At 65.2% G+C, this 55,687-nt stretch carries 56 protein-coding genes (1 of these 56 cut by a window edge); 18 read left to right on the top strand and 38 right to left on the bottom strand.

The genetic code is table 11. The annotated features are described in order from the left end of the window. Positions 1-207, bottom strand: partial view of an MFS transporter gene (locus ASD75_RS08910; RefSeq protein ID WP_056744870.1) — the 5' portion only. 1,056 nt of this gene lie to the left of the window's left edge; only the first 207 of its 1,263 coding nucleotides appear in the window; the start codon lies at positions 205-207; the stop codon falls past the left edge of the window. Continuing rightward, positions 197-676, bottom strand: a complete 480-nt coding sequence (locus ASD75_RS08905) for a MarR family winged helix-turn-helix transcriptional regulator (protein WP_056744868.1) — start codon at positions 674-676, stop codon at positions 197-199. The genes ASD75_RS08910 and ASD75_RS08905 overlap by 11 nt, the downstream gene beginning before the upstream one ends. A 73-nt stretch (positions 677-749) precedes the next feature. Here ASD75_RS08905 and ASD75_RS08900 point away from each other — a divergent pair, with 73 nt between their 5' ends. Both ASD75_RS08900 and gloA read left to right on the top strand, forming a co-directional pair. Next, the gene (locus ASD75_RS08900; protein WP_056744866.1) at positions 750-1,301 is read left to right on the top strand and encodes a PaaI family thioesterase; all 552 of its coding nucleotides are present in this window, start codon (positions 750-752) and stop codon (positions 1,299-1,301) included. After that, positions 1,298-1,711 carry a lactoylglutathione lyase gene (gloA, locus tag ASD75_RS08895; RefSeq protein WP_056744863.1) on the top strand — a complete coding sequence of 138 codons (414 nt, stop codon included), beginning with the start codon at positions 1,298-1,300 and terminating at the stop codon, positions 1,709-1,711. Before ASD75_RS08900 ends, gloA begins: the two co-directional genes overlap by 4 nt. Before the next feature lie 111 nt (positions 1,712-1,822). On the opposite strand, the gene ASD75_RS08890 is transcribed toward gloA, so the two are convergent. After that, positions 1,823-2,347 (bottom strand): OmpA family protein, encoded by a 525-nt coding sequence (locus ASD75_RS08890; protein ID WP_056744861.1) that lies wholly within the window; start codon positions 2,345-2,347, stop codon positions 1,823-1,825. Positions 2,348-2,454: 107 nt separating this feature from the next. On the opposite strand from ASD75_RS08890, the gene ASD75_RS08885 reads away from it, so the two are divergent. Together ASD75_RS08885 and ASD75_RS08880 are read left to right on the top strand one after the other, a co-directional pair. Then, positions 2,455-3,048, top strand: a complete 594-nt coding sequence (locus ASD75_RS08885; RefSeq protein ID WP_056744859.1) for a gamma-glutamylcyclotransferase — start codon at positions 2,455-2,457, stop codon at positions 3,046-3,048. A 99-nt stretch (positions 3,049-3,147) separates the two neighbouring features. Further along, the gene (locus tag ASD75_RS08880) at positions 3,148-3,672 is read left to right on the top strand and encodes a superoxide dismutase family protein (protein WP_056744856.1); all 525 of its coding nucleotides are present in this window, start codon (positions 3,148-3,150) and stop codon (positions 3,670-3,672) included. A gap of 17 nt (positions 3,673-3,689) precedes the next feature. Here the strand turns inward: ASD75_RS08880 and ASD75_RS08875 are convergent, their stop codons facing one another. Then, positions 3,690-4,241, bottom strand: coding sequence for an NTP transferase domain-containing protein (locus ASD75_RS08875; RefSeq protein WP_056744854.1), 552 nt, complete (start codon positions 4,239-4,241; stop codon positions 3,690-3,692). Positions 4,242-4,485: 244 nt separating this feature from the next. Between ASD75_RS08875 and ASD75_RS23270 the strand changes: the two genes are divergently transcribed. Continuing rightward, positions 4,486-6,243, top strand: coding sequence for a LamG-like jellyroll fold domain-containing protein (locus ASD75_RS23270; RefSeq protein ID WP_162251089.1), 1,758 nt, complete (start codon positions 4,486-4,488; stop codon positions 6,241-6,243). 148 nt (positions 6,244-6,391) lie between these two features. On the opposite strand, the gene ASD75_RS08870 is transcribed toward ASD75_RS23270, so the two are convergent. Then, positions 6,392-7,291, bottom strand: a complete 900-nt coding sequence (locus ASD75_RS08870) for a LysR family transcriptional regulator (protein ID WP_056744852.1) — start codon at positions 7,289-7,291, stop codon at positions 6,392-6,394. A 119-nt stretch (positions 7,292-7,410) separates the two neighbouring features. Here ASD75_RS08870 and ASD75_RS08865 point away from each other — a divergent pair, with 119 nt between their 5' ends. The 5 genes from ASD75_RS08865 to ASD75_RS08845 all read left to right on the top strand — a co-directional run bounded on the left by ASD75_RS08865 (position 7,411) and on the right by ASD75_RS08845 (position 12,056). Next, complete coding sequence (locus ASD75_RS08865; protein ID WP_082564948.1) at positions 7,411-8,646, top strand: alpha-hydroxy acid oxidase; 1,236 nt, start codon at positions 7,411-7,413, stop codon at positions 8,644-8,646. Positions 8,647-9,256: 610 nt separating this feature from the next. Continuing rightward, entirely contained in the window at positions 9,257-9,670 is a 414-nt protein-coding gene (locus ASD75_RS08860; protein ID WP_056744850.1) for a hypothetical protein, read from the top strand. 2 nt (positions 9,671-9,672) lie between these two features. Next, the gene (locus tag ASD75_RS08855; protein ID WP_353937056.1) at positions 9,673-9,912 is read left to right on the top strand and encodes a hypothetical protein; all 240 of its coding nucleotides are present in this window, start codon (positions 9,673-9,675) and stop codon (positions 9,910-9,912) included. 284 nt (positions 9,913-10,196) lie between these two features. Continuing rightward, complete coding sequence (locus ASD75_RS08850; protein WP_056744848.1) at positions 10,197-10,637, top strand: hypothetical protein; 441 nt, start codon at positions 10,197-10,199, stop codon at positions 10,635-10,637. Between the two features lie 591 nt (positions 10,638-11,228). Next, positions 11,229-12,056, top strand: a complete 828-nt coding sequence (locus tag ASD75_RS08845; RefSeq protein ID WP_162251088.1) for an ankyrin repeat domain-containing protein — start codon at positions 11,229-11,231, stop codon at positions 12,054-12,056. A 218-nt stretch (positions 12,057-12,274) separates the two neighbouring features. Here ASD75_RS08845 and ASD75_RS08840 read toward each other — a convergent pair whose 3' ends face one another. The 4 genes from ASD75_RS08840 to ASD75_RS08825 all read right to left on the bottom strand — a co-directional run bounded on the left by ASD75_RS08840 (position 12,275) and on the right by ASD75_RS08825 (position 16,285). Next, positions 12,275-12,610 carry a hypothetical protein gene (locus tag ASD75_RS08840; protein ID WP_056744843.1) on the bottom strand — a complete coding sequence of 112 codons (336 nt, stop codon included), beginning with the start codon at positions 12,608-12,610 and terminating at the stop codon, positions 12,275-12,277. Between the two features lie 196 nt (positions 12,611-12,806). Next, complete coding sequence (locus ASD75_RS08835) at positions 12,807-14,999, bottom strand: molybdopterin cofactor-binding domain-containing protein (protein WP_369817470.1); 2,193 nt, start codon at positions 14,997-14,999, stop codon at positions 12,807-12,809. A gap of 105 nt (positions 15,000-15,104) precedes the next feature. After that, positions 15,105-15,566: a (2Fe-2S)-binding protein gene (locus ASD75_RS08830; RefSeq protein ID WP_056744839.1), complete on the bottom strand. Its 462-nt coding sequence runs from the start codon at positions 15,564-15,566 to the stop codon at positions 15,105-15,107. A 146-nt stretch (positions 15,567-15,712) separates the two neighbouring features. Continuing rightward, positions 15,713-16,285 (bottom strand): TetR/AcrR family transcriptional regulator, encoded by a 573-nt coding sequence (locus ASD75_RS08825; protein ID WP_056744837.1) that lies wholly within the window; start codon positions 16,283-16,285, stop codon positions 15,713-15,715. A gap of 103 nt (positions 16,286-16,388) precedes the next feature. On the opposite strand from ASD75_RS08825, the gene pdxH reads away from it, so the two are divergent. Then, positions 16,389-17,030 (top strand): pyridoxamine 5'-phosphate oxidase, encoded by a 642-nt coding sequence (pdxH, locus tag ASD75_RS08820; RefSeq protein WP_056744835.1) that lies wholly within the window; start codon positions 16,389-16,391, stop codon positions 17,028-17,030. A gap of 27 nt (positions 17,031-17,057) precedes the next feature. On the opposite strand, the gene ASD75_RS08815 is transcribed toward pdxH, so the two are convergent. The 5 genes from ASD75_RS08815 to ASD75_RS08795 form a co-directional block, all read right to left on the bottom strand. Further along, positions 17,058-18,014 (bottom strand): AEC family transporter, encoded by a 957-nt coding sequence (locus ASD75_RS08815; protein WP_056744833.1) that lies wholly within the window; start codon positions 18,012-18,014, stop codon positions 17,058-17,060. 149 nt (positions 18,015-18,163) lie between these two features. Next, positions 18,164-18,871, bottom strand: coding sequence for an HAD family hydrolase (locus ASD75_RS08810; protein WP_056744831.1), 708 nt, complete (start codon positions 18,869-18,871; stop codon positions 18,164-18,166). A gap of 59 nt (positions 18,872-18,930) precedes the next feature. Next, on the bottom strand, positions 18,931-20,031 hold the full coding sequence (locus ASD75_RS08805) for an ABC transporter ATP-binding protein (RefSeq protein ID WP_056744829.1): 1,101 nt from the start codon (positions 20,029-20,031) through the stop codon (positions 18,931-18,933). Position 20,032: 1 nt separating this feature from the next. Next, positions 20,033-21,370: an ATP-binding protein gene (locus ASD75_RS08800; RefSeq protein ID WP_235511589.1), complete on the bottom strand. Its 1,338-nt coding sequence runs from the start codon at positions 21,368-21,370 to the stop codon at positions 20,033-20,035. A gap of 56 nt (positions 21,371-21,426) precedes the next feature. Continuing rightward, positions 21,427-22,152, bottom strand: coding sequence for a response regulator transcription factor (locus tag ASD75_RS08795; RefSeq protein WP_056744825.1), 726 nt, complete (start codon positions 22,150-22,152; stop codon positions 21,427-21,429). A 199-nt stretch (positions 22,153-22,351) separates the two neighbouring features. Here ASD75_RS08795 and ASD75_RS08790 point away from each other — a divergent pair, with 199 nt between their 5' ends. Next, a complete protein-coding gene (locus ASD75_RS08790) occupies positions 22,352-22,687 on the top strand; it encodes a DUF2845 domain-containing protein (protein WP_233193749.1) in 336 nt (111 codons plus the stop codon). A 48-nt stretch (positions 22,688-22,735) separates the two neighbouring features. Here ASD75_RS08790 and ASD75_RS08785 read toward each other — a convergent pair whose 3' ends face one another. Continuing rightward, positions 22,736-23,488, bottom strand: coding sequence for a TOBE domain-containing protein (locus ASD75_RS08785; RefSeq protein ID WP_056744823.1), 753 nt, complete (start codon positions 23,486-23,488; stop codon positions 22,736-22,738). Positions 23,489-23,583: 95 nt separating this feature from the next. Here ASD75_RS08785 and modA point away from each other — a divergent pair, with 95 nt between their 5' ends. From modA to modC, 3 genes are read left to right on the top strand one after another with little or no spacing between them, the layout of a single operon-like run. Beyond that, positions 23,584-24,351, top strand: coding sequence for a molybdate ABC transporter substrate-binding protein (gene modA / locus ASD75_RS08780; RefSeq protein WP_056744821.1), 768 nt, complete (start codon positions 23,584-23,586; stop codon positions 24,349-24,351). 39 nt (positions 24,352-24,390) lie between these two features. After that, positions 24,391-25,074 (top strand): molybdate ABC transporter permease subunit, encoded by a 684-nt coding sequence (modB, locus tag ASD75_RS08775; RefSeq protein WP_056744820.1) that lies wholly within the window; start codon positions 24,391-24,393, stop codon positions 25,072-25,074. Then, the gene (modC, locus tag ASD75_RS08770; RefSeq protein WP_056744817.1) at positions 25,071-26,159 is read left to right on the top strand and encodes a molybdenum ABC transporter ATP-binding protein; all 1,089 of its coding nucleotides are present in this window, start codon (positions 25,071-25,073) and stop codon (positions 26,157-26,159) included. The genes modB and modC overlap by 4 nt, the downstream gene beginning before the upstream one ends. Positions 26,160-26,222: 63 nt before the next feature. Here modC and ASD75_RS08765 read toward each other — a convergent pair whose 3' ends face one another. The 23 genes from ASD75_RS08765 to ASD75_RS08655 all read right to left on the bottom strand — a co-directional run bounded on the left by ASD75_RS08765 (position 26,223) and on the right by ASD75_RS08655 (position 50,293). Next, positions 26,223-27,845 carry a sensor domain-containing diguanylate cyclase gene (locus ASD75_RS08765; protein ID WP_056744815.1) on the bottom strand — a complete coding sequence of 541 codons (1,623 nt, stop codon included), beginning with the start codon at positions 27,843-27,845 and terminating at the stop codon, positions 26,223-26,225. Positions 27,846-28,154: 309 nt separating this feature from the next. Further along, complete coding sequence (locus ASD75_RS08760; RefSeq protein WP_056745175.1) at positions 28,155-30,266, bottom strand: TonB-dependent receptor domain-containing protein; 2,112 nt, start codon at positions 30,264-30,266, stop codon at positions 28,155-28,157. Between the two features lie 314 nt (positions 30,267-30,580). Next, positions 30,581-31,042, bottom strand: a complete 462-nt coding sequence (locus ASD75_RS08755; RefSeq protein ID WP_056745174.1) for a hypothetical protein — start codon at positions 31,040-31,042, stop codon at positions 30,581-30,583. 55 nt (positions 31,043-31,097) lie between these two features. Next, entirely contained in the window at positions 31,098-31,727 is a 630-nt protein-coding gene (locus ASD75_RS08750) for a DUF3299 domain-containing protein (RefSeq protein ID WP_056744813.1), read from the bottom strand. 41 nt (positions 31,728-31,768) lie between these two features. Then, positions 31,769-32,020: a hypothetical protein gene (locus tag ASD75_RS08745; RefSeq protein ID WP_056744811.1), complete on the bottom strand. Its 252-nt coding sequence runs from the start codon at positions 32,018-32,020 to the stop codon at positions 31,769-31,771. 60 nt (positions 32,021-32,080) lie between these two features. After that, complete coding sequence (locus tag ASD75_RS08740) at positions 32,081-33,319, bottom strand: ABC transporter permease (RefSeq protein ID WP_056744809.1); 1,239 nt, start codon at positions 33,317-33,319, stop codon at positions 32,081-32,083. Beyond that, a complete protein-coding gene (locus tag ASD75_RS08735) occupies positions 33,316-33,999 on the bottom strand; it encodes an ABC transporter ATP-binding protein (RefSeq protein ID WP_056744807.1) in 684 nt (227 codons plus the stop codon). The genes ASD75_RS08740 and ASD75_RS08735 overlap by 4 nt, the downstream gene beginning before the upstream one ends. Then, positions 33,996-34,421 carry a transcriptional repressor gene (locus ASD75_RS08730; protein ID WP_056744805.1) on the bottom strand — a complete coding sequence of 142 codons (426 nt, stop codon included), beginning with the start codon at positions 34,419-34,421 and terminating at the stop codon, positions 33,996-33,998. The genes ASD75_RS08735 and ASD75_RS08730 overlap by 4 nt, the downstream gene beginning before the upstream one ends. A 210-nt stretch (positions 34,422-34,631) precedes the next feature. Further along, positions 34,632-35,174: a peptide-methionine (S)-S-oxide reductase MsrA gene (gene msrA, locus ASD75_RS08725; protein ID WP_156400979.1), complete on the bottom strand. Its 543-nt coding sequence runs from the start codon at positions 35,172-35,174 to the stop codon at positions 34,632-34,634. A 106-nt stretch (positions 35,175-35,280) separates the two neighbouring features. Further along, entirely contained in the window at positions 35,281-36,144 is an 864-nt protein-coding gene (locus ASD75_RS08720) for an oxaloacetate decarboxylase (protein WP_056744801.1), read from the bottom strand. Between the two features lie 4 nt (positions 36,145-36,148). Next, positions 36,149-37,561: an FAD-dependent oxidoreductase gene (locus ASD75_RS08715; RefSeq protein ID WP_056744799.1), complete on the bottom strand. Its 1,413-nt coding sequence runs from the start codon at positions 37,559-37,561 to the stop codon at positions 36,149-36,151. Positions 37,562-37,569: 8 nt separating this feature from the next. After that, positions 37,570-38,205, bottom strand: coding sequence for a cysteine hydrolase family protein (locus ASD75_RS08710; protein ID WP_056744798.1), 636 nt, complete (start codon positions 38,203-38,205; stop codon positions 37,570-37,572). Continuing rightward, complete coding sequence (locus ASD75_RS08705) at positions 38,202-40,274, bottom strand: hydantoinase/oxoprolinase family protein (RefSeq protein ID WP_056744796.1); 2,073 nt, start codon at positions 40,272-40,274, stop codon at positions 38,202-38,204. Before ASD75_RS08705 ends, ASD75_RS08710 begins: the two co-directional genes overlap by 4 nt. Continuing rightward, entirely contained in the window at positions 40,271-41,977 is a 1,707-nt protein-coding gene (locus tag ASD75_RS08700; RefSeq protein WP_056744794.1) for a hydantoinase B/oxoprolinase family protein, read from the bottom strand. The genes ASD75_RS08705 and ASD75_RS08700 overlap by 4 nt, the downstream gene beginning before the upstream one ends. Then, the gene (locus ASD75_RS08695; RefSeq protein ID WP_056744793.1) at positions 41,970-42,479 is read right to left on the bottom strand and encodes a 3-isopropylmalate dehydratase; all 510 of its coding nucleotides are present in this window, start codon (positions 42,477-42,479) and stop codon (positions 41,970-41,972) included. Before ASD75_RS08695 ends, ASD75_RS08700 begins: the two co-directional genes overlap by 8 nt. After that, positions 42,476-43,765 (bottom strand): 3-isopropylmalate dehydratase large subunit, encoded by a 1,290-nt coding sequence (locus ASD75_RS08690; RefSeq protein WP_056744791.1) that lies wholly within the window; start codon positions 43,763-43,765, stop codon positions 42,476-42,478. The genes ASD75_RS08695 and ASD75_RS08690 overlap by 4 nt, the downstream gene beginning before the upstream one ends. Further along, entirely contained in the window at positions 43,762-44,676 is a 915-nt protein-coding gene (locus ASD75_RS08685; RefSeq protein WP_116750399.1) for a tripartite tricarboxylate transporter substrate binding protein, read from the bottom strand. Before ASD75_RS08685 ends, ASD75_RS08690 begins: the two co-directional genes overlap by 4 nt. Positions 44,677-44,808: 132 nt before the next feature. Continuing rightward, on the bottom strand, positions 44,809-45,546 hold the full coding sequence (locus tag ASD75_RS08680) for an ABC transporter ATP-binding protein (protein ID WP_056744789.1): 738 nt from the start codon (positions 45,544-45,546) through the stop codon (positions 44,809-44,811). Next, on the bottom strand, positions 45,543-46,304 hold the full coding sequence (locus ASD75_RS08675; RefSeq protein ID WP_056744787.1) for an ABC transporter ATP-binding protein: 762 nt from the start codon (positions 46,302-46,304) through the stop codon (positions 45,543-45,545). The genes ASD75_RS08680 and ASD75_RS08675 overlap by 4 nt, the downstream gene beginning before the upstream one ends. Further along, entirely contained in the window at positions 46,294-47,265 is a 972-nt protein-coding gene (locus ASD75_RS08670) for a branched-chain amino acid ABC transporter permease (RefSeq protein ID WP_056744784.1), read from the bottom strand. The genes ASD75_RS08675 and ASD75_RS08670 overlap by 11 nt, the downstream gene beginning before the upstream one ends. After that, a complete protein-coding gene (locus tag ASD75_RS08665; protein ID WP_056062878.1) occupies positions 47,262-48,134 on the bottom strand; it encodes a branched-chain amino acid ABC transporter permease in 873 nt (290 codons plus the stop codon). The genes ASD75_RS08670 and ASD75_RS08665 overlap by 4 nt, the downstream gene beginning before the upstream one ends. A 96-nt stretch (positions 48,135-48,230) precedes the next feature. Beyond that, positions 48,231-49,433, bottom strand: coding sequence for an ABC transporter substrate-binding protein (locus ASD75_RS08660; RefSeq protein ID WP_056744782.1), 1,203 nt, complete (start codon positions 49,431-49,433; stop codon positions 48,231-48,233). Between the two features lie 47 nt (positions 49,434-49,480). After that, positions 49,481-50,293: a GntR family transcriptional regulator gene (locus ASD75_RS08655; RefSeq protein WP_200947572.1), complete on the bottom strand. Its 813-nt coding sequence runs from the start codon at positions 50,291-50,293 to the stop codon at positions 49,481-49,483. A gap of 241 nt (positions 50,294-50,534) precedes the next feature. Between ASD75_RS08655 and ASD75_RS08650 the strand changes: the two genes are divergently transcribed. Genes ASD75_RS08650 through ASD75_RS08640 form a run of 3 tightly spaced genes read left to right on the top strand, consistent with a single transcriptional unit; the run spans position 50,535 to position 55,650 of the window. Beyond that, the gene (locus ASD75_RS08650; protein WP_056744779.1) at positions 50,535-51,281 is read left to right on the top strand and encodes a TetR/AcrR family transcriptional regulator; all 747 of its coding nucleotides are present in this window, start codon (positions 50,535-50,537) and stop codon (positions 51,279-51,281) included. A gap of 2 nt (positions 51,282-51,283) precedes the next feature. Continuing rightward, positions 51,284-52,453 (top strand): efflux RND transporter periplasmic adaptor subunit, encoded by a 1,170-nt coding sequence (locus tag ASD75_RS08645; RefSeq protein WP_056744777.1) that lies wholly within the window; start codon positions 51,284-51,286, stop codon positions 52,451-52,453. Positions 52,454-52,467: 14 nt separating this feature from the next. Beyond that, entirely contained in the window at positions 52,468-55,650 is a 3,183-nt protein-coding gene (locus ASD75_RS08640; protein ID WP_056062888.1) for an efflux RND transporter permease subunit, read from the top strand. Positions 55,651-55,687 lie beyond the last annotated feature (37 nt).

The following is a 55,687-nucleotide window of genomic DNA, read 5'->3' as shown; positions in this document are numbered from 1 at the left end:
CCACAGTTGGCCAAACGCAAACGCCAGGCTGATGCTGCCGATGCCCAGGCCCGTGGAGGTGTTGAGTGCGGACAGGAACAGGCCCATGGTCTGGCGCGTGCCCATGGTCAGTGCAAAGGCGCCTGCGGCCGCCAGCAGCACCAGCCACAGGGCCAGCGGTGCGGCGGGCTTGGTTGCCGTCGCCTGCGGGGTGTGGTTATTCGTCATGCGCAGTCTCCTGCGCTGGCAGTGCAGCCAGCAAATCGAGCGAGTCGTCCACCAACGCGTGCAAGGCCATCACGCGTTCCACGCCCAGTGCCTCGTTCAGCGCCAGTTGTGCGGCCTTCCAGTGGCGTTGCGCTTCCGCGCGCTTGTCGCGGCCTGCGTCGGTGATGTGCACCAGGCGGCTGCGTGCGTCCGTACCCGCCTTCAGCGTGACCCAGCCCGCATCCACCAACGGACGCAGATTGCGGGTCAGCGTGGACGCATCCATCTTCATCTCCGTGGCCAGATCACCGGGGCGAATCGGGCCCAGCTTGAGCACATGCGACAGCAGCGAATACTGCGTGGTCTTGAGTCCACATTTCGCCATTTCGGCGTCGTAGTGGTTGGCCACGCGGCGCATCAGCTGGCGCAGCTTGAAGTTGGTGCAGCCCTGCGGCAGCACAGGGGCCAGGGTGGATGGGTTGGCTTGCATGGATTTGATTGTATCTGCAATAATTGCATATGCAACTCATGCATTTCAACCCCGCTACAAACCAGGACACCCCATGACACAGCACAACCACCTTGAACACTGGCTGGCACAGGAGCGCGACATCCTGGCCACGCTGGATGCAGGCCCCGGCCCGGGCGTGGCCCGCCGCGAGCAGATCGCCCACCTGAACGGCCTGCAGCAGATGCAGGCCATGCTGCGCGGCGAGCTGCCCTACGCGGCCATTGCCAAGACGCTGGACTTCTTGATCGTCGAAGTGGGAGAAGGTACGGCCATCTTCCAGGGCACACCCCGCGCAGAGCACCTGAACCCCATGGGCACGGTGCATGGCGGCTGGTTTGCCACCCTGCTCGACTCCGCGCTGGGCTGTGCCGTGCACACGCGCATGGAGCCCGGGCGCGGCTACACCACGGCCGAGCTGGGCATCAACCTGGTCAAGGCCATCACGCCCAAGGTACAGCGCGTGCGCGCCGAAGGCCGGGTGATCCACAGCGGGCGCCAGCTGGCCACGGCCGAGGCGCGCCTGGTGGGGCCGGACCGCACGCTGTATGCCCACGCCACCACCACCTGCCTGGTTTTCGATCTGCCTGCACAATCGAAGGGATGAAATTCCTCCACACGATGCTGCGCGTTGGCAACCTTCAACGCTCGATTGATTTCTACACCCAGGTGCTGGGCATGCAACTGCTGCGCCAGTCCGAGAACCCCGAGTACAAATACTCGCTGGCCTTTCTGGGCTTCGAGGGCGGCAACCCCGGCCAGGCCGAGATCGAGTTGACCTACAACTGGGGCGTGGAAAGCTACGACATGGGCACGGCGTACGGCCACATCGCGCTGGGCGTGCTCGATGCGTATGCCGCGTGCGAAAAGATCAAGGCCTCGGGCGGCAACGTGACGCGCGAAGCAGGTCCGGTCAAGGGCGGCACCACGGTGATCGCGTTTGTGACCGACCCCGATGGCTACAAGATCGAGTTGATCCAGCGCGCCGAGGGCGCAGGCGGCCAGGGTCTGCGGTAATATTTGCTATCAAATAGATAGCTATTGACGCATATTCCACTAACGCATGCGGCCATTTGGCCCAAAAAAACCCGGCAGCGCCGGGTTTTTTGTTGGAGAAGCAGGCGGCGCTTACAGGGCGCCCAGCGTCACTTCCACGCGGCGGGCTTCGGCGTTGCTGCCGGTCGCGGTGGTTTCTTCTGGCTTCTTCAGCTCCACCTTGTCTTCGGCCACGCCCAGGGCCTTGAGCGCTTCGGCCACGGCCACTGCGCGCTGTTTGGCCAGTTCTGCATTCAGTGCAGCGTCGCCCGTGGCATCGTGGAAGCCGGAAATGACGGCCTTCTTGCCCTCAGCCACACCCTTGACCACGTCGGCCAGGGCTTCGTTGGCACCCACGGCCAGCTCGGCCTTGGCGGTGGCAAAGTAGAACTTCACCACGCCGTTTTCCACGCGCACGCTGGCAATATCTTCTTCCACGGCTACGGCGGGTGCTGCGGGCGTGTTGCTGGCCGCAACGGCGGCAGGCCGGACCGGTGCCTTGGCGCCCAGACGCTTGACCACCACGGTGCCCACCACCACGGAGATCACCAACGCAATCAGTGCAAACAGAAAACCGAGGGCAAAACGTTGTTGGCTATCGTCGTCAGAGCTGGACATGGAAGATCCCTGTAGTGATGAATAAAGTGGTTGGACGGCCAATGCAGGCGTTGCGAAAACAAGGCCCCGGCCGCTTGCAGCAAAGCTTTCGATTGTAGAGTGAAGGCATGACGAATCTGCCCGCCCCACTGCGAGACCCGGCGCCGATGCTGGAGCGTGCCCTCCAGGAATGGGGTGGCCATCAGGACCTGTGGATTTTTGGCTATGGGTCGCTCATCTGGCGACCGGATTTTGACTACGTCGAGCGGCGCCCGGCCAAGGTCCACGGCTGGCACCGGGCGCTCAAGATGTGGAGCCGTATCAACCGCGGCACGCCCGAGTGCCCGGGGCTGGTGTTCGGCATGCTGTCGGGCGGAAGCTGCCGGGGCATGGTGTTTCGCGTGGACAAGGCGTACGCACGGCAGGTGATGATCAACCTGTGGCAGCGCGAGATGGTCACCGCTGTCTACGACCCGCGCTGGCTGGTGTGCCACACGCCCCATGGCCCGGTGCGGGCGCTGGCCTTTACCCTGTCGCGCAAAAGTCCCAACCACACGGGCGAGTTACCCGACCACGAATACTGCCGCATTTTCGAGCAGGCCTGTGGACGCTACGGCACCACCCGCGACTACGCCCAGGCCACCTATGACGAGTTGCGCAAGCACGGCATCCACGACAGGGCTTTGGCTCGGTTGATCGCCTTGGCCCAAAAAGAGGCATAGTGCACTCTTTTGCTGCATACATAGGGTGCTGGCTGGCCGATGGCCCCCTGGCAACTGGTTCAATACCGCGTTCTTTCAACGTATCAAGGAGTTTGAGTCATGAACACTCGTTTTGCTTTTGTGCTTTCATCCGTCGCGTCCTTCGCTCTGGTGGGCTGTGCTGCGTATTCGTCGGGCCCCAGCGCGACCGCAAAACTTGAGCCCACCCGCGGCAACACCGCCGCCGGAACGGTGACCTTTGTGCAATCGGGCGACGTGGTGAAGGTATCGGGCAGCATCAGCGGTCTGAAGCCAGGCGCGGAACATGGCTTCCATGTGCACGAAAAAGGCGACTGCAGCAGCGGTGATGGTATGAGCACTGGCGGCCATTTCAACCCTGGCGGCAAGCCGCATGGCAGCCACGGTGCCGGCGATCACCACACGGGTGATCTACCCAGCCTCAAGGCCGATGCCAACGGTGTTGCCACCTTCAACTTCGAGTCGAAAACCATTCGCGTGGGTTCCACCGACAACAACATCGTCGGCAAGGGCTTGATCGTTCACCGCGACCCCGACGACTACAAGACCCAACCCACCGGCAACGCAGGACCACGCCTGGCTTGCGCGGTGATTGCTTCCAAATAAAGCGGCCTTCGTCGCCGTTACCCGCGCGCCGCCAGCAACTGCGCGGCGCGCTCCAGGTCTTGCACGGTGTCTATGTCGGTCACTGTGCCTTCATCATCCACCTCCACCTGCCGTACCCTGCCCTGCTGCGCCTGCGCGCGCACCACACGGGCGGCGCCCTGCTCGCCGGTCAGCGCCAACAGGCTGGACAAGCATGCGGCCGAAAACCCAACTGGGTGACCGAGCTCGCCCTGGTACACAGGCATAACTACGGTGCAGTCGGCAAGGGCCTCAGCAATGGTGCGCAGGGTGTCAGGACGGATCAGTGGCAAGTCTCCGGGCAAAACCATCCAGCCTGGCGCATCAGCCGTAGCGCCTACCGCAGCGGCAATGGAATCCCCCATGCCTGGGTGGCCTGCATCTTCCACGTGCCATGGTAAACCACTGGCGCGAACAGCTGACAACGTGTGCTGCAGCACAGTTTTACCGGCCAAAGAGGCATGCAACTTGTGAATGCTTCCACCCGATTTTTGGAAGCGCTCGCCCCGGCCGGAAGCGAGAACGAGGACGGTAGGTATGTGCTGGAGCATGGCGGAAGTCAACGTCGCAATCGTACTATTTCATGATGCAACCATGTTCCCATTCCAACATTTTTCGCGCCTGCGGGATGAAACCCTGATGTTCTCCTTCAGTCGATAAAAAGGAGGAATTCCTCGGGCCAGCTCGACGCATTCGCGCGTTAAACAGTGGTTGCCAAAATGTCAATTCACCCGTTTAGCGGATTGACAAAAGTTAGGCCCCTGGATGGAATGCTCCCCGGAATCAGTGACCTGTATGACTGAGCCGGAGAATGTGTTCATGGTACTTCCCTCAACTGTTCGATTTTTCGCCACTTTGCTGGTATTGCTTGCTTGCCTGTACACAGAGGCTCGCGCCCAGCCCGCGGGGCCGGATAACGCTTTGGCGTTTGATGGCGTGGATGACTATGTCAGCATGTCCGTGCCGGCGCCATTTCAAAACCCTGCCAGCAGCGATTTCACAATCTTGACCTGGGTCCGTCTAGGCGGCACTTCCAGCTTCCAGCGAATTCTCTTTGCGCAGCAAAATAGTTCCAACTACGTCTCGATCGCGCGCAATACCGGTGAAACGATCTATGCTTATGTTGTTGCCAACGGCTTGACCCGCTCCGTCGCAACCGTCAACCCCATAGGGGCTTCGGGCAGTTGGGTTCACGTGGCGGTGGTGTGGAAATCTACGGACCAGTCTCTTTCTGTCTTTGTGAACGGGGTGCAGGCTCCGGGAGTTAGCGGAGGATCGAGTTCCACAGGCATCGACGGCCAAATGGCGTTGGGATCGCGTTCAGGGGGAGCGCAATATTTCGCAGGCAGCCTGGACCGGATGGCCATATACAGTTCTGCGCTGTCCGAGACACAGATTCTGCGTGCTGGCACGCAGTGCATTTACCCACCTAGCGCCTCGCATTCCTATTCCTTTGACGCAGGTGCGGCCAATGGTAACAATGTCGGTGTCACCACTTTGACAGATGGCGTAGGCTCAGCACCAGGAACACTCAATAACTTTGCCTTGACCGGCACGGTATCTAATTGGGTCGATTCCAATGTCAGTTCACTGTGTCTTCCTCCCACATACATCGTGGGCGGTTCGGTATCAGGACTTGCCGGTACTGGCTTGAAACTGCAACTCAACGGAGCCAACGACTTATTGATCACCGGCAATGGCGCATTCCAGTTTCCTGCCATGGCAGATGGAGCGAGCTATTCCGTGACTGTGGCATCGCAGCCGACAACGCCAGCACAGTTTTGTTCTGTCATCAATGGATCTGGAACGTTGTCTGGTGGCGATGTTTCCTCGCTGCAAGTGACCTGCGCGACTGCAGCACCCTCGGCTCCACCCACCAACGCCGTGGCGACGCCTGGCAACGCGCAAGCTACAGTTTCTTGGTCGGCCCCCAGCGACGACGGAGGAGCGCCCATTACTGCGTATTTAGTCACCGGATTACCTGGCGGAACATGTTCGGTGAGCGGGGCACCGCCCGCCACAACGTGCAACGTCCCGAATTTAAACAACGGAACGGCCTATACCTTTTCCGTTGTGGCGACCAACGCTGTGGGAAATAGCCAGCCATCTGTGCAGAGCAATTCGGTCACCCCTAGAGCAGACTTGGTTTTTGTAGGCGGCACTTCGGGGACGATTCCTTTGGCTCAAGCTACGGTAGGACAGGTTTATAACGTCCCAATTGGCATTTCTGGCGGCCTCCCGCCGTTTGCGTTCAGTGTCAGCGGTGGCCTGCCCGACGGATTAAGTCTCAATTCGACAACCGGCGTGATCTCAGGCACACCCACTACGGCAGGGACATCGATTTTCTCCGTTACCGTGACCGACAACAGCGCAACACAAACGTTGGCCAGTCAGACTAAGGCCACCATCACCCAAAGTTTTAGCATAGCCGTTGCGGCCCCCGTGGCAACGTCTGTCCCGACATTGGGCCAATGGGCGCTAATGCTCGTTGCTTGCTGCATTGCAACGTTGGGGATGGGGCAAAGCGAAAATGACCGAATGGCTGAACAGTGAGCACGACCTCACGATGCCAACCCCCTGCAGGGTGGTTTGGCTTTGTCGGACGAGTGGTGTCAGGTTCTAGCGGGCCTGTGCAGCCGCTTTGAGCCGAGTACACCCCGAATGCCTACGGTTTTTCAAGTGACGGTTGCGACGGTGCAGTTCAGAACGCGCCACTCGCCACCGTGAAATCCGCATGCTGCGCTGCCAGCCCGTGCAGCATGCTCACCAGCGGCCGCAGGTCATCACGCCGACTGTGCAACGCATAGCCGAGCGACCCCAGCGGCACAGGGCTGGGCAACACCTGCAACACCTCCCTGGCGTGCAGGGCTTGCGCCCAGCCCTCGGGCAGCAGGCCAATGCCGCTGCCCTGTGCCAGCAAGCCCACGATGGCGCCCCAGTGGTTGCACACCAATCTGCGCGCGGGGCATGCATCGGCCTGCCGAAGCCAGTCGTCGATGAGATGGGTCACCCCAGAGCCTTGCGGCAGCGTTACCAGCGGGTGCGACTGCATGGCATCGGCATCCATCTGGCGCAGGCCGCGCGCCACACCAGGGCCCGCACACCAGGCAAAGCGCGCATGCGCCAGCGGCACCGAGGTCAGCGCGCTGCGGCTGGCGGGGCCGGCGATCACGGCCACATCCAGCTCGCCTTTGTCCAACCGCTCTGCCAGGGCTGCACCCACATCCACGTGCACTGACACCTCCAGTGCCGGGTGCGCCGCCGCCAGGGCTTCCACCAGGCGCGGCAGCCAGGTGATCGCCGTCAGCTCGCCCACCCCCAGGCGGCAGGGACCGCGCAGGCCGGCGGTGCTACCCATGTCCTGCTGCAAACTGTCTGCCTGCTGCAGCAACGCGCCCGCCAGGGGCAGCAGTCGCGTGCCCGACTCCGTCAAAGCCGCGCGGTGCCCGGCGCGGTCAAAGAGCAACTGGCCCAGCGATGCCTCCAGTTCGGCGATCCGTTTGGACAGGGAGGACACCGACAGGTGCACCCGCTCCGCCGCCATGGCAAAACTGCTGCAGGTGGCTGCCCAGTAGAAGGCTTCGAGCTGCTTGAGGGTCATGTCGAGAATATATTTTCAATTTGGCGAACAAATAATTAGCAATAAATTCGCTTTCTTGATTATTGCGGTTTCAGGACACTGCTTTCCAGCCCTTGTTTGCTCTTGCCTGGAATCACGCTATGCCCACCCCGTCCACCACGCCCCAACAGCCCGCCACCAATGCCTGGAGCGCCTTCAACGGAACGCATCGCAGTGGCCGCACGGCCCATCTGCTGTCGCTGGACGACTTTGAAGCCGCTGCCCGTCGCGTGCTACCCCGCCCTATCTTTGGCTACGTGGCCGGGGCGGCGGAAGACAACCTGGCCCTGGACGACAACCGCCAGGCGTTCCGAGAGATCGCCCTCGTCCCCCGCGTGCTGCGCAACGTGGCCCAACGCGACCAGGGCGTAACCCTGTTTGGCCAGCGCTACGCCAGCCCCTTCGGGATCGCGCCCATGGGTATCGCGGCGCTATCGGCCTACCGGGGCGACATCGTGCTCGCCCGTGCGGCGGCAGCGGCGGGCATCCCGGCTGTGCAAAGCGGCAGCTCGCTCATCCGGCTGGAAGAAGTGATGGCCGCCGCCCCCGGCACCTGGTTCCAGGCCTACCTGCCCGGCACCCCCGAACGCATCGATGCCTTGCTGTGGCGCGTGATCGCGGCCGGTGTGCAGACGCTGGTAGTGACGGTGGACATCCCCGTGGCGGGCAACCGCCAGAACAACATCCGCGCGGGCTTCTCCACCCCGCTGCGCCCCAGCCTTCGCCTGGCGTGGGACGGCATGGTGCGCCCGCGCTGGCTGGCAGGCACACTGCTGCGCACGCTGGCACACCACGGCATGCCGCATTTTGAAAACTCGTTTGCCGAGCGCGGCGCGCCCATCCTGTCCTCACGTGTACAGCGCGACTTTGCCGCGCGTGACCACTTTGACTGGAGCCACATCGCCCACATCCGCCGCCAGTGGCGCGGCCCGCTGGTGGTCAAGGGCATCCTCAGCCCGCAGGACGCCGCCCTCGCCCGCCAGCACGGGGTGGACGGGATCATCGTCAGCAACCACGGCGGTCGCCAGCTCGATGGCGCCGTGGCCCCGCTGCGAGTGCTGCCCGCCATTGCCGAGCAGGCTGGCAGCGGCATGACCGTAATGTTGGACGGCGGCATCCGCCGGGGCACCGACGTGATCAAGGCCCTGGCGCTGGGCGCGCAGGCAGTGTTTGTGGGGCGGCCCTTCAACTACGCAGCAGCAGTGGACGGCGAGGCAGGCGTTACAGCGGCCATCGATCTATTGCGCGCCGAGGTGGACCGCAACTTGGCAATGCTGGGCGCCACCTCCTGCGCAGCGCTGGGGCCAGAGCATCTCATGGACCGCCGAGCACCGTAGAGGACTGCGGCGCACGCTTCACTGCGGGTGCCTGATCAAGCTGGGGAGCAAAGTGCAATCAGCGCAGTTTGAAATGAAGTGATGGCAGCGCCGCCAACGCTCCTCTGTCGATCACTTCAAAATTCATAGCTGCCAGCGCTTATCCACAAAGCGCTAGTAGCACTTTTCATTCAATAGGGTTGGTCTGCAGCGTCACGGACAGCCTCAGGCTGATTTCGAACTTTCACTCGACCACCATTGGCAGGCAGTTTTTGACCCGAACCGTTCCGTTTGCCGCGCACTATGGAACTGCCATGGGGGGCCCTTCAGTTAAAGTCCTCGCCCCGCGGGTGATTTTTGGCCGCTTCGTGCACCCCAGTGACTGGGTTTGAAAACAAAATCTGCGACTTTGGGTGGCACCAGGGATCCTCTGAACAAATCACCGCGCCGTGCGCATCTGCGGACTCGGGCGGTCTGCCGCGTTGCAAATGCTCGCAATAGCTACGGCTATTGCTGCGCTTTGCGCCTTGCAGCCCATCCCGATCCACAGCGCACACTTACCGCTCGATTCATGCAGAGGATCCCCAGCTGATTCGGCCAAGCAAACTGCAACTCGCGGAGATAAAAAAATATGCTGCTAATCGATATAGCCGTCGAGCACACTTTGGTGTCTAAAAAGGATGGCGTTCGTCAGGCTTTCTTGCTGCATCCTTTCACTGATACACAGCGCGATTCACTGGGCAAATTCGAGCTCGTTCGCGACGTCAGCCAGCCCGGACTCAAAGACGTGAAACGCTCCACCTTCGTATCGTTTCACCAATTGGCGGAGCTGTATGCAAAAGGCCTGCTCGAAGAATTCGGGTTTTCCGTTCGCATGTGTCCGGGTAAAGGCACCTACCCTGCCAAGCTTCCAGCCAAAAAGATACTGCCCACCAGCATCAAGCCAGGCTCTTCGTTCGATCTGGCGGTGCAAAAGGTGGATATTTCCAAACCGGCCACGCGCGAATTGAAAACGGCCTTGCTTCGCACCAACGTCCAAATTTAAGCGTGACGGCGCTGATTGATAAGGGAGCCGATGTGAATCCAACCATTGCGCATGCTGAACTGATTGCCACATTCAAGCGGGCCGAGGCAGATGCCGCTCACAAGTTCGGACTGATCCAAGCGGCTGCGAACAAGGGCCCCAAGGCGATACAAGCCGCCACAGAAACAGCGGCAAAGGCGGCAAAACGCAGGGACTCTTTTGCGAAAAAGCTGGGCGATCTGGGGGTGAATCTAAAGTATTGAACGCCGCCACGCACATGGCGCAACACCCACCATTGGCGACCGCGCACAACAGGCGATGATTGTCAAAACAATCTCCGCAATCTAAAAGCAGAATTGGCCACGGGTCCTGCCCCGATTTGCATGCTTTCCAAGCACGGCAATTGAAGCGTCTTCATTTTCTGGATTACAAAGGTGTTGAGAGAGATCGGATACCGCTGTAGGCTGATTGCGGACATAGGGCGTCCGCACGCGAATGAGTACTTTCGGCTAAGAGCAGACGTTCACCCATTCATTTAGGAGAAGGCATGGAGCGTTGGCAAGTTATGGAGCGTAGAGTTCTTATTGCAGTAGGCATCGTCTTGATCTCTCTCTCTGCCTGGCTTTTGATGGATGGGGAGAGAGCGTTCTTCGCAATACTGCTGGCTCCCATTATTTTCTGGGTCTTCTGGCAGGCGTTCTTTGAAGACAAGTTAGACTCTAACGAGCCTGTCTCTGGTGCAGAGCGCCTTATGTACGTGACATATCTTTGGGCGAGGCGCCTGCTGATTGGGGGCATTGCATTGGTACTTGCCGCGATGGCCTTCAAGTTGGCGCGAGATGGTATGGGTCTCGCGGCGATTCTTCTCCCCGCAGGGCTTTCCCTGTTTGCAGGCTGGGTTTCCATCTTTGGCGCCGGAAGGGCGAAATCGATGTCCGACGATCTGCAAATCCACCGCCAACGTCACAAGCGCTATCGGAAGCCCTAATGTCGGCTTAGGGCCCAAAGCAGCCGGTGGACGAAACTACTCCAAAGCTGCCGGCCAAACCGCGCTGTCTAAGTTGCCCGGTGCCTGCCTACTGGCAAGCTATAGTTTGCTAAGTTGATGCCTGCCGGGTTCGTCGGAAATTTCATACCTGTGCTTTTGAACAGCGCACTGACCGCAAGCCCAATCTGCAAGCTATTTTCAGGAGGAATCAGTGTCCAGAATATCCCGCAGGTTTTGCAGGATACATCACGTTAGACAGCCGCGGATAGATTGCCGTCCACGCCACATTAGCCGTGAGCATCCCCTCTCTTGCCACGCAATTCATTCCCTTCGATTGGCATGACTTTCTCTCGCCTAACTATTTTTCTTGCTGCGCTTCTGATGACCCTGAAGCTGCACGCCTCGTCACCGCCATGCAGGTTCACTTACGGATCAGCTTTTCTGGACACTGTGGCGGAGGGAGACGTTTCACTGGTAGAGGAGCAAGTCAGGCAATTGGGCACTCTCCCTCCTAGCTTGGGGGCGGAAGCTCTAGCGGTCTCGATCAAGCCAATTTCAAGCCGCTGCCAAGAGCAGCATACCAATCAAGCCATGTTCGAGTTGCTTGTGAAACTGGGCGCGGATGTAAATAGGCCTTCCAAAGGCGAGCGTGGCTGGGGAACGAGTCTGATGCATGCTATCGATGCCGGACAGATGGCGGGCATCAAATTGGCGCTTCAGGCGGGCGCTCGGGTCAATGTGGAGTTTGACGAACGAACGCCGCTCATACTCGCTATCCGAGCCCACAATACAACGCTCGTGCGAATGTTGCTGGATCACGGCGCTAGCGCAAATTTCGCTTTGGGCCGGTTCACGCCGCTAGCTGCCGCTGCGCGGCACCCCGGACAGGGAAACGAAGTCCTGAAACTCCTCCTGAAGCATGGGGCCAAGATTTCACGCCACCGCACTTCGCAAAGTGAGCAATTTTCACCGTTGGAGGAGTTGATCTTCTATGACGGTAAACCTGACGATGCTGATGAAGCCGTCGCTCTGCTTCTCAAAGCGGGCGACAAGATAAATGGTGACGGTCGCGACTCGTACGTCACGCCGCTATCCGTTGCCATGGATTCTTCGTCGACAAAACTGGCTATTGTGGAAGCGCTGCTTCGCAGAGGAGCAAACCCCAATGGGAGCGCGCTGTACCGCCTAGCTACCCGACGGGACTATGAAAACATCGAACTCAAGCGCAAGCAGCTACTCGGCGTGCTGTACCAATATGGGGCTCGCGCGGAAAAGGCGAAGATCGCGGGCTATCCCCCGATAAGAGAGTTTGTGCTGATGAACCACAATGATGACGTAGGCCAAGCGTTTCTACGTGAACTCGATGCGATCACAGTCGAATATCGATTGCGCGAAAACTCCGCGTCAATACGTCGGTAGAACATGGTGCATGCCTAACTGTTCGTTGCAGCCGACCGCCTTCGGCGTCGACTGAATTTCGACGTTGAGCGTCCGCTTTCGCTAGCCGCCACCGACTGCTTCTGGCCGAATTCTGCCCGACGGCGAAGGACGCTATCAGGCCCACGGCAGACACCAAAGCACCTCCAGATAGTGAGAACTAGATTGCAATTCAATCGTGCTGCTCTCTATGGCCCGTCCTAACGCAACTGATCAAGTTGTTCGCGCATTTCTCGAAGCTCACGGATGGCCTCTGCTATGGAGCGAGAAGAGTTGGGTGCCCCCTTGCCATAGAACTTGTTTTGGGTCTCTTCATACGCGGCAAGCAAGGTGTGAATCTCCGCGCACAGCAACTTAACTCCTTGACCCGTCGCCCCTACTTCGATGTCACACATAGCGGCGGCCAAGACTTTATCCAAGTGATGTAGATATCCCGCTCCTAAAACAATCGAGGGGCCATCCTGGCCGCGAATCGAGACGATTGCACCATCCTCGCCCTGATCTAGTACTGCGAGTTCTTCATATTGCTGCAGCATTGAAACCTCCTTGATCCACGACCCGCGAGCATTACGTGAAATGAGTCGTCTGAGCGACAGCTCCTGGCCGAAAGCTGCGTGCCAAAACACAACCAGAGCAATGCTATGGTCGGACACCGACCTGAAGCAGATGGATGGGTCGTAAAAAAAGCGCCGGGCTTTCCCAAACCCGGCGCTCTTATTCCAACAAGCTTTATCAAGCCAGCTTGAACGGCAGCTCGCGTGGCGTCTTGCCCGTGATCTGCGCGATGGCATTGGCAAACGCCGGTGCCAGCGGTGGCAGGCCAGGTTCGCCCATGCCCTTCGGCGGATCGGCGCTGGGCACGATGTGCACCGTCACCTGCGGCATGTCGGTGATGCGGGGCACGGCGTAGTCGCCGAAGTTGCTCTGCTCCACCACACCGTCCTTGAGCGTGATGGCTGCGCCGGGCAGGCAGGTGCCCAGGCCCATCAGCGCGGCGCCTTGTACCTGGGCTTCCACGCTTTTGGGGTTGACCACCAGGTTGCAATGCACGCCGGCCGTGATGCTGTGCAGCTTGGGCGTGCCGTCTTTGACGGAGGCCTCGACCACATAGGCCACCACCGACTCGAACGACTCGTGCACCGCCACGCCCCAGGCGCGGCCGGCGGCCAGCTTCTTCTTGCCGTAGCCCGACTGGGCGACGGCCAGCTGCAGCGCCGCCTTGTGGCGCGGGTGCTTGTCGCCCATCAGGGCCAGGCGGTACGCCACAGGGTCCTGCTTGGTGGTACGGGCCACTTCGTCGATCAGAGTCTCCATGGCGTAGGCCGTGTGGGTAGAACCCACGCTACGCCACCACAGCACCGGCACGTTCACGTCCGGGTGGTGCACCGACAGCTTCATGGGCACGTCGTAGGGCTCTTTCATGCCTTCGATGGCCGTGGCGTCAATGCCGTTCTTGATCATGAAGGCCTCGAACGGCGAGCCCTTGGTGATGGACTGGCCGACGATGGTGTGGTCCCACGCCAGGATCTTGCCCTTGGCGTCAAAGCCGATCTCGGCGCGGTGCACGTGCATGGGGCGGTAGAAGCCGCCCTTGATGTCGTCTTCGCGGCTCCACAGCGTGCGCACGGGCGCGTTGATACCGACGGTGTGGGCCGCCTTGGCCACGCCGCAGGCCTCCACCACGTAGTCGCTGGTGGGGATGGCGCGGCGGCCAAAGCCGCCACCGGCCATCTGCGTGTTGACCTTCACGTTCTGCGGCTGCAGGCCCAGTGTCTTGGCGGCGGCCATCGCGTCCAGGCCGGGCATCTGGGTGCCCATCCACAGTTCGGCCTTGTCGCCGTCCAGCTTCACGGTGCAGTTGAGCGGCTCCATGGGCGCGTGCGCCAGGTACGGGAAGACGAACTCGGCACTGATCTTGTGGGGTGCGCCCGCCAGCGGCGCCATGTCGGCCTGCATGGCCACATTGCCTGGCTTGGCGGCCAGTTCGCGGTACTGCGCCAGCAGCGCGGCGGTGTCGGGCTTGGTGACCGCGCTGGTGTCCCACTCCACCTTGAGGGCGTCGCGCCCCTGCTTGGCGGGCCAGTAGCCGTCGGCCACGATGGCAACGCCCTCGCCGCCCCGGTCGGTGGGCACGCGAAGCACGGCCTTCACGCCCTTGATGGCTTTGGCGGCGCTGTCGTCCAGGGACTTCACCTTGGCGCCAAACACGGGCGGGCGGGCCACCACGGCCGTCAACATGCCGGGCAGGCGCACGTCAATGCCGTAGTCCTGCTGGCCGCTCGACTTGGCCTTGGCATCCAGGCGCCCGGTGGGCTTGCCGATCAGGCGGAATTGCTTGGGGTCCTTGAGTGCGACCTTTTCAGGCACGGGCTGCTTCATGGCGGCTTCGGCCAGTGCACCGTAGCCCAGCTTCTTGCCACCGGGGCCGACCACAAAGCCGTTGCTGGTGCGCAGGGCCGACGCGTCCACGCCCCACTGGGCGGCCGCCGCCGAAACCAGCATGGCCCGGGTGCGCGCGCCCAGCTCGCGGTACTGGGTATACGAGTTCTTGATGGAGTTGGAGCCACCGGTGAGGTGCATTCCAAATGCGGGGTCGGCGTAGGCCGGGTTGGCGTCGCCGTGCACGCTGCGCACCTTGCTCCAGTCGGCATCCAGCTCCTCGGCCAGGATCATGGGCAGGCCGGTTTGCACGCCCTGGCCAAAGTCCAGGCGATTGATGGTGACGGTGACGGTGCCATCGGCATCGATGCGCACAAAGGCAGAGGGCTGTTCGTGCGGCTTGAGGCCAGCGGGGGCCGCAGAGGCTGCGCCCTGAGCAGCAGACACCAGGGGAAACGCGCCCAGCGCAAAGCCCGAGGCAGCCGACACCTTGAGGAAGGTGCGGCGAGCCACACCTTCCGACGCATCAAAAGCTCCTGAATTCATAGCGCCCTGCGCTTTATCCACTATCGCTTGGAGGTGTTTTGGCATGAAATGTTGTGCCTGGCCCTGCAGGGCATGGGGTTCGAAGTGCATGGAGGTCTCCTTCAATCAGGCCAGGGTCTTGGCAGCGTCGTGGATGGCGGCGCGGATGCGCACGTAGGTGCCGCAGCGGCACACGTTGCCGGCCATGGCAGCGTCGATGTCGGCGTCGGAGGGCTTCTTCTTGCCCTTGAGCAGCGCGGTGGCGCTCATGATCTGGCCGCTCTGGCAGTAGCCGCACTGGGCCACGTCGTGCTTGACCCAGGCGGCGTGCACGGCCTTGCCCACCTTGTCGTCGGCGGCAATGGCTTCAATGGTGGTGATCTTCTGGCCTGCCGCCGCCGAGATGGGCGTGATGCAGGACCGCACCGGCGCGCCGTTCAGGTGCACGGTGCACGCACCGCACAGCGCCTGGCCGCAGCCAAACTTGGTGCCGGTCATGCCCAGCGTGTCGCGCAGGGCCCAGAGGATGGGGGTGGATTCGTCGGCATCCACGGCCGTGTCTTTGCCGTTGATATTGAGGGTGGGCATCGTGGGACTCCTTGGGATGAAGGTCAGCGCTCAAAAGCACAGCGCAATCGGTAGGGCGGCGCGGGCAGACATCAAGCCGCTTTGTTGTTTTAAGAGAATAACTATTCGATTAAACCGCAAAATTCGAGTTTCTGCAGCAGCACGATTTACGCCTTGATGGCGTCCCAGCACAGGCCAAACGCCATTTGGTGCACAGCCTCGTCATCGGGCAGCACCTGGGTGCGGATCAGGTTGCCGGTCTCGCGCACCGAGCCCACCAGGCTGGCCGTGAGCAGCGGAATGGGCACGGCCTTGAGGATCTCCTGCTGCTGGCCTTCTTCCATCAGCGCAAAAAAGCCCGCCATCAGCCGGGTCGAAAATTCGCGGTTGCCCTGGGTGAACCAGGGCGAGTTGTAGTACTGCTCCTGGAACACCACCTCGGCGTATTGGTCCAGCCGATGGCGCAGCAGATTACCCCAGGCGCGGCGCACCCGTGCGCGGTAGGGCATGCCAGGTTCTATCCCACTCATGATGCGCGCGGCCGTCACGGTCTTGGCATCCTGGTACAGCTGGCTGATCAGTTCGTCCTTGGACGGGTAGTACACGTACAGCGTGCTCGTGGCCACACCCGCTGCCCGGGCAATGTCGGCCAGGGTCAGGCCGCTCAGGCCGCGCTGGGCCACCAGTTCAAAGGTGGCCTGGGCAATGGCGCGCTGTTTCTCGTCATCTTTGGGTTTCATCGGAACCAGGAATATAAACGAACACAAATTCGACCACTATCAAAACCCACTGCACATGTCCTGGCGCAAAGCGACATCGTACGGGGGATGCACAATCGTGGCCATGACCACGAACTCCATCGCCGACCTCCGCAAGAGCTACGAGCGCGCTGAACTCAACGAAGACGCCTCGCACGCCGCCCCCCTGCAGCAGTTTGACCAGTGGCTCAAAGAAGCCATCAGCGCCCAGGTGCCCGAGCCCAACGCCATGACCCTGGCCACCGTGGGCAGCGACCTGCGACCCAGCACACGCATCGTGCTCATCAAGGGTTATGACGAGCGCGGCATTGTCTGGTTTACCAACTACGACAGCCGCAAGGGCCGCCAGATTGCGGGCAACCCGTTTGCAGCGCTGCAGTTTCACTGGGTGGAGCTGGAGCGTGTGGTGCGTATCGAAGGCGTGGTGGAGAAGGTCAGCGACGAGGAAAGCGACGAATACTTCAGCAGCCGCCCCCTGGATTCGCGCATCGGCGCCTGGGCCAGCCCCCAAAGCCAGGTCATTGCAGGCCGCAGCGTGCTGGTGGCCAACGCGGCCAAATACGGGGCGCAATTCATGCTTAAGCCACCCCGCCCTCCACACTGGGGCGGCTACCGCCTCAAGCCCGACCAGTGGGAGTTCTGGCAGGGGCGCAAGAGCCGCCTGCATGACCGGCTGCGCTACCGGCTGGACGCGGGCGAATGGGTGCGGGAGCGGCTGGCGCCCTGACCTGAACTAGGGTCCTGGGCCGTTAGCTCAGCCCGCCACCCAGCGCGTCACAGCCACAATCACCACTGGCATCGTCACCAGCCCCAGCGCGGTAGACACCGCCACGCTGGCGGTCACCTCTTCTTCTGCCACGCGGTAGCGCTGGGAGAACAAGAAAACGTTGGCTCCCACGGGCAGCGATGCTGCCACGATCATCACGGCCAGCGGCATGCCCGACAGGCCCAGCGCCCAGCCCATGCTGGCCAGCACCAGCGGGTGCACCACACATTTCACCAGCGCAATGCGCAGCGCAGCCTTGAACTGGTGGCCAACCTTGGTGAACGCCAGCGTCACCCCCACCAGCAGCAGCGCAATCGGCCCCAGCGCCTGGCCCAGCAGCTGCAGGGGCTTGCCCACCACCTCGGGCACCACCAGTCCCGTTTGTGCAAACAGCAGACCCGCAATGATGGGCAGCGGCACGGGGTGCACGATGCCGTTGCGGATGGCCTGCAGCACGGTGCGCCACATGGGCTGCTGCACGCCGCCCGGGCGCCCGGCGTGTTCGCGCGCGGCCGCCAGTTCGAACACCACCGTGGCCGCAGTCAGCAGGATGAGCGAATGCACCGAGATCAGGGTGAACAGCGTGACCAGCCCCGCATCGCCAAACACCAGGCCCACCAGCGGCACGCCGATCATCAGCGTGTTGCTGAAGGTGTTGGCCAGCGCCCGGGCGGCGCCCAGCGTGTTGAAGCCCTGCACCGCCAGCGTGGCGGCGTAGACCACGCCAAACGCCACAAAGTAGATGCCCACGGGGCCGAAGTTGAGGTCTTCGATGTGCACCGTGCTCATGGTGCGAAACAGCAGCGCGGGCGTGAGCACCATGAACACCAGGTTGGCCAGGTCCTTGACGGACTCGGCACGAATCCAGCCACGCCGCCCCACATAAAAGCCGATGGCGATGAACAGGATGACGGGGATCAGCGAGGTGAAGACAGGAGAGTTCACGGAGAAAAGCGCGCCAGGTCGGCAAAGGTGGGCGCCGATTGTCTCCCATGATCCCTGCCGACTCGGCGTGCTGCGCCCACCGCACACCCGCGTTTTGCTACATATTCAATAGCTATTAGCGCATATTCCAGTAGCGCTTGACGCCGATTTCATTCAATTCCCCGGCCTGGGCCCGCTGGGGGCGTATCTGCCGCGGCGCGGGGCGCATCCTCCGACAGCAGGGCCAGCAGCCCTTGCAGCCCCTCCACCCGGTGGTCGGCCAGAGGCCAGGGTTCGACCCCCGGCCGCACCGTCTGGACGGTGGTGGCCCCCAGGGCGCGCCCGGCCGACAGTTCGGACAAGGGGTTGTCGCCCACCACCAGCATCTGGCGGGGCGCGCAGCCCTCGCGGGCCAGGATCTGCTCAAAAATGGCCTGCTTGCCATGCGCGGCGTCGGTGGGTGGTGCGTCAATCGCGTCGATGAGCACCTGTTCGAACCACGGGCGGATTCCCAGCGCATCGATCTTGCTGTCCTGCAGGCGCCGAAAGCCGCTGGTGACCAGGTAGCGCCGCAGCGGGATGCGGGGCAGCAGTTCGATGTCGGCGTAGCCTCGCAACGGCGCCTTCGCCTCCATCTGGCTGAACTGCTGCCACCCCGCCGCGCGCATCGCGGGCGTGAAATGGTGGCGCTCAGCCACCAGGTCGAACGCGGTGAACCAGCAGGCCTGCAGCGCTTGCTCAAGGGCGTCCGGGCTCAACGCGCCCTGGTTGGCTTGCCGCACAGCCTCGAAAGCGGGCTCGAACAAGGGCCCCACCGCCCGGGCATCCATCAGGCAGTTGTCCAGATCAAAAACAGCAACGGTGTAGTCCAAGGGCATCGCTCATCAAAAAAGTATCAGTGAACGGCGTGGCGCGTGACGGGCAAACGCCGCCCGCCTCATCCGGCCACGACGGACACCCCGTGGTCTGCCAGCGTCAGGCTGACCGGGGCCCCCACATCCAGCGGCAACTCCACCAGGGGCGACACCACAAAAATGGCGCCCAGGGCGCTGGCAAAGGTGTATTCCATGACGCTGCCCAGATAGGTGCAGCGGGTGACCCGCGCGGCCAGGCCCGCCGATGTGGCCGGGCCGATCACCCAGGCCTCAGGCCGCACGGCGATCTTGACCGGGCCTGCGGACAGTGCGGCGGGTGACGGCACACGCAGCGGGCCCAGCTGCGCATACCCGGTGGCTGCATTGCTGCCCGGGCTGGGCGCGTGGTTCTGGGCCGCGAACAGCATGGCCTCGCCCATGAAGCCGGCCACAAACTCGGAGGTCGGTTGCTCGTACAGCGCGCTGGGCACGCCGCTTTGGGCGATGGCGCCCCGGTCCATCACCACGATCTGGTCGCTGACGGCCAGGGCCTCGGACTGGTCGTGGGTGACATAGGCCACGGTGAGCTTCAGGCGCTGTTGCAGGGCCCGGATTTCCTCGCGCATGGAACGGCGCAGGCGGGCGTCCAGGTTGGACAGGGGTTCGTCAAACAGCAGCACGGCAGGCTCCAGCGCCAGCGCGCGGGCCAGGGCCACGCGCTGCTGCTGCCCGCCCGACAGCTCGTGCGGCCTGCGCTGGTCCAGGCCGTGCAGGCCCACGGTGTCGAGCATGGCACGCGCCTTGTCGCGCACCTGCTGTTTGCCCAGGCCCGACAAATGCAGGCCGTAGACCACGTTGTCGAAGACATTCATGTGCGGAAACAGCGCGTAGTTCTGGAACACCAGGCTCACGTTGCGCTGCGCCGGGCCGAGGGGGGTCACGTCCTGCCCGTCGATGAAGATGCGGCCCGATGTGGGAGATTCGAGCCCGGCAATCAGGCGCAGCGTGGTCGTCTTGCCGCAGCCCGACGGCCCAAGGATGGTGGTGAGCGTGCCGCGCGGCACGCTGAAGCTGATGTGGTCCACCACCAGCGGGGCGCCGGGTGACGAGCCGTACCGCTTGCTGACATCCCGGAACTCGATGCCATGCGCGGCAGGTGTCTCAGAGGGGGCCGTCACGGGCATCTCACTCTTCCCAGGCCACCACGGCATCCACGCCGATGACATGCCCCGCGTCCATGCGGTTGAACAGCGTGACCTGGGCGCCCATCGCCTCGGCAATCTGCCGGCAGATGGACAACCCCAGCCCCACCCCGCCCTTCCCCGCCGAAAACGGCTGGAACAGTCGCTGCCGCACGGCGTCGTCGATGCCGGGGCCCTCGTCCCACACCAGCACCTCGCGCCGCCCGGTGCTGTCGCGCAGCAGCACACCCAGCCGCCCATGGGTGGGCGTGTGGTGGATGGCGTTGGCCAGCAGGTTGCGCATCAGCTCGCCCAGCAGCGCTGCGTCGCCGGGTGCCCACAGCGTGTCAGGGCCCTCCAGCGCAAAGTCGAGCCGTTTGGCCGCAATCAGCGGTGCCAGCTCCATCACGGCCTCGCGGGCAATCGCGTTCAGGTCCACGATGGGCAGCTCGCCCATGCGCTTGAGCTGCTCCACCTTGCTCAGGCTAAGCAACTGGTTGGCCAGGCCCGAGGCGCGGTCCACGGTATGCAGCATCTGCTGCAGCGCATCGCCCACCAGCATGTCACCCGCCATGGCGGCCTGCAGCTGGGTGCGCAGCACGGCCATGGGGGTGCGCAGCTGGTGGGTGGCATCCGCCAGAAAGCGCCGCTGCTCCTCGATCCAGCGGCTCTGACTGTGTTGGAGCTCGGCAAAATGCTGCACGGCCGGAGCGAGTTCCGACGGGCCTTCGTAGATGCGGCCTGCGGTGCCCACAACGTCGCCGCTGGGCGGCCGCATCAGCGACACATCCGCATGCCGCAACCAGCCCGATGCCGCCCGCGCCAGCAGCACCGCCACGGCGGTCATCGCCAGCGCCGGCAGAACCACCCACCACAGGCCCGAGCCACCGCCCAGCAGGCGGCGCGCACCCGGCAGGCGCTCACCCAGGGGGCGTGCCGCCTGGCGCACCACGGGCGCAGCCACGGCTTGCCCCTCCTTCACCCCGGTGGGCTGGTACAGGGTCACGGCCACCCGCACGAGTTGGTCCCCGACCTGCGCCAGGTAGAAGTGCACGGCACCGGGGTCACGCACCACCTCGGTGGGAGGCACGCGCGGCAGATCGGCGCTGCCAGCCAGGCGTTCGCCGTCCAGATTGCTCTCGCGGTACCAGACACCGGGCACTGGTTGGGCAGGCAGGGATGCGGCAGGCTCTGCTGACAGATCTGCAGGCCAGTGCGCCAGCGCCTGGCGCAGGGCCTCATCTTGCGCGGTGGCGTCATGCTGCGCCTGATAGGCCCATTGCACCACGCAGATCAAGGCCACCAGCCCCCACAGCGGCGCCAGCCAGCCCACCAGCAGCACCCGCTGCAATGAGCCGCCCCGCGGCCGCCAGGGCCGCCGCTGCCACCACCGCAGCGTCACCGGGCCACCCCGCCCTTATCGGACTTGTCGGCTTTGTCCGTCTTGTGGGCGGCCATGCTGTCGGCATCGCACAGCAGGTAGCCCACGCCGCGCAAGGTCACGATCTCGGCGTTGGTGCCCACCAGCTTCTTGCGCAGCCTGTGCACCACCACTTCCACCGCGTCGGCTTGCACCTGCTCGTCCGTGTTGGCAAACACCTGGGTGCGCAGCTCTTCCTTGCTGACCACACGGTCCACGCGCGACATCAGTAGCCGCAGCAGCTCGGACTCCCGCTGCGACAGCTCCAGCGGCAAGGCATCGTTGTAGAACACACCACTGCCCGGCTCGCGGTACAGCGCCCCGCAGCGCAACTGCCCGTCGCGCCCCACGCGGCGCGTCAGGGCCCGCAGCCGCGCCACCAGCTCATCCAGGTCAAAGGGCTTGGCCAGGTAGTCATCGGCCCCGGCCTCCAGTCCTGCCACCCGGTCCGTGACGGCAGCGCGGGCGGTCAACGCCAGTACCGGTGTGGTGCTGCCGCCATCGCGCAGGCGCCGCAGCACCTCCAGCCCGTCCAGGCCCGGCAGCGACAGGTCGAGTGTGATCACGTCAAACGCGGTGCGCCGCGCAGCCGCCAGGGCCTCCTTGCCATCGGCGCAGCACAACACCTCGAACCCACGGGCAACCAGACTGCGGCTCAGGGCCCCGGCCAGATCAAAATCGTCTTCGACCAACAGCAGTTTCATCCCCCGATCATGCCGCCTGTGGCGGGCTGGGGCCACTGTGCTTCTACGGACAGGCGATGAAAGCGAAGCGAAAGGCGGTGCACACCCCTCCACGGCTGTGCGCTGTACAGTAATGCGCAGTATTTTCGAAACCGCCTCCATGAGATACCTCCGGAACCAGACAGCGCTGCCAGGCCTTCATCAAAGGACCTTGCAGCTGGTGGCAACCGCACTGGCCCTGTGCACGGTGCTGCCGGCCCAGGCCTCGCAGTCCCTGCGCTGCAATGGATCACTGGTGGGCAAAGGCGACTCTCCCGTGACGCTGCTGCAAAAATGTGGTGACCCCATCTACCGCCAGGGCGTGTGCGTTTCCATGCTGCAGCTGGGCTGGGTGGTGACGCCCTACCGCCCGGGCAGTCCCGCAGCGGTGCTGGCCAACCAGTGTGTGCCCATGGAAGAGTGGACGTACGACCGGGGGCCGGGCACCTTCCTGGGGGTGGTTCGCATCTACAACGGCACGATCGAATCCGTGCGCGACGGCGATCGCAGCAGGTAGCGGGGCCCGCTGGCCCGCCTGTCCAATGCGCTGGAAGGCCCTCAACCCTCAGGAAGCCGCGGCGATGACGATGCTGGATTCGTCAACAACCGCCGTGGCTTGCTGGCCCGCTCGAACCTTGGCTCCTTCAGCGGCAAAGCCCACCAGCTGGATGCCGCTGGGCAGCTGCAGCACCACCTCGGGGGCGGCGCCGCGAGCGACGCTCCGCACCACCCCGGCCATGGCATTGCCTGCGGGACTGCCAGGGGCCGGGGCCACCTGAACCGCCGTCGCCTTGCACAGCGCCAGCACACCAACCCCTGCCTTCAAACCCAGCAACTGGGCGCTGACCCGCGTGATGGACGCATGCAGCGCCTGCCCATCCGCCAGCAGCAGCTGCACACGCACCTGCCCTCCCACGGCCCGCACCTTGCCCACGGTGCAAGGAAACTGGTTGCGCATGCTGGTGCGCAGCGCCAGTGCGGCGCGGCCGGTCGCTGCGTCGTCGTCGCTCTTCAATCGGCCCAGTACCTGCTGGCGTGCATCCGCCAGCGCATGGGCCGCCTGCAGTACCCGCTGGCCGGCTGGGGTGAGCGCGGCCCCGCCGCCGCCGCTGCCGCCCACCACCTTCTCCACCAGCGGCACCCCGGCCAGGTTGGTCAGCGTCTCCAGTGCCTGCCAGGCGGCCTTGTAGCTCACGCCCGCGCCCCGCGCCGCCTCGGAAATGGAGCCCACCTCGCCAATGCGGCGCAGGATGTCGATGCGCTTGTCCGTGGCCTCGTGGCCCAGCACCTCGGCCAGTGGCAGTGAAGAATTGCTCATGCGGGCATGTTAACTGGGTGGTACAGACGCTTGAGGCATCGCTGTTCATCAATGGAATAGCGCAGTAGCTGACATGCTACAGTCCCGCTATTCCAATGAAGAATAGCGAGATTGTCGTGAAGCGTTTCCTGTTGTCCCTGGCCGCCTCGTTGGCGGTGGCGGTTTCGGCCCAAGCGGGTGAGGTGTCGGTGGCCGTGGCCGCCAACTTCACAGCCCCGATGCAAAAGATGGCCCGCCTGTTCGAGCAGGACACCGGCCACAAAGCCACGCTGGCTTTTGGCTCCACCGGGCGGTTCTATGCGCAGATCAAGAACGGTGCGCCGTTTGACCTGCTGCTGTCAGCCGATGATGAAACCCCAGCCAGGCTCGCCAAGGAAGGCTTGGCGGTCGATGCCAGCCGCTTCACCTACGCCATTGGCAAGCTGGCCCTTTGGAGCAAGCAGCCCAGCCTGGTAGATGCACAGGGCCAGGTGCTCAAATCCGGCACCTTCGAAAAAATCGCGCTGGCCGACCCCAAGCTCGCCCCTTACGGAGCCGCCGCAGTGGAGGTAATGACCCAAATGGGCGTGCTGAACACCCTGCGGCCCAAGTTTGTGCAGGGCGAGAACATTGCCCAGACCCACCAGTTCGTTGCCACCCAGAATGCCCAGCTTGGCTTTGTCGCCCTGTCGCAGGTGATGGCCGATGGCCGCCTGGTGGAGGGCTCGGTGTGGGCCGTCCCTGCAGCGCTCTACACCCCGCTGCGCCAGGACGCCGTGCTGCTGACCAAGGGCCAGGGTAACGCCGCAGCGGCGGCATTGATGCAATACCTTAAGGGCGACAAGGCGCGGGCGGTCATCCGCGGCTTTGGCTACGAGCACTGAGATACTCACACCCCATCCACGCCACCGCCCTTTTCCTTTATGCCCCTGGGCCCTGAAGCGCTGCAAGCCATCTGGCTGACCCTGCAGCTTGCCACCCTCACCACCCTCGTGTTGTTGCTGATCGCCACGCCATTGGCCTGGTGGCTGTCGCAAACGCAGTCCTGGTGGAAGGGGCCGGTGAGCGCCCTTGTGATATTGCCCGTGGTGTTGCCGCCAACGGTCCTTGGGTTTTACCTGCTGATGCTCATGGGGCCTGCGGGGCCGCTGGGTCAGTTCACGCAGGCGATGGGCTGGGGCCTGCTGTCGTTCACCTTCACGGGGCTGGTGATCGGGTCGGTGGTGTTCTCCATGCCGTTTGCAGTGCAGCCCCTGCTGCATGCCTTTGAGTCGATGGGCCGCCGCCCCATGGAAGTTGCCGCCACCCTGCGGGCCAGCCCGGTGGATGCGTTTTTCACAGTAGCGTTGCCGCAGGCCCGCACCGGCCTGCTCACGGCGGCCATCCTGAGTTTTGCCCACACCGTGGGCGAGTTTGGCGTGGTGCTGATGATTGGCGGCAACATCCCCGGCAAGACGCACGTGGTCTCCATCCAGATCTACGGCCATGTGGAAGCCATGGAATACGCCCAGGCGCACTGGCTGGCGGGAGGCATGGTGCTGTTCTCGTTTGCGGTTTTGCTGTGCCTGGCGCTGCTCAAGTCCCGTGGATCGCGGGTGCTGCCATGAGTGCGCCCGGCGACCTGCGCATCCGGCTCACTCTGCCGCGTGCCGACTTTGAACTGGCCGTGGACCTGCGCTTGCCCGGCAGCGGCATCACGGTGCTGTTTGGCGCCTCGGGCTCAGGCAAGACCAGCGTGCTGCGCTGCGTGGCGGGGCTGGAGCGCGCGCACCCCGGCCTGGTGGTGGTGGCTGGCGAGGTGTGGCAGGACGATGCCACCCAGGTGTTTCTGCCCACCCACCAGCGGGCGCTGGGCTACGTGTTCCAGGAGGCCAGCCTGTTCGAGCACCTGGACGTGCTGGGCAACCTGCGGTATGGCCTGAAGCGCGCCCGGTCTGCGCAGGCCGAGGCCACGCTGCAGACGGCCATCGAATTGCTGGGCATCGGCCGTCTGTTGCAGCGCCGGCCCGGCCAGCTCTCGGGCGGCGAGCGCCAGCGGGTGGCCATTGCCCGTGCCTTGGCAACTTCCCCCCGCCTGCTGCTGCTGGACGAGCCCATGGCCGCACTCGACCTGGCGCGGCGCCAGGAGATCATGCCCTGGCTGGAGCGCCTGCGCGATGAGCTGCACATCCCCATGCTGTATGTCACGCACTCTGCCGACGAACTGGCACGGCTGGCCGACCACCTGGTGGTGCTGGAGGGCGGCCAGGTCAGGGCCGCCGGGCCAGTGGACCAGGTGCTGTCGTCGGTGCACCTGCCCATGGTGCTGGGCGACGACGCGGGCGCGCTGCTGCGCGGCCAGGTGTTGGAGCGGGACACGGCCTGGCACCTGGCGCGCGTGGGTTTTGCCGGTGGCGCCATGTGGCTGCGCGACAGCGGCCTGCCGGTGGGCCAGGCGGTGCGGCTGCGGGTGCTGGCCCGCGACGTGAGCCTGACGGTGCGGGAGCCCATGCAGACCAGCATCCAGAACCACCTGCCCTGCGAGATCGACTCGGTCGCGCCCGACGCCCACCCCTCGCAGGCGCTGGTGCGGCTGCGCTGTGGGGAGTCTTTTCTGCTCGCGCGGGTCACCCGCCGGTCCCTGCATGCGCTGGGGGTGGTACCCGGCAGCCCGGTGTGGGCCCAGGTCAAATCGGTGGCGATTGTTCCTTGAGGCGACCACCTGCTGCCCTGTAGCCCGGATCCGCACGCCATCGCCGGTCTTGGCCACGACGCCTTATGGGGCCACGCACACGCCCAATGACTGACTTTTGGCCTGGTACATGGCGGTGTCTGCCGCGCGCAGGTAGTCGTCGACCGTCGCCAGCCTGGATGCGCTGGTGGCCAAGCCAACACTCGCGCCACTGATCACGGTGTGTTCGCCGATCACATAGGGTGCGGCAAGGGCGGCGGCGATCTGCTCTGCCCGTTGGCTGGCTTCAGCGGGGTCAATGGACTCCAGCAGCACATTGAACTCGTCGCCACTCATGCGGGCGACCAGATCCACCGCCCGCACGCAGGATTCGAGCCGCCGCGCTACCTGTTGCAAGAGCTGGTCGCCCACATGGTGTCCGTAGCAGTCATTGACGGCCTTGAACCCGTTAAGGTCCAGCAGCAGCACGGCAAACATCGTGGCCCCACCGCGTATTGGCTCCCCATCACCGTTCACCCCGTCGTTCTGGTGCAGTGCGATGAGTTGCGCGAGGCGATCGCGGAACAACGGCCGACCGGGCAAGTTGGTCAGCGCGTCGTAGGAGCTGCCACGCTCGGCCAGATCACTCAACGATCCCGCCATGCGCACGGGAACACCGTCTTCAAACTCGGCGAGCCCGCGCCAATTGACCCACACCAGCCGCCCCGCCCCGTGGAACGCACGGAAGTCCACCGAAAAGTTCGCGCTGTTTCCGGACAGGTGCCTGCGGTAGGCCTCCTGCACGCGAGCGCGATCCTCGCGATCAATCAGTTGCTCGAGAAAGCGCCAGCCTCCGTCGTACACATGATCGCGGCTACCCAGCCCGACGATCTGGAGAAAGCGCCCGGACACATGCAGGGCGTCCGTTCGCAAGTCCCAATACCAGATGCCGTCATTGGATCCGCGGGTCGCCAGCGAATAGCGGTTTTCGGAGCGCAACAGATCGAGTTCGGTGTTCTTCTGCTGGGTGACATCGATCATCAGGCCGATCATGCGGTTCGGGCGACCGGGCTCGACCACCGCGCGGCACAGGTCACGCACCCACACGACCTTGCCCGACTTGGCAATCAGCCGGTAGCTCATTTCGTAGGCATGGCTGTGCGTGGCGTTGTAGGCAGCATCGTCGATCACCAAGGCCTCGTCCAGATCATCGGGATGCACATGCGCCCTCCAGAAGCCCGGGTCAGCCCGCCACTCCTCGACGGAGTAGCCGAACAAGCGTTCGACCTGTGGGCTCAGAAAGGTATTGCCCACCCCGATTTCAGCCTCCCACACCACGCCATCAATGGTTTCCAGCAAGCGCAGAAAGCGCTGGCGAACTTCCACCAGCACCTGCTCGGTGACCTCGGTGATCTCGATCAGGACACCCTGGCGGCTGATCACCCGCTCTGCCGCATCCGTCTCCGGGTGGAACTGCAAACGCACCCAGCGGTAGTCCGCGTCGGCAAAGCGCAAGCGGAACACCGGCATGCCAGAGCGCATGGTGCCGATGTCGTCGGGATGCACGAACTCCAGCAAAGACCTGCCAAGCGCCGCTGCCACCGAGTGGCCAGTGAGCTTGTGCCACGCCGGGTTCAGGTACGTGATCTCCCACAGCGCATCGGTCTGCACCACCGCCTCAGGAAGCAGTTGCAACAGGTTTGCGGACGGCGTGGGAGTGGTGGGCATGCAGGGCTATTGCAAATGGATCAGATTCATGCGGGGCCGCGCTGAACAAGTCCTTCGCGCGTCGCGCGACCCGGCGTTGGGCGGCCTGCTGCGGTGCCAATCCCATTTCCGAATCGGTTGCGCGCCATCACCGGGACTGAGGCAGCGTCGCCTTGACGGATCGAAAAATCAACCACGTCAAAGCGAGTATGGCATGCATCCAAGTCACCTTTGGACTCGGTGATTTGGGTGGTTTGGGGCCGGGAGGTGTGCAAGCCAGCAACGCCCTCCCCCGCCGCTGGCTCGCTCACATCACGACGGCATCACCCGTCAGAACGCCACCTTCACCCCCACCGTCAGATTGCGCCCCATCAGCGGCGCTGCGTTCTTGATGAACGAGGTGTGCGCGTACGCCAGGCGGTCCGTCAGGTTGTTGGCCTTCAGGTACACCTGCCAGGGGGTGCCGCTGCTGAACTGGCTGTTGTAGCTCACACCCAGGTTCAGCATGCCGTAGCCGGGCGTGGCGGTTTCAAAGTCGGCCACGCGGTTCTGGCGGGCCACCTGCACCCATTCCACCTGGCCTTCCCAGGCCTGCCAGTTGGCGTCCAGCCGCACACCGGCGCGGGTGGCCGGGATGCGCGGCAGCAATCCACCACCGTCCAGCCTGGCGCGCACGGTGTCGCCAAACAGGGTGATGCCCAGATTGCGTGTGAGGCGCTGGCGTACTTGGCCTTCGATGCCGGTGAAGGTGGCGTCGGCCTGGCTGTACTGCAGCAGTTGCAGGCCGTCCAGCGCGTCGAGCGTGCGGCCATAGATGTAGTTCTGGATGCGGTTGCGGAACACGCTCACGCCGAAGGTGGTGTCGCCGCTGGTCTTCTTCAGGCTCACATCGATGTTCTGCGAGATTTCCGAGCGCAGGTCGGCATTGCCCCGTTCGTACGTGCTGGTGGCCATGTGCAGGCCCTGGGCGTACAGCTCTTCGGCCGACGGGGCGCGGCTGGCGCGGGTGAACGAGGTGCCCACCTGGTAGCCCGGCGTGAACTTCCACACCGCGCCCAGCGACGCCGAGGTGCCGTTGTGGCTGCGCTCGATGCCGCTGGTCTGGGCCTCGGCCGTCTGGCGGTCGTGGCGCAGGGCGGCTTCAAAGCGCCAGTCGCTCCAGCGGTACTCCTCCAGCACGAAGAGGCCTGTCTTGCGGGTCACGGTGGGCTGCACATAGGCCTCCTCGCCCTCGGCGCTGAACTTGCGCTGCGAGGTCTGCAGGCCGATCACGCCCTTGAAGCCGCCGATGGGCTCGTGCTGCAGCTCGACACGCGTGTCGTAGGCCTTGTTCTTGAAGGTGGTGCTGATGGCGCCGTCTTCGACCTCGTCGTGTTTGTAGTCGGTGACACCCGCACGCAGCCGCAGTGCCGAGAAGCCCGCAAACGGGTTGCGCAGCTCGCCCCGCACGTCAAAGCGCTCGCTGCGCAGGTCGACCACCGGTACATCGCCTGCGGCGGCGTCGTGGTCATGGCCGTCGGCTTCGTCGTCAGCGTGGGCGCCGCAGTGCAGGTGGTCGCCATGGGTGTGGCAGCCGTCAAAGCTGTGGTTGTGGCCGGGCAGACCGTACTTGGCGGTCTGGCGGGTGTAGGCCGCCCCCAGGTAGCCCTGGTCGCCCACCCACGACAGGCCCACGCTGCCGGTGTCCGTGCGGTTGAAGCTGCCCAGCACCTTGCTGCCGCCCGACCAGCCCTTACCCACCCGGTAGTCGCCCGCATCCCGAGCCACACCTTCCACATGCAGGGCCAGGTTGCCCGCACCGCCGGTCAGCGAGAAGGCCCCGGCGCCCTCGCCCGCCCCCGAGTTGGCGCGCAGCTCGGCGCTGCCTTCGTAGCCCTTTTGCGGAATGGCGGTGGGCACTTTGCCGTCCAGCACGTTGACCACGCCGCCCACGGCGCCGTTGCCATAGACCAGGGCCGAGGGGCCGCGCAGCACCTCGATCTGCGTGGCCAGGAGCGGCTCGGACACCACGGCGTGGTCGGGGCTGATGGTGGAGGCGTCGTGCAACTCGGCGCCATCGCTCAGCACCTTGACGCGCGGGCCGTCCATGCCGCGGATGATGGGCCGGCTGGCGCCCGCACCAAAGTGGCTGCTGGTGATGCCGGGCTCGCTGTTCAGCGTTTCGCCCAGTGTGGCCTCGCGGCGGCGCACCAGTTCATCCCCTTCCAGCACAGTGGCGGGGGTGGTCATGTCGCTGGCGCCCAGTTGCAGGCCGCTGGCCGACACGGTGACAGCGGGCAGGCTGGGTGCAGCGTCAGCCGCCGCAGCGGGCGCGGGTGCAGTCTGCGCCAGGGTGGCAACGCTGGTGCCAGACAGCGCCAGCAGGGCCGCCAGGGCCACAGGGTGGAGCGCCGGGCGCGCACGGCGGGAAGCAAAGCGGTGGGTAGAAAAGGTGTGGGTCATGGTGGTGGCCTGCAACAAGGCATGCGCGGCGCTGGCGGTGCCAACGCACCTGCGCATGCCGACCCGCGCTCAGGGCGCGGGTTGATGAATAAAAACCGCTGCAAGCGCTAGTGAAATATGCGCTAGCAGCTATGAAAACAGGAGTAAAAATGGGCGGCGCGCCGTGGTACGGCCGCTGGCAGCTGCCAAATCGGCCTGCATACAGCGGCTTGCATACCGCGCCCTGCGCCAGCAGCACAACACCGCCGCGTTGCCCTGCAAGGCACACAGCGGGGACGCCGGCTGAGAAGGTGGGGCTGGAGGTGCGCAGCGTGTCAGGCGGCCGGTGGGCCGCGCGCGTGGAACAGCGCAATGTGGGGTGTGCTCGCCCGCCCTGCCGCATGCACGGCCGGCGGCAGCGGCGCATCGGCCGCAGGCAGCGCCAGCGGGGCGGCATGCAATGCGTCGCCCAGCGCCAGCTGGTCGAGCAACAGGCAGTCCACCGGCGCGTGGTGGGCCAGCAGATAGGGCAGCCACAGACCGTGGCCGGGTGTGGCGGCGGGGCGCGCAGTGGGGGCCGGGTCCCACGCCGGCTGCCCGGGCAACGAAGAGGGCGCGGCCAGCAGCCCGGCATGGGCCTGGTCCAGCGCGCCCCCATGCACCACCTGGTGCAGCCGCCCCAGCGTGGGCACGACCACCAGGGCCAGCAGCAGCCACGCCAACGCCACGCGCCTCACCACCGCGCTGCGCAGGGCGGCGGACGGCAGGTGCAAAGGGCGAAGGAAGGCGCGGGTCACGTCAGGCAAAAAGGGAAAGGATTGCGGCAGAGGCTGCAGCGGCAAAAGCCGTGGATTATTTCACCGGCACCGCGTCCACCACGCGGTAGTACAGGCCATATTGATCATTGGGGAGCACGGTGAACTTGCCTTCCACCACCACGGGCTCCAGCGAATAGCGCACAGGTGTCTTGGCCTTGACCTCGACCATGCTCTCGGGCCCGCCCGGCGTGCAGAACGAGCAGGTCAGCGGCACGGAGGTGAGGATGAAGTGCGTCTGCGTCGGCTTGGCGTCCAGCGGCACCATGAAGCCCTGAATGCGCTGCGTGGTCTTGTCCATGCCCTTCTGGGCGTCGTTGAACACGGGCAGGATGCCGTCCTTGGTGGTCTTTTTGCTCAGGTCGGTCAGCACCGACCAGGGCACCACGTCGTTGCGCTGGGGCAGCGGGGCAATCGGGCTGTTGGGGCTGTGGTAGCCCGCACCCGACCCCGATGGCACGACGGTGCCAGCGCCCGCAGGCAGGGGTGACGACAGCACTGGCGCTGCGGCCGCGCCTTCCTTGGCGCGCTCAAAAGCGCCCGGCGCGGGCTTGGTGGCAGCGCCTTGCTGCGCATGTGCACCGCCTGCCAGAGCCAGCGCGGCGGCCAGACAAGCCACGCGAGCCATCAGGCCGGGGATGGGCAAGGGTTTCAAGGTGCAGGACATGGCGGGGACTCCGGGCGAACAAGCATCAAAAAAACAGGCGCTCAGTGTGCGTGTTTCATGCCGCAGTATTTTCCAATGGCCAGGTTCTTGCACGCCGCCTGCAGGTCTTTCTGGCACTGGTCGTGGCCCTTGCCGGACTCCAGGCACTTGGCGGCGGCCTCGTGGGCGGCAGCCATGGCACGGTGGCGGGCGACGTCTTCCTGGGTGTCCCTGTCGTTGTGGGCTTGCGAGTGGGCCAGGGCACCGGCGAGCAGCATGGGCGCCAGGGCGAGAGCAGCGAAAAGTTTTTTCATGGAAAGACTTTCAGGTTGAGTGGCTAGAGGGTTTATGGAGGTCAGAACTCGGGGGCCGCATCAGGGCTGGCTCAACAAGTCGGCCACATCGGTGCGGTAGGCCTGCATGGCCGGCAGCAGCGCCGCCAAGGCCGCCACACCTGCGGCCAGCAACGGCACCCCGGCTTCGGCGGGCAGCCAGATCCAGCCCGTCACCGGCAGCAAGCCCTGCGCCTGCAATGCCCAGCCCAAGGCCTGCGCCAGGCCGTGGCCCAGCAGCACCCCCAGGATGGACGCGAGCGCGGCCAGCCACAGCGCCTCCCACAGCACCAGCCCGGCCACCCGGCCCGGCGGCGCGCCCAGCATGCGCAGCATGGCCAGGTCGGCGCGGCGCTCGCGCACGGCATTCCACAGCGCGATGAACACGCTGAGCGCGGCCACGGCCAGCAGCACGCCGCCAAAGGCGCGCAGCACATCGGCACCCACGCCCAGCAGGCGCAGCAGGCGCGTGACCTCGATGGCAGGCGCCGCCGCCTGCATCGAGGTGCCGCCGTTGATCAGGCGTGGCAGCGTGATGGCCGCCATGGGCGTGCGGTAGCGCACCAGGGCTACGGTCACCTCACGCTCTTCCTTCATGATTTCCAGGTCTTCGGCATCGTTGGCCGTGGCGGTCTCGTGCACCATCCAGACGGATTCGGTGCTGGTCAGGATCAATCGGTCCAGCACACAGCCGCAGGGCGCCAGCACCCCGCTCACACGGTAGGGGTGGTTGCCATGGGCGTGCCCTCCTCCACCCAGGCCGTGGCTGCCAATGAAGGTGGCCCCCACCAGCGGCGCGCCTTGATGGCTGGCTTTGACAATGCCCCGCGCCACGCTGGCGCCCAGAACCGCGTCCATGGGCTGCTGCCACAGCGCGCCATCGGCGAACTGGGCCTCATAGTGCGCCACGTAGTCAGGCGTGGTGCCCACGATGCGAAAGCCCTGGTAGCTGTCGCCCAGGCTCAGCGGGATGACCTGCGCCACCAGCGGGTTCTTCTGCAGCGCCTGCACCTCTTGCAGCGGGATGTTGCCCGTGGGCACGTCGATGTGGAACACGCCCGCCAGGATCAGCTGCAGCGGGCTGCCCTTGGCACCCACCACCAGGTCGATGCCACTCAGGTCGCGTTCAAACGCCTTGTCGAGCTGCGTGGCCACCAGCAGCACCAAAGTGATGGCGGCCAGGCCCAGCGTGAGCACCAGCAGGTTGAGCACGGCGGCCAGCGGTCGGGACCACAGGTAGCGCCAGGACAGGCGGGCGAGTTTGAATACTCCTGAATTCATAGCTGCTCAGGCATATTCAACCGGCGCTCCGTGCCGATTTCATTCAAATTGAGGGTCTGGACACCTGCCAGGGCGGACACCACACGCTGGTCGTGCGTGGCAATCACCAGGCTGGCATCGCAGGCAGCGGCGCTGTGCTGCAGCAGGGCCAATGCATCGGCCGCCGTCTCGTCGTCCAGACTGGCCGTGGGCTCGTCAGCCAGCAGCACCTGTGGCGCCAGCAGCACGGCCCGCGCCAGCGCCACGCGCTGCGCCTGCCCGCCGGAGAGCTGGTGCGGCTTGCGCGCGGCCAGCGCTGCCACACCCACTTGGGCGAGTGCGCGGTGGATGGCCGCATCGTCACGCGGCAGCCCGGCCGCAAAGTACGCCAGCGCCAGGTTGTCCGCCACGGTGAGTGCGCTGCTGAGGTACAGCTTTTGCGGCAAGAAGCCAATAGCGCGCGAGCGCCAGGCATCGATCTCGGCCCCACGCTGCGTGCCCAGCTGGGTGCCCGCCACAAACAGGTCGCCGCCACTGGCACCGCGCAGCCCCGCCATCAGCGCCAGCCAGGTGGACTTGCCGGTGCCCGAGCGCCCGCGCAGCAGCAGCGTGCCGCCTTGGCGCAGGTCCACATCCGGAAAGCGCAGCGGCGCGGCGCCTCCCGTGGCATAGGTGTAGGAAAGCCCCCGGGTGCGGATCATGCGGCAGCGCCCTCGGCCGGGTGCGCACAGTCGGCACAGCGTCCGTGCACGGCAACGTCCACTGCCAGACTCTCATGCCCCGCAGTGGCCAGCGCCTGCAACACCTGCTGGAGCGCCTTTTGCACCTTGGCAGAACCCTGCGACAGGCGGAACTGGCGGTGGCAGTCGTCGCATTCAAACCGCGGTGCCGCGCCCTCCTCCCCCTGTGGGGCCAACGCGTAGCGCGTCACGCGGCCGGCATCGATCTGTTTGTGCAGCAGCCCTGCGGCAGCAAAACGGTCAAGCATGCGGTAGACCGTAACCTTGTTAACCGCAACGCCCGCTGCAGCCAGGGCCGACTCGACCTCGGGCTCTGACAGGGCCGCATCCGGCCGGGCTTCGTAAACTGCCGCCAACGCCCGTGTGGCGCGGGTGGCGCGCATTCCGGCTGGGAGGGACCAGGGCTGGATGCCGTGTGCGTGTGGAAGAGGCGGTGCAGACATAGGTGGTGCGGATGAACGGCGCATAACGCAATCGGGTTGCATTATGCCCGCCTGTAGCCCCGCTCTGAACGAATTTGCTCCCTCCAGGCATTGAACCCAAAGCGCAAGATCCGGACCCCGCCCCTTTTGGCAGCTGCTAGCGCGTCAGCGTCAGCCCTTCAAATACCGCGCAAACGTCTTCCTGAACTTCTCCACCTTCGGCCCCACCACAAACGCGCAGTACCCTGCATTGGGGTGGTTGGCAAAGTAGTCCTGGTGGTAGGCCTCGGCCGTGCTGTAGTTCTGCAGCGGCTTCACCTCGGTGGTGATGGGTGCGCCAAACAGCTTGTCTTGCGACATCTGGCGGATCATGGCGTTGGCGATCTCGCCGTGCTCGGGGTTGTCGTAGTAGATGCCGCTGCGGTACTGCGTGCCCACATCATTGCCCTGGCGGTTGAGCGTGGTCGGGTCGTGGGTGTGGAAGAAGATTTCCAGGATCTCCTCCAGGCTGATCTCGTCGGCATCGAACGTCAGTCGCACCACCTCGGCGTGGCCGGTGCCGCCCTGGCAGATCTGCTCATAGCTGGGGTTGATGGTGTGGCCGTTGGTGTAGCCGCTTTCCACATCGGTGATGCCGCGCACGCGGTCGAACACGGCTTCGGTGCACCAGAAGCAGCCGCCGCCCAGGGTGATGGTTTGTTGGTTGTGGGCCATGTGGGTCTCCATGCGGTGAAGTCAGACGAAAAGATCCACGGCATGGTACGCGGCATTGCCCGGCGCAGCCCGGGCAGGGGATTTGCCGGGCACACGTCGGGTCAGGCTACTCGTACTGGCGACCCTGCGCCATCAGCTCGGGCGTGCCAATCAGCGCATTCAGGCCGTCAAAGTCCATCATCCGGTCCTTGAAGGGCGCCGTGGTCTGGTGCGTGTGCAGGCTGGCGTAGTAGCCCTGCAGCGTGTGCGCCACGGCGCGGGCGGTGCCGCCGGGAAAGATCACGATGCGAAAGCCGCGCTGCTGCAGCTCGGCCGCGCTCTGGATCGGTGTCTTGCCGCCTTCGACCATGTTGGCCAGCAGCGGGATGCGGTGGGCAAAGCGCTGGCAGGCCGCGTCCATCTGCTCGGGAGTACGCAGGGCTTCGATGAAAAGCGCATCCACACCACATTCCAGGTACGCCTCGGCGCGGTTGAAGGCGGCGTCGATGCCCTCGACGGCCAGCGCGTCGGTGCGGGCCAGGATCAGCGTGTGGGCGTTGCGGCGCGCGTCCAGCGCGGCCTTGAGCTTGCCGCACATTTCGCCCACCGGCACCACCGTCTTGCCGTCCAGATGCCCGCAACGCTTGGGAAAGCCCTGGTCCTCGATCTGCACCATGGCCGCGCCCGCACGCTCAAAGCCGCGCACGGTGCGCTGGGTGTTGAGTGCGTTGCCAAAGCCGGTGTCGGCATCGACGATGACCGGCGTGCGCACGCGCTCGGTGATGCGTGCCAGGGTGTCTTCCACCTCGGTGTAGGTGGTCAGGCCCACGTCGGAGCGGCCCAGGCGCGTGTAGGCAATCGATGCGCCTGAGAGGTACAGCGCCTCGAAGCCCGCCTGCTCGGCCACCAGGGCGCTCAGGGCGTCGTAGACGCCGGGGGCCAGGATGGCGCGGGGTTCATGGAGGCGTTCTTTGAACGATGAAGGGGTCATGTCTTCAAACTTTCTGACGGTTCAGCCCGGCCGCCGTGTTCGCAGCGATGTAGCCACCGGCCACGGCGCTGAGCAGGCCGTTGCCGGAGAGATAACCCCACACCGCATCGCCCGACACGCCACGGGCCGCGCCGCCTGCGGCCAAAAGATTGGGAAATGGCTGGCCGGTCTGCCTCAGCACGCGGCACTGGGCGTCGATGTCCAGCCCGCCCTGGGTATGGAACAGCGCGCCGGTGACCTCGACTGCGCAGAACGGCGCCTGCAATGGGCGGGCAAACACACGTCTGTTGTGGTCGTTCTGGCCGCTAGCGCTAGTGGTACTTGCCAGGGTTGCTATCAATTTTGATTCGTCACAACCGATAACCGCTGCCAGCGCCTGCACGCTCTCGCAGTGTTTGACGGCACCAGCGGCCTCGGCATCGACAAAGTCCGGAAAGCTGCGCGCCAATGCGAGGATGGGCGCATCGAACACATTCCACGCCACGCCGCCCGGTTGCGCCAGCACATGCACCGACGCCTCGGAGTAGCCCTGCGTCTCGTCGTGAAAGCGCTCGCCCAGCGCATTGACCTGGATGCCGCCTTCCATCATCAGCGCCCACGAGATCAGCGCGCCCTGCGGAATGGCCCAGGAGCCGTGGCCCTGGTAGCCGCCCAGGTCTGCCAGCCGTGCGCCCAGCGCCTGGCCCCAGGCGATGGCGCTACCGTCGTTGCCTGTGTGGCCGGCGAAGAGGGCGTCGCGCATCTCGGGCAGCAGCTCGCGCACCATGGACGGGTTGCCGCCAAAGCCGTTGCAGGCCAGGATGAGTGCGTCGCAGGCCAGGTGCTCCAGGGTGCCATCAGGCCGCTCGTAGCCCACGCCGATCACGCGCTGCTGGGCATTGACCCACAGCTCGCGCACGGTGGCTTCGGTGATCAGCGGGATGTCGACCGCCGTCACCGCGTTGGCCAGGCGGCCCATCAGGCCCACGCCGGTTTTCTCGGGCGTGGCGTGCATGCGGCGCACGCTGTGGCCGGGGTACAAAAATCCATCGAGCACCTGCCACTGCAGGCCATGGCGCGCTTGCAGTGCATCGAGCGCCGGGCCGATGGCCTGGGCATAGGCCTGCACCAAATGGGGCGCTGCCCTGCCCTTGGCCTTGGCACTGATGTCGGCGGCAAACCGCTCCGGGCTGTCATCAATGCCCGCCGCGCGCTGCGCCTGCGTGCCGGGCGCGGGGATAAAGCCGGATGAGAGGGCCGAAGAGCCCAGCGGGGTGGCATCGCGCTCCAGCACCGCGCAGTCCACACCGGCGTCGTGCAGCATCAGCGCCGCCGTGAGGCCACAGGCACCGCCGCCCACGATGAGCGCCGGCACATGCGCGTCCTGCGCCACGGTGCCGGGTAGGTGCTCGGCATGGCAGATGCGGGGTGTGCTCATGGGCGCATTCATGCGGAAGGGGCGGCCACAGCGGCAGCAAAGTCGGCGCAGGTCAGCACCTGGGCCACGTTGGCCATGTCGGCCACCGAGGTGTCGTGCACTGCCTGCTTGAAGGCCGCGCAGCCGTCGGACAGCACCAGGGTTTGGTAGTCGCGCATGTGCGCATCGCGCACCGTGCTGGCCACGCCCCCGTTGGTGACAATGCCGCACACCGCCACGGTGGTGATGCCCGCGCGGCGCAGCACCCAGTCGAGCTGGGTGTTGAAGAAGGCCGAATACGCCACCTTGCACACCGACACATCCACCCACGGTGCGATCTCGGCCACATGCGCCTGGCCTGTGCTGCCGGGCGCAAAGTCGCCGCGCCGTAGAAACGGGCGCAAGGCCTTGAGGTGCGGCGACACCATGGGCTCACCTTGCGCGTCAGGCCACAGGGTGAACTGGCTGCCCACCACCATGCCGCCCGCCGCCTTGAGTGCCTTGGCCACCGCTGCCACCCGGGGTGGCAAGGCCTGGGCGGCTGCGCTCACCGCGCCACCGCGCGCGTAGGCGCCGTCCGGGGCCAAAAAGTCGTTTTGCAGGTCGATGATGACCAGCGCGGCGTGGTGCGGGTTGATGCTCGGGTTAGTTGCGCCGTGGCTCATGCTGCGCCCTCCCCGTCGGCCCGCACCAGCAGATTGCCCAGCGGGTCCACCGTGGCGCTGAAGCTAGGCTCCAGCCACACCGTGGTGTCGGGCTGCTCCAGGATGGCCGGGCCGTCGACGCGGGTGCCAACGGGCAGGTCCAGCCGTGCGTGGCGCACGGCGTCCCACCAGCGGCCAGCGTGGAACACACGCTGCACGCCCAGCGACGGGTTCACGGTAGTGGTCTGCGGTGCCAGCACCGTCAGGTCGAACTTGGGGCGCACGCCCACGCGGGCGTAGCGCAGGTTCATCACCCGCACGGCAATGCCGTCAAGCACACGGCCAAAAGCGGCGCGGTAGGCGGTTTCGAACGCGGCACGGATGCCATCGTGGCTCAGCGCGTCGGCTGCTACTGGCACCTGCACGGTGTGGGTCTGCCCGGCGTAGAGCATGTCGAGCGCAATGATTTCCTGCACTTCCACAAACTTCACGCCCGCTGAATCCAGGCGCTGCTGGCAGGTGGCTGCGAGTGTGGCCACGCGCTGGCGCAGGTCGGCCACGTCCAGGTCGACCAGGGGTTTGTTCAGCGTCTGCACCGCGTCGTGGCGCATGTCAGCCATCACACAGCCCAGGGCGGAGGTGACGCCGGGGTAGCGCGGCACGATGCCCGTGCCCACGCCCACCTCGCGCATCATGGCGCACACATGCAGTGCGCCGCCGCCGCCAAAGGGCATGTAGGCAAACTGGCGCGGGTCGTGCCCGCGCTCGATGGACACCACGCGCACAGCGCCCGCCATCTTGGCGTTGGCCACCGTGAGGATGGCTTCGGCGGCTGCCATCACATCCAGGCCCAGGGGTCGGGCCACATGGGTCTCGATGGCGTCGCGCGACTTTTGCGCGTCCATGGCGGCCAGCAGGCCACCGCCCAGGGGCCGGTCGGCGGCGATACGGCCCAGCAGCACGTTGGCATCGGTGACCGTGGGCCGGGTGTTGCCCCGGCCATAGCAGGCCGGGCCGGGGATGCTACCGGCCGACTCGGGGCCCACCTGCAGCATGCCGCTGGCGTCCACCGAGGCAATCGAGCCACCACCCGCGCCAATGGTCTCAATCTGGATCATGGGCGAGCGCACCACCATGCCAAATTCAATGGCCGTCTGTGCGGCCAACGCCGCCTCGCCCTTGGCCACCAGCGACACGTCGAACGAGGTGCCGCCCATGTCGCCCGTGATCACATCGGGGAAACCTGCCGCACGCGCAATCGCCGCGCAGGCAATCACGCCCGCCGCCGGGCCCGAGAGCGCGGTGCGCACGGGCACATCGCAAGCCGTCTGGCGCGACATCACGCCGCCGTTGCTTTGCACGATGAGCAGCTCGCCGCCAAAGCCCTGCGTGCGCAGGTCGCCCTCCAGCCGCTCCAGGTAGCTGCCCACCACGGGCTGGAGGGCAGCGTTGAGCGTGGCGGTGGAGCAGCGCTCGAACTCGCGGATTTCGGGCAGCACCTCGCTGGCGGCCGTCACATGTGGGTTGGGCCACACGCTGCGCACGGCGGCCACGGCGGCCTGCTCGTTGGTGGGGTTGGCGTAGGTGTTGATGAAGAACACGCAGACGGCCTCGCAGCCTGCCTCCAGCAGCGCGCGCGCCTGGGCCTTGACCTGTTCGATGTCCACGGGCGTGTGCACCGTGCCATCGGCCAACACACGCTCGTCCACCTCCAGGCGCAGGTTGCGCGGCACGATGGGCTCGAAGCTGCCGCGCAGGCCCCAGGTCTGCGGCCGGTCGCGGCGGCGCATCTCCAGCACATCGCGAAAGCCGCGGGTGGTGATGATGCCGGTGCGTGCCACCTTGCGCTCCAGCAGCGCATTGGTACCCACGGTGGTGCCGTGCACGATGGTGGCGATCTGCGCGGCCGAGTCGGCCACGCGCGCCACGCCGTTCATGAAACCGCGCGCCTCCTCGCCCCGGGTGCTGGGCACCTTGACGATGCGGGCGCTGCCATCGCGCTCGTCCAGTACAAACAGGTCGGTGAACGTGCCGCCCACGTCCACACCCACCACATACGAAGCCTGATCCGAAACCTTGCCGCTGCTCATGCCTTGCCTTTCGCTGTGGCGGGGGCAGTGACGTAGCCCATCGCCAAATCCTTATCACGCGCTGCTGCGGCCCGTGCGGCCGGTACACCGTAGCCACCGCCACCGGGGGTTTCCAGCCGCACGCGCTCGCCCTGCTTGAGGCGGATGCCGATCATCTTGGAGCGCATGGGTGGCTGCTTCCATTCACTATTGTTTTCATAGCTGAAGACGTTCATGGAACCAGCTCCACCGCCCGAAATGCCCTGGGGTGCGGCCTTGCCGCGCTCGCCAAAGATGAACACCTCGGCGTCCTGCTCCAGCAGCTCGATTTCATAGATCGCACCCAGGCCGCCCCGGTGCTCACCATCGCCGCCCGAATCGGGGCGCAGCGCCCATTGCGTGAAGCGCACGGGGTACGCAGCCTCCAGAATTTCGAGCGGCGGGATGGTGGCGGTGGAAATCGGCGCGTTGCCATGGCTCAGGCCATCGCCATCGCTGTGCCCGCCGTGGCCGCCGCCAAAAAAGCTGAACATGACCCAGCGCTGGCCCTTGCGCGCGGCGTCGGTGCGCAGCCCGGCGATGGACAGCGCGTTGATCGTGCCGTAGGCCTGGGCCATGGCGCGCTTGGGGTCGGCCTGCGCTGTGGCGCTGAAGATCACGTCGATCATGCGCAGGATGGTCTCGGTGTAGCCACCCACCGGGCGTGGCCGTGCGGCGCTGATGACCAGCCCCTCGGGCAATACAAAGTCCACCGCGTCCAGCACACCGGCATTGGCAGGCACATCAGGGAAAAGATGCTTGAGCGCCACGTAGCACGCCGCAATCGCCGTGGCGCGCGAGATATTGACCGGCCCCGCGCACTGCGGCGAGGTGCGCGAGAAGTCGAGCGTGAGGCGCTCGCCCTGCACCGTCATGTCGAGGGCGATGGTCAGCGGCTCGTCCTTGACGCCGTCGTTGTCCAGGATGTCGCTGAAGCTATAGCGCCCGTCGGGCAGCGCCGCGATGTGCGATTGCATGAGCTTGACGGCGCGCGTGCGCAGCTCGCCCATGGCCTGTTGCACCAGGGCGTCACCGTATTGGTCCAGCAGGTCGTGCAGGCGCCGCTCGCCCAGGTCCAGCGCGGCCAGCTGACCGTTCAGGTCGCCCCACAGGCTGTCGGGCAGGCGGGTGTTGGCCTTGAGGATGGCGAGCACGTCGTCGTCGAACACGCCGCCGCGCACGATGCGCACGGGCGGGATCTGCACGGCCTCCTGCCAGCATTCGGTGGCGGCCGGGTTGTAGTTGCCGGGCACGTTGCCGCCCACATCGTGCCAGTGCGCGGCCGATGCCAGAAAGCAGTACAGCTTGCCACCGCGAAAGAAGGGCCGCACCAGCTTGAAGTCGTTGGCGTGTGTGCCACCCTCGTAGGGGTCGTTGAACAGCCAGGTGTCGCCCGCCGTGATGCCACCGCGCTCGCCCGCTGCCCGCATGGCAGCGCGCACGGCGAAAGCCATCGCCCCCACAAACACCGGCAGGCCCGATTTGCCCTGCACCAGCGTGTCGCCACTGACGGCGTCGTACAGGCCGTGGCAGGCATCGTGCGCCTCGGCGATGATGGGGTTGAACGCGCTGCGGTACAGCGTGGCGTCCATCTCGTCCGCGATCTGCTCCAGGCGGCCGCGCAAGACGGCCAGGGTGACGGGGTCCATAGCGGGCGGTGCGGTGGTGGTGGTGTGTTCAGCCATTGAGGGCCTCCTTGCCGAAGCGGGTGCGCAGCTGGTTCAGCAGACCGCCAGCGCGCACCATGTCCATGAGAAACGGGGGAATCGGGTCGCAGGCCAGCGCGCGGCCCTGGGGGGGGATGACAGCGGGCGCTTGCCAGTCGAGCGTGACGGCATCGCCGTCACCCAGCGCACCCAGTGCATCGGCCTCGGCGCACGTCAGCAGCAGCAGGCCCAGGTTGAAGGCGTTGCGAAAATACAGGCCGCTGAACGAAGGTGCGACGACCGCCACAATGCCCAGCCGCACCAGCACGGCGGCCGCCTGCTCGCGCGAGGAGCCAATGCCGAAGTTGGGCCCGGCCACGATCACGTCGCCCTTGCGCACGCCGCCCACGAAGTCGGGCCGCACCGATTCGAGGCAGTGGCGCGCCAGCACGTCCAGGCCGTGCTTCATGGCATGCCCGGGGGCGAGTACATCGGTGTCGATGTCAGCGCCCAGTTTCCAGACCCTGTGGGTGTTTTTCATACCAGTACCTCGCGGGGGTCGGTGATGCAACCGCGCACGGCCGATGCCGCCACGGTGTACGGCGACGCCAGATACACCTGCGCGGTGGCCGAGCCCATGCGGCCCTTGAAGTTGCGGGCGGTGCTGGAGATGACGGTGGTGTTATCGCCCACCGTGTCGCCATAGCCTGCGCAGGCACCGCAAGTGGTAGGGAACAGTTCGGCCCCCGCGTCCTGCAGCACCTGCAGAACGCCCTCTTCGCGCGCAGCGGCCTGGTCCTGCTGGCTGGCAGGGGCCACCATCAGGCGCACTCCACTGGCCACACGTTTGCCACGCAGCACCGAGGCGGCAGCGCGCAGGTCGTCCAGCTTGGCGCCCGTGCAGGCGCCGATGTAGGCCACGTCGATGCCCTGCCCTGCGTGCTGCGCCACGGGGGCGGCGTTGGCCGGGCTGTGGGGCGCGGCGACCTGCGGCGTGAGCGTGGTGGCGTCGAAGGTGTGGCGCGTGAGGGCTGCGCCTTCATCCGTGCGCCAGGCATCCAGCCCCTGAAGGTCTGCGTCGGGCACGCCCGCCGCCCGCAACCACTCGCGTGTGGTGGCGTCGGGGGCAATCAGACCGGCCTGGGCGCCCAGCTCGGCGCTCATGTTCGAGAGCGTCATGCGCTCCTGCATGCCCAGCGCCTGCACGGCGGGGCCGGCAAACTCCACGGCCTGGTACTGGCCGCCGTTCATGCCAAAGCGGCCAATCATGTGCAGCATCATGTCCTTGGCGGTCACACCGGGGGCCAGCTGTCCGCTCCAATGCATCTGCAAGGTGTGGGGCACGCGCAGCCAGATTTCGCCGGTCACCACCACGCCCAGCATTTCGGTGCTGCCGATGCCAAACATGTAGGCACCAAAGGCACCGCCTGTGGGCGAATGCGAGTCGCCGCCCACGCAGAACATGCCGGGCCGGATGTGGCCGTGCTGGGGCACCACCACATGGCAGATGCCCTGGCCGTCATACACATGGGGCAAAGCCTGCTCGCGCGCCCAGTCGCGGGCGATGCGCACGATGCGGCGGGATTCTTCGTCGCGCTCGGGCAGGTAGTGGTCCATGACAAGGACCACGCGCGATTTGTCCCAGATCTGCGCGCCCAGTTCGTCGAGCATGGGCTTGAGGCGCCGGGGGCCGGACGAGTCGTGGAACATGGCCAGATCCACCCGGCAGTTCACGATTTCACCGGGTGTGACGCTGGCGCGGCCGCTGGCGCGGGCCACCAGCTTCTGGGCCAGGGTGCTGGCCACAACATCAGGGGTGGCGGTCATTCGGGTTTGGCTCCGGCAAACTTCACCACCTTGGCCCAGCGCGGGATTTCGGCCTGCACAAAACGCGCAAACTCGTCCGGGCTGTTGCCCACGGGCACGGCGCCCTCCAGCTCCAGGCGCTTTTTCACGTCGGGGGTAGCAATGGCCTGGCGTGCGGCATCGCTCAGGCGCTTGGCCAGCTCGGGGTTCATCTGCCCCGGGCCAAACAGGCCAAACCAGGCGCTGGATTCGTAGCCCGGCAGCACCTCGGCAATCGCAGGCACATCCGGAAAGGCGGGCAGGCGCTTGGCACTGGTCACGCCCAACGCCTTGAGCTTGCCCGCGCGGATCTGCGCCTGTGCATTGCCGACGGCGGCGAACATCAGGTCGACCTGCCCGGCCAGCACATCCTGCAACGCGGGCGCAGTGCCCCGGTACGGAATGTTGACGATGTAGGCGCCCGACTGCATCTTGAAGGCATCGCCCGCCAGATGCAGCGATGAACCCACCGCGCCAATCGCAAAGTTGAGCTTGCCAGGCTTGGCCTTGGCCAGTGCGATCAGCTCACGCACATCTTTGGCAGGCAGCGAGGGGTGGGCCACCAGCACCGAGGGCGAGGTGGCCACACAGGTCAGCGGGGTGAAGTCCTTGACAGGGTCGAACGGCAGCGACGGGTAGAGGCTGGCGTTGATGGCATGGCTGGTGAAGCTCATGAGCAGCGTGTTGCCATCGGGTGCGGCTTTGGCCACCGCATCGGCCGCGATGTTGCCGCCCGCACCGGGCCGGTTCTCGACAATCACGGTGCGGCCCAGCAGGCGGCCCATTTCGATGGACAGGGTGCGCGCCAGGGTGTCGGTGGAGCCGCCGGCCGGGGCGCCGACCAGGATGCGGATGGGTGTGGACTGGGCAAAGGCCCGCACACCCATCAGCATGGCCGGCACAGGGGCAAAAGCTTGGAGGATTCTGCGGCGTTGGATCATGGTGTGGTGTCTCCTTCTACGGTCACAGCGCAGGCATCACCCTGCCTTGGTCAAACGGGATGGCATGGGCGAGGAGCATGGGATTCAAAGGCCCAGATAGGCGCGACGCAGGTCGTCGCTGCGCAGCAGTTCGTCGGGCGCGCCGGAAAAGCGGATGCTGCCGTTTTCCATCACGTAGGCACGGTCCGCAATCTCCAGCGACTGGCCCACGTTCTGCTCGACCAGCAACACCGCCAGCCCGGTGGCACGCAGCTGGCGAATCAGGCCGAACATCTCCTCGACCAGCAGGGGCGACAGGCCCAGCGAGGGCTCGTCCAGGATCAGCAGGCGGGGTTCGGCCATCAGGCCCCGGCCAATGGCCAGCATCTGCTGCTCGCCGCCGCTCATGGTGCCCGCGAGCTGGGTGGTGCGCTCCTTCAGGCGTGGAAAGGTGGCAAACACCTTGTCGATGTTGTCGGCCCGGCGCTCCCGTGCGCGGGTGAAGCTGCCCAGCGCGAGGTTTTCGAGCACGCTGAGGTTCGGGAAAATTTTGCGCCCTTCGGGTACCTGGATCAGCCCGGCCTTGACGACCTCGGTGTAGTGCGCGCCGCTCAGGTCCGCACCGCCAAAAGCGACAGTACCGTCCCAGGCCTTGTAAATGCCACACACGACGTTGTTGAAGGTGGATTTGCCCGCGCCGTTGCTGCCCAGCAGGGCCACGGTCTCGCCAGGCTGGACCTGAAGGTCCACGCCCCGCAGGACCTCGACGCGGCCGTAGCCGCCGCGCAAGCCCGCCACGCTGAGCAAGGGGCTGGATGCGGACGATGGGACGGCGCTGCTCATGCGGCCTCCTTCGCTGCAGCGGCACGCAGGCGCGCCGCCGTGCCGTGGCCCAGGTAGGCCTCGATCACGCGCTCGTCGGACGTCACCACGCCCGGGCTGCCCTCGGCAATCAACTGGCCCTGCGCCAGCACCCACACATGCTCGGCCAGGTTCATCACGGCCTGCATCACGTGCTCGATCATCAACACGGTCACGCCACCATCGGCAATGCCGCGCACCACGGGAATCATCTCGGCAATCTCCTGGGGGTTGAGGCCCGCCAGCACTTCATCGAGCAGCAGCAGGCGCGGTTGTGTCGCCAGCGCGCGCGCCAGCTCCAGCCGCTTGCGGCCCGCCACTGTGAGGTCGGCTGCAGGCTTGTCCAGCTGGGGCGAAAGGCCCACGCGGGCCGCTACGTCGCTGGCCAGCGCCAGCGCCGCGCGGCGGTTTGGCTCCTTCAGGTGAGCGCCCACGGCAATGTTTTCACGCACGGTTTGTGCCGCAAACGGCTGCACGATCTGGAAGGTGCGCGTCATGCCCAGCCGGGCATTGAGATGGGGCGCCTGGGCGGTGATGTCCTGGCCTGCGAAGCGCACCGTGCCTGCGTCGGGCCGTACAAAGCCCGACATCAGGGCAAACAGCGTGGTCTTGCCTGCGCCATTGGGGCCAATCAGCGCCGTTAACGAACCTTCTGGCACCGCCAGGCTCACGTTTTGCACGGCTTTCAGGCCGCCGAAGGATTTGCTCAGGCCACTGAGCTGCAACAGGTCATTGGCCATGGCGGCCTCCCGAACGTTTCCACACCGCCACCACCGACTGCCCAATGCCTGCGATACCACGCGGCAGGAACATCACGATGAGCACCAGCACCACGCCGTAGATCACCATGTTGATGCCCGGCAGCTGCCCGAACAGGTTGCGCGTGATGTCGGCCAGGATGTGCAGCACCAGGGCGCCCAGCACGGGCCCCCAAACGGTGCCGATGCCGCCCACGATGGCGGCCACCAGGGCTTCCACCGACGTGACGGAGCCGTAGGCAATGCCCGGGTCGATGTACTGGAACACCTGCACATAAAACGCACCGGCTGCGCCCATGAAACCGCCCGACAGTGCGATGGCGCCCATCTTCACGTTGAAAGGATTCACGCCAATGGCGCGCGCCGCGTCTTCGTTGTCGCGCACGGCCTGCAACCAGGCGCCAAAGCGCGAGTTCTTGAGCCACCAGCTCACCAGCAGCGCCAGCGTGACCAGCGCCAGGATGAGAAACACATAGCCCTTGCGCGATCCGAACTGCATGTTGCCCAGCGACTCCTTGAGCGGCAGCATCAGGCCCACACCCGCCCCGGTGAACGGCACCGACAGCGCCAGGATGCGGAACACCTCGGCAAAGGCCAGCGTGACCAGCGCAAAGTACGAACCCTTGAGCCCGTAGCGGAACGACAGCCCGCCCACAAACAACCCCACCAGCGCACTGCCCGCCACGGCCATGGGCAAAGCCACCCAGGGGTTGATGCCGCCTTGCATCTGCGCAATGGCCTGGATGTACGCCCCCGTGCCAAAGAACAGTGCATGGCCAAACGAGAACTGCCCGCCAAAGCCGCCCAGAATGTTCCAGGCCTGGGCCAGCAAGGCAGCGTAGAGCGCCATCATCACGAAGTTGAGCAGCACGCCCGAGTCCGATACGCCCGTCACGGCCGCCACGATGGCCGCGAACACTCCAATGGTCCAGAGTTGCTTCATGCCTTGGCTCCAAACAAGCCCTGCGGGCGGAACAGCAACACCGCGATGAAGATGGCAAAGATGCCGATCTGCCCCAGCGATTCGCCCAGATACAGGCCGCCCAGCGACTCCACCACCCCAATCAGCAGCCCTCCCACCAGCGCGCCACTAAAGCTGCCCATGCCGCCCAACACCACGATGGTGAAAGCCACCAGCACAAAGCCGCTGCCCACCTGCGGATTCACGTAGTAGGCCGGCAGCAGAAAACACGCGGCCGCCCCCAGGCAAGCCAGGCCGATGCCAAAGCTCATCGCGTACACATGGTCCACGTTGATGCCCATGAGCTTGGCGCCATGCTTTTCCTTGGCCACGGCACGGATCGCGCGGCCCAGGTCCGTCTTGCCGACGATCCAGAGCAACACACCCGACACCACCAGCGCCCCGGCAAAGGCCACCAGCTTCGGGAGCGCAATCATGGCGGGGCCTACTGCCACGGTGGTCAGCGTGTAGGCCGTTTCGATGGTGCGCGTGTCGGACTTGAAGAACAGCAGGGCGAGGTTCTCCATCACGATGGAGATGCCCAGCGTGACCAGCAGGATGTTCTCGTCCTTGCCGTGGCTGGCGCGGTTGATCACGAGGCGCTGCAGGCCATAGCCCAGGGCGAACATGCCAGGCACCAGGATGGGCAGCGCCAGGTAGGGGTCGAGCCCGAAGTGCTGCTTGAGCAGGTACACGGCGTACAGCGCCAACATCAGCGACGCGCCATGCGCGAAGTTGATGATGTGCAGCACGCCGTAGATCAGCGTGAGCCCGAGCGCAATCAGGGCATAGACCGCGCCCGTCGTCAGGCCGTTCAGGAGGGAGGGAAAGAGGATGCTGAGCTCGAACATGGGTGTGGAGTCCGGCGTTCAGGCAAAGGCGCGGCCTGGCGCTCCGCGTGGGAGCGCCCCGCAGCCCCTGCATTCAGGGCCGAAAAGTGGTGGGTGTCAGGCCTTCAGCGGGAAGAGCGGGTCCGCTTCGCGGTAGTCACGCGGGATGATGACCTTGATGTCCTTGTTCAGCACCTGGGTCATGAGCGGCTGGGCACCCTGGTTCTGTCCATTGACGAATTTGGTCGGGCCGTACGGCATGATGTGATCGGCAAAGGTGCTCTTTTCCAGTGCGTCGATGAGGGCGGCACGGTCCATTGACTTGGCGCGCTCCAGCGCATCGGCCAGCAGCCACATCGAGGTGTAGGTCATGAACAGCTCGTAGCTGAAGAACAGGCCCTTGGCCTCGACCCGCTTCTTCAGGTCCTGCGCGCGCTTGTCCTTGGGATTGAACCAGTGGTTGCAGTCGATGATGCCGTTGGCAGCGTCCGGAAACTCCTTGACGAACTTGTAGCTCGACGCGGCGCCGCCCAGCACCGAGTAGATGGCCTTGGGCGTGACCTTTTGTTGCTGCATGGTGCGCACCAGCAGCGCGTACTCGTTGTAATAGTTGGCGGGGATGACGATGTCGGGGTTGATCGCCTTCATGCGCAGCACGATGTTGTTGAAGTCGCGCGTGGGGTTGGCGTGCTTGACGACTTCCTTGACCTCGTAGCCGTATCCGGGCAGCTCCCGCGCCAGCAGCTGCGCAGTGCCGGTGCCAAACAGCGATTCTTCATGGATGATCATCACTGTTTTGGCGGGCTTGCCTGCCGCCGTGTTCAGCACATGCAGGTTGGCCACGGCGGTCTCGGCGCATTTCTTGTAGCCGGGGCCAAAGCGGAAGGTGTTCTTGAGGCCGCGCTCCACAATCTGGTCGGCCACGCCCACATCCACGATGTGCGGCAGGTTGTACTTGGCGGCGGCCTGCGTAGTGGCCAGGCAGATGGCCGAGGCAAAAGCCCCCACCACGGCCGACACGCCCGCTTCATTCATCTTCTCTACCTCGGCGGCACCGGCCTGAGGCTGTGACTGCGCATCGCCCAGCAGGGCTTCGAGCTTGGCGCCGCCCAGAGCCTTGATGCCACCAGCCTTGTTGATGTCTTCAATGGCCATCATCGCGCCTTCGCGGCATTGCTGGCCCGAATAGGCCAGTGCGCCGGTCACCGGGTGCAGCACCCCCACCTTGACGGACTTGGCCTGCGCCCCGCCCACCAGTGGGAAGGCCAGCGCCGACGCGGCGGCAGCCGACTGGGACATGAAATGGCGGCGAGTATTCATGGGCATTCTCCTGGCAGGTGGGTCGGGTTGAGGTTGGAGGAACGGATTCAGTGGAACTGGGCCGACAGCTCTTTGCTGACCCAGACCTTGGCGTCGATGCTGCCCACACGGGACAGCTGCATTTCGTATTCGTAGCGGTCCGGCCGGTAGAGGCCGTGCAGCCACTGCACAGGGCGCTCCTGGTCGTCATAGATGAGACGGCGCACAGCCAGCAGTGCCGAGCCCACCGAGACATCCAGGTGCCGGGCCACGACAGCGTCAGCCAGCTTGGCCGAGATGGTCTGGTGCGCGCGGCCCACCTTGACGCCCGACTCTTCGAGCAGCACCAGGATGGGCTTGCGCGCCAGCTCGCGCCGTCCGAACTGGCGGGCAATGTCGGCGGGCACATAGGTGGTGATGTGCGACAGCGGCCCCTCTTTGGTGCTCCGCACCCGGACCGCCTTTTGCACGGCGTCGCCCACTGCAATATTCAGTGCACCGGCCACGGCACGCGATGCTGTGACCGTATCCACATCCAGCACCTTGACGGAGGTGCGCAGGCCCATGCTGACCAGGTTCTCCAGCAGACCCGTGAGATGCGCACGGCTGCTCTCGCCCTCGCCGCCCGCGCCGTTGGCGGTGGCTGGGGCGGGTGGCACAGGGCGGGTGCCCCGGCCGGGCTCGCGGGAGATCATGCCCTCGCCTTCCAGCAGCTCCAGCGCGCGGCGCACCGTGACACGCGCCACCGCGAACTGCCGCATCAGCACCAGTTCGCCCGGCAGACCATCGGCAAACCGCCCCTCTTGCAACTGCTCGCGCAGCACCAGATAGATTTGGTGGTACTTGGGGAGCGGCAGATTGTTGGACGGCATGGAGGTCATATTAGGAATAGTTCTAATGTCCTGTCAATAAGACATTTAGGAGCGAAATTTGTCTTGCTGCAGACATTTGCGGCACCGGTGCACTGCACCGAGCGCACGCAACCACCGTGCCAGCAAGGAGAGATGTGCACCGCAGCAATGCGAAACGGCGCGCTTTTTGGCGGCATGTGACAAGGCCGCATTGACTCGCCCACAGGCACTGGCTACATTACTAACCAGTCAGTCATTAAAAATAGCCGGTTTGACCACTCCCCCTCCACACTCCTCTGCCACGACCAGCACCAAACGCGAGCGCCGCAAGGAAGCCCGCCCGGGAGAGCTGCTGGAGGCTGCGCTCGACCTGTTTGTCGAGAAGGGGTTTGCCGCCACACGGGTGGATGAGGTGGCGGCGCGCGCCGGGGTATCCAAGGGCACGCTGTTTCTGTACTTCCCCAGCAAGGAAGAGCTCTTCAAGGCGGTGGTGCGCGAAAACATCGCCGGCCGCTTTGCCGAGTGGAACAGCGAGCTGGAGACCTTTGTGGGAACCACCAGCGAGGTCCTGCGCTATTGCTACCAGGTCTGGTGGGAACGCATCGGGTGCACCAAGGCCTCAGGCATTACCAAGCTCATGCTCAGCGAGGCGCAGAACTTCCCCGAGATTGCGCAGTTCTACCAGCACGAAGTCATCCTGCCCGGCCAGGCGCTGATTCGCCGCATCCTGGAGCGTGGCATTGCGCGGGGCGAATTCCGCCCCGTGAACCTCGACTACGCCGTGTACCTGGTGCTGGCCCCCATGATCTTCCTCATGATGTGGAAGCACTCAGTGGGCGCCTGCGTGCCTGATGCCCAGGAGCTGACACCTGAGCAATACATCGAGACGCAGATCGACAACATCCTGCACGGCCTGTGTGTGCGCCCGGAGGCGCCTGCAGCTTCCGGCGCGGCAGGCATATCGCCGTCTGACAAGCCGTCCCCTCCCCCTTCTTTCACGCGCTCGCGCACACCCTGACCATGAAACGCTGGATTCCCTGGATGGCTGCGGCCGTCGTTGTCGTGCTGCTCGGTGGCGGTGTCTGGCGTGCCATGGCGGCGCGGCAGGCGCAGCAGAAGGCTTTGGCCGAGGCGTCCACACAACGGGCCGAGGCACCGCTGCAGCTGGCGGCCGACGAAGTGATCACCGTGCAATCGTCCCAACTCTCGCTGGGGGTACCGGTATCAGGATCGTTGCGTGCCGTGGACTCGGCCATGGTCAAGGCACGCGTGGCCGGCGAGCTGCTGGGCCTGACTTTGCGCGAGGGCGACAGCGTCAAGGCGGGACAGGAAGTGGCACGCATCGACCCGACCGAAGCCCGTGCACGCCTGCGCCAGGCCCAGCAGCAGGCCGATGCAGCCAAATCGCAGGTGGACATCAACCAGCGGCAGTACAACAACAACCGTGCACTGGTAGACCAGGGCTTTATCTCTGCCACGGCGCTGGTCACCTCGCAGGCCAGCCTGGAAGCGGCCCAGTCCAGCTACCAGGCCGCCGTATCGGCCGCCGATGTCGCCCGCAAGGCGCTGGAAGACACTGTCCTCAAAAGCCCCATCAGCGGCCTGGTGGCGCAGCGGCTGGCCCAGCCGGGAGAGCGGGTGCCCATCGACGCCCGCATCATCGAAGTGGTGGACCTCTCCCGCCTGGAACTCGAAGCCCTGCTCACCCCGGCTGACTCCGTCGGCGTGCGTGTGGGTCAGAAGGCCCAGCTCACGGTCGAAGGTGCCTCGGCGCCGGTACAAGCCACCGTCGTGCGCATCAACCCCAGCGCCCAGGCGGGCAGCCGCACCGTGCCAGTCTATTTGCGGGTGGACCAGGCACCCCACAACGCCAGCCTGCGCCAGGGCCTGTTTGTGCAAGGCCTTCTGGCCACGGGCAGTGCGCAGGTACTGACCGTTCCATTGGATGCCGTGCGCACCGACAAACCGGCACCCTACCTCCAGACGATCAAGGAGGGCCGCGTGGCCTATGCGCCGGTACAGACGGGCGCGCGCGCCGTGGTCAATGGGCAGACCCTGGTCGCGGTGGACGGCGTACCCGTGGGCACGACGGTCATTGCAGGCCGCATGGGTTCGCTGCGCGAGGGCACGCCCGTGGCGGCGGCAACTGCTGCGCCGCAAGCCGCTCCCGCCTCGCGCACTGCGCCCTGACCAGCTGACGCGCCATGTGGTTCACCAAAGTCAGTCTTAAAAACCCCGTGTTCGCCACGATGGTGATGCTCGCCATCGTCGTGCTGGGCCTGTTCTCGTACCAGCGCCTCAAGGTCGATCAGTTTCCCAACATCGACTTCCCGGTGGTGGTGGTCACCGTGGACTACCCCGGTGCGTCGCCTGAAATCGTCGAGAGCGAGGTCACCAAGAAGATCGAGGAAGGTGTCAACTCGATTGCGGGCATCAACGCCCTCACCTCGCGCAGCTATGAGGGCACGGCGGTTGTCATCATCGAGTTCCAGCTCCACATCGACGGCCGCAAGGCCGCCGAGGATGTGCGCGAAAAGGTCGCCACCGTGCGCCCCTTGCTGCGCACCGAGGTCAAGGAGCCACGCGTGCTGCGTTTTGACCCCGCCAGCCGCGCCGTATGGTCGCTGGCCGTGTTGCCCGACGAAAAATCGGGTCGCAGCGCGGTGGAACTGACCACCTGGGCCGAGCAGATCCTGAAGAAGCGCTTGGAAAACGTGCGCGGCGTGGGCGCGGTGAACCTGGTGGGTGCTACCAAGCGCGAAATCAACATCTACCTCAACCCGCAGGCCCTGGAAGCCTTTGGCGTGACCCCCGACCAGGTGGCCAATGCCGTGCGCAACGAGAACCAGGACCTTCCCGTGGGTGCGATCCGCTCGCTGGCGCAGGAGCGCGTGGTGCAGATCGACGCGCGCATGGAGCGGCCCGAGGATTTCGGCAAGATCATCGTGGCCCGCAAGAACGGGGCGCCGGTGCGCCTGGACCAGGTGGCCCGCGTGAACGACGGCGCGCAGGAAGTGGAAAGCCTGGCGCTCTACAACGGCCAGCGCACGCTGCTGCTGTCGGTGCAAAAATCGCAGGGCGAGAACACCATTGAGGTGGTCGATGGCCTGAACGCCGCCGTGGTGGAACTGAAGAACCAGCTGCCACCCGGGGTGCGGCTCGAAACCATTGGCGATAGCGCCCGCCCGATCCGCGTGGCGGTCAACAATGTGCGACAGACGCTGATCGAGGGGGCCATCCTCACGGTGCTCATCGTCTTTCTGTTCCTGAACTCCTGGCGCTCCACTGTGATCACCGGGTTGACGCTGCCCATCGCGCTGATCGGCACGTTCCTGTTCATGAACATGTTTGGCTTCACCATCAACATGATCACGCTCATGGCACTGAGCCTGTGCGTGGGGCTGCTGATCGACGACGCCATCGTGGTGCGCGAGAACATCGTGCGCCACGTGCAGATGGGCAAAGGCGCCTACGCGGCTGCCATGGACGGCACGCAGGAGATCGGCCTGGCGGTGCTGGCCACCACGCTGTCCATCGTGGCAGTGTTCATGCCCATCGGCTTCATGGGCGGGATCATCGGCAAGTTTTTCCACGAGTTCGGCATCACCATCGTCGCGGCGGTGATGATTTCGATGTTTGTGAGCTTCACGCTCGACCCGATGCTGTCGAGCATCTGGCACGACCCGAGCATTCATGCGCACGGCCAAAAGACGGCGCCCGTCACCTTCTACGACAAGACCATTGGCCGCGTCACCGGCTGGTTTGACCGCGCCACCGATGCGCTGGCAGAGGGCTATCAGCACATCCTGCGGTGGTCGCTGGTGCACAAGCTGGCCACCATGGTCATCGCCCTGGCGGTGTTCGTGCTGAGCGTGGTCATGGTGCCGCTGCTGGGCACCGAGTTTGTGCCCAAGGCCGATTTTTCAGAGACCTCCCTCAATTTCTACACCCCCGTGGGTTCGTCGCTCGAGGCCACCGAGGCCAAGGCCAGGCAGGTGGAAGGCATCCTGCGCGAGATGCCCGAAGTGCGCTACACACTGGCCACCATCAACACCGGCAACGCCCAGGGCAAGATGTACGCCAGCATCTACGTGCGGCTGGTAGACCGCAAGGACCGCAGCCGCAGCGTGGACCAGATGTCCGACGTGCTGCGCGAGCGCCTCAAGACCGTGCCCGGCATCACCGTGACCCATGTGGGCCTGCTGGACGCGGTGGGCGGCCAGAAGCAGGTGGAGTTCTCGCTGCAGGGGCCCGACCTGCGCGAACTGGAGCGCCTGACCAAAATCGTCACCGAGAAGATCCGCGGCATCCCCGGCCTCGTGGACCTTGACACCAGCGCCAAGCCTGACAAGCCCGTGATTGCGCTGGATGTGAAGCGTGAAGTGGCGTCGGACCTGGGCCTGTCGGTGGCGCCCATGGCGGCCTCGCTGCGCACGCTGGTGGCAGGCACCACGGTGGGCAACTGGCGTGCGCCCGACGACCAGACCTATGACGTGAATGTGCGCCTGGCCCCCGAGGCGCGCACCACCCCGGCCGACCTGGAGCGCCTGCCCTTTGCCCTGGCCGCCACCGACGGTACGACCCGCATCGTGCGCCTGAACCAGGTCGCCAGCGTCACAGAATCCACCGGCGCCAACCAGATCAACCGCCGCGACCTGACCCGCGAAGTGGCGGTGAACGCCAACGTGTCCCAACGCTCGGCCGGTGAAGTGTCGAACGACATCAAGAAGGCGCTGGAGACCGTGACCTTCCCGCCGGGTTACCGCTACCAGTTTGGCGGCTCCACCAAGAACATGGCCGAATCGTTTGGCTATGCCATCTCGGCACTGGCCATGGCCATCATCTTCATCTACATGATCCTGGCGAGCCAGTTCAAGAGCTTTTTGCAGCCGCTGGCGCTCATGACCTCGCTGCCACTCACGCTGATCGGTGTGGTGCTGGCGCTGCTGATGTTCCGCTCCACGCTGTCGATGTTCTCCATCATCGGCGTGGTCATGCTGATGGGGCTGGTGACCAAGAACGCCATCCTGCTGGTGGACTTTGCGATCCGTGCCCGCGAGGAACACGTGAATGACCAGGGCCAGACCGTGCCCGGCCTGCCCCGCGCTGACGCGCTGCTGCTGGCCGCCCGGGTGCGGCTGCGCCCCATCCTCATGACCACGCTGGCCATGATTTTTGGCATGGTGCCATTGGCGTTCGCGTTGTCCGAAGGGTCAGAGCAGCGCGCGCCCATGGGCCAGGCCGTGATCGGCGGGGTCATTACCTCTTCTCTCTTGACCCTGGTGGTGGTGCCAGTGGTGTATTGCTACATGGACGACTTGGCCCAGTGGGCGCTTCGCAAGATGGGACGCGCCCCGGCAGCGCCTAAAATCGAAGGTTTGTCCTGATCGCCCCGATCGGCCTTGCATCTGCCCCACGGAGAAA

This window comes from Acidovorax sp. Root568, assembly GCF_001427445.1.
In the GTDB taxonomy this organism is placed as follows: domain Bacteria; phylum Pseudomonadota; class Gammaproteobacteria; order Burkholderiales; family Burkholderiaceae_C; genus Acidovorax; species Acidovorax delafieldii.
This window is presented reverse-complemented; position numbering and strand designations above follow the sequence as displayed.

Bases quoted from the DNA above. Each gene is read 5' to 3' on its own strand.
- ASD75_RS08735 (WP_056744807.1), bottom strand. From the start codon at position 33,999: ATGATCCGCACCCGGGGGCTTTCCTACACCTATGCCACGGGAGGCGCC.
- ASD75_RS08675 (WP_056744787.1), bottom strand. From the start codon at position 46,304: ATGGCCAATGACCTGTTGCAGCTCAGTGGCCTGAGCAAATCCTTCGGC.
- ASD75_RS08795 (WP_056744825.1), bottom strand. From the start codon at position 22,152: ATGAAACTGCTGTTGGTCGAAGACGATTTTGATCTGGCCGGGGCCCTG.
- ASD75_RS08785 (WP_056744823.1), bottom strand. From the start codon at position 23,488: ATGAGCAATTCTTCACTGCCACTGGCCGAGGTGCTGGGCCACGAGGCC.
- ASD75_RS08745 (WP_056744811.1), bottom strand. From the start codon at position 32,020: ATGAAAAAACTTTTCGCTGCTCTCGCCCTGGCGCCCATGCTGCTCGCC.
- ASD75_RS08860 (WP_056744850.1), top strand. From the start codon at position 9,257: ATGCTGCTAATCGATATAGCCGTCGAGCACACTTTGGTGTCTAAAAAG.
- modA (WP_056744821.1), top strand. From the start codon at position 23,584: ATGAAGAATAGCGAGATTGTCGTGAAGCGTTTCCTGTTGTCCCTGGCC.
- msrA (WP_156400979.1), bottom strand. From the start codon at position 35,174: ATGGCCCACAACCAACAAACCATCACCCTGGGCGGCGGCTGCTTCTGG.
- ASD75_RS08670 (WP_056744784.1), bottom strand. From the start codon at position 47,265: ATGAAGCAACTCTGGACCATTGGAGTGTTCGCGGCCATCGTGGCGGCC.
- ASD75_RS23270 (WP_162251089.1), top strand. From the start codon at position 4,486: ATGACTGAGCCGGAGAATGTGTTCATGGTACTTCCCTCAACTGTTCGA.
- ASD75_RS08865 (WP_082564948.1), top strand. From the start codon at position 7,411: ATGCCCACCCCGTCCACCACGCCCCAACAGCCCGCCACCAATGCCTGG.
- ASD75_RS08885 (WP_056744859.1), top strand. From the start codon at position 2,455: ATGACGAATCTGCCCGCCCCACTGCGAGACCCGGCGCCGATGCTGGAG.
- ASD75_RS08655 (WP_200947572.1), bottom strand. From the start codon at position 50,293: ATGACCTCCATGCCGTCCAACAATCTGCCGCTCCCCAAGTACCACCAA.
- ASD75_RS08680 (WP_056744789.1), bottom strand. From the start codon at position 45,546: ATGAGCAGCGCCGTCCCATCGTCCGCATCCAGCCCCTTGCTCAGCGTG.
- ASD75_RS08825 (WP_056744837.1), bottom strand. From the start codon at position 16,285: ATGAAACCCAAAGATGACGAGAAACAGCGCGCCATTGCCCAGGCCACC.
- ASD75_RS08730 (WP_056744805.1), bottom strand. From the start codon at position 34,421: ATGCGCGCCACCCGCGCCACACGGGCGTTGGCGGCAGTTTACGAAGCC.
- ASD75_RS08765 (WP_056744815.1), bottom strand. From the start codon at position 27,845: ATGCCCACCACTCCCACGCCGTCCGCAAACCTGTTGCAACTGCTTCCT.
- modC (WP_056744817.1), top strand. From the start codon at position 25,071: ATGAGTGCGCCCGGCGACCTGCGCATCCGGCTCACTCTGCCGCGTGCC.
- ASD75_RS08875 (WP_056744854.1), bottom strand. From the start codon at position 4,241: ATGCTCCAGCACATACCTACCGTCCTCGTTCTCGCTTCCGGCCGGGGC.
- ASD75_RS08720 (WP_056744801.1), bottom strand. From the start codon at position 36,144: ATGACCCCTTCATCGTTCAAAGAACGCCTCCATGAACCCCGCGCCATC.
- pdxH (WP_056744835.1), top strand. From the start codon at position 16,389: ATGACCACGAACTCCATCGCCGACCTCCGCAAGAGCTACGAGCGCGCT.
- ASD75_RS08715 (WP_056744799.1), bottom strand. From the start codon at position 37,561: ATGAGCACACCCCGCATCTGCCATGCCGAGCACCTACCCGGCACCGTG.
- ASD75_RS08890 (WP_056744861.1), bottom strand. From the start codon at position 2,347: ATGTCCAGCTCTGACGACGATAGCCAACAACGTTTTGCCCTCGGTTTT.
- ASD75_RS08830 (WP_056744839.1), bottom strand. From the start codon at position 15,566: ATGCCCACCCTCAATATCAACGGCAAAGACACGGCCGTGGATGCCGAC.
- ASD75_RS08695 (WP_056744793.1), bottom strand. From the start codon at position 42,479: ATGAAAAACACCCACAGGGTCTGGAAACTGGGCGCTGACATCGACACC.
- ASD75_RS08700 (WP_056744794.1), bottom strand. From the start codon at position 41,977: ATGGCTGAACACACCACCACCACCGCACCGCCCGCTATGGACCCCGTC.
- ASD75_RS08705 (WP_056744796.1), bottom strand. From the start codon at position 40,274: ATGAGCAGCGGCAAGGTTTCGGATCAGGCTTCGTATGTGGTGGGTGTG.
- ASD75_RS08640 (WP_056062888.1), top strand. From the start codon at position 52,468: ATGTGGTTCACCAAAGTCAGTCTTAAAAACCCCGTGTTCGCCACGATG.
- ASD75_RS08690 (WP_056744791.1), bottom strand. From the start codon at position 43,765: ATGACCGCCACCCCTGATGTTGTGGCCAGCACCCTGGCCCAGAAGCTG.
- ASD75_RS08900 (WP_056744866.1), top strand. From the start codon at position 750: ATGACACAGCACAACCACCTTGAACACTGGCTGGCACAGGAGCGCGAC.
- gloA (WP_056744863.1), top strand. From the start codon at position 1,298: ATGAAATTCCTCCACACGATGCTGCGCGTTGGCAACCTTCAACGCTCG.
- ASD75_RS08740 (WP_056744809.1), bottom strand. From the start codon at position 33,319: ATGAATTCAGGAGTATTCAAACTCGCCCGCCTGTCCTGGCGCTACCTG.
- ASD75_RS08880 (WP_056744856.1), top strand. From the start codon at position 3,148: ATGAACACTCGTTTTGCTTTTGTGCTTTCATCCGTCGCGTCCTTCGCT.
- ASD75_RS08805 (WP_056744829.1), bottom strand. From the start codon at position 20,031: ATGCCCGTGACGGCCCCCTCTGAGACACCTGCCGCGCATGGCATCGAG.
- ASD75_RS08850 (WP_056744848.1), top strand. From the start codon at position 10,197: ATGGAGCGTTGGCAAGTTATGGAGCGTAGAGTTCTTATTGCAGTAGGC.
- ASD75_RS08685 (WP_116750399.1), bottom strand. From the start codon at position 44,676: ATGCTGATGGGTGTGCGGGCCTTTGCCCAGTCCACACCCATCCGCATC.
- modB (WP_056744820.1), top strand. From the start codon at position 24,391: ATGCCCCTGGGCCCTGAAGCGCTGCAAGCCATCTGGCTGACCCTGCAG.
- ASD75_RS08750 (WP_056744813.1), bottom strand. From the start codon at position 31,727: ATGTCCTGCACCTTGAAACCCTTGCCCATCCCCGGCCTGATGGCTCGC.
- ASD75_RS08760 (WP_056745175.1), bottom strand. From the start codon at position 30,266: ATGACCCACACCTTTTCTACCCACCGCTTTGCTTCCCGCCGTGCGCGC.
- ASD75_RS08660 (WP_056744782.1), bottom strand. From the start codon at position 49,433: ATGAATACTCGCCGCCATTTCATGTCCCAGTCGGCTGCCGCCGCGTCG.
- ASD75_RS08840 (WP_056744843.1), bottom strand. From the start codon at position 12,610: ATGCTGCAGCAATATGAAGAACTCGCAGTACTAGATCAGGGCGAGGAT.
- ASD75_RS08870 (WP_056744852.1), bottom strand. From the start codon at position 7,291: ATGACCCTCAAGCAGCTCGAAGCCTTCTACTGGGCAGCCACCTGCAGC.
- ASD75_RS08645 (WP_056744777.1), top strand. From the start codon at position 51,284: ATGAAACGCTGGATTCCCTGGATGGCTGCGGCCGTCGTTGTCGTGCTG.
- ASD75_RS08710 (WP_056744798.1), bottom strand. From the start codon at position 38,205: ATGAGCCACGGCGCAACTAACCCGAGCATCAACCCGCACCACGCCGCG.
- ASD75_RS08905 (WP_056744868.1), bottom strand. From the start codon at position 676: ATGCAAGCCAACCCATCCACCCTGGCCCCTGTGCTGCCGCAGGGCTGC.
- ASD75_RS08665 (WP_056062878.1), bottom strand. From the start codon at position 48,134: ATGTTCGAGCTCAGCATCCTCTTTCCCTCCCTCCTGAACGGCCTGACG.
- ASD75_RS08845 (WP_162251088.1), top strand. From the start codon at position 11,229: ATGTTCGAGTTGCTTGTGAAACTGGGCGCGGATGTAAATAGGCCTTCC.
- ASD75_RS08810 (WP_056744831.1), bottom strand. From the start codon at position 18,871: ATGCCCTTGGACTACACCGTTGCTGTTTTTGATCTGGACAACTGCCTG.
- ASD75_RS08835 (WP_369817470.1), bottom strand. From the start codon at position 14,999: ATGAATTCAGGAGCTTTTGATGCGTCGGAAGGTGTGGCTCGCCGCACC.